60 protein-coding genes, 1 tRNA gene and 1 riboswitch (2 of these 62 running past the window's edge) are annotated in these 53,824 nt (G+C 63.4%); of the genes, 34 read left to right on the top strand and 27 right to left on the bottom strand.

All coding sequences use genetic code 11. The features are described 5' to 3' along the window. The 4 genes from ACPS74_RS03135 to ACPS74_RS03120 all read left to right on the top strand — a co-directional run. On the top strand, positions 1–97 hold the end of the coding sequence (locus ACPS74_RS03135) for a hypothetical protein (protein WP_029652060.1). It extends 170 nt beyond the left edge of the window; the window shows 97 of its 267 coding nt (coding positions 171–267); its start codon lies off the left edge, out of view; the stop codon is at positions 95–97. A 16-nt stretch (positions 98–113) separates the two neighbouring features. After that, complete coding sequence (locus ACPS74_RS03130; RefSeq protein WP_018408069.1) at positions 114–356, top strand: hypothetical protein; 243 nt, start codon at positions 114–116, stop codon at positions 354–356. A 207-nt stretch (positions 357–563) separates the two neighbouring features. Then, positions 564–797: a hypothetical protein gene (locus ACPS74_RS03125; RefSeq protein ID WP_018408070.1), complete on the top strand. Its 234-nt coding sequence runs from the start codon at positions 564–566 to the stop codon at positions 795–797. A 130-nt stretch (positions 798–927) separates the two neighbouring features. Continuing rightward, complete coding sequence (locus ACPS74_RS03120) at positions 928–1,062, top strand: hypothetical protein (RefSeq protein ID WP_255722864.1); 135 nt, start codon at positions 928–930, stop codon at positions 1,060–1,062. Here the strand turns inward: ACPS74_RS03120 and ACPS74_RS03115 are convergent. The 4 genes from ACPS74_RS03115 to ACPS74_RS03100 are packed head-to-tail and all read right to left on the bottom strand — an operon-like array spanning position 1,059 to position 3,580. Continuing rightward, positions 1,059–1,553 (bottom strand): DoxX family protein, encoded by a 495-nt coding sequence (locus tag ACPS74_RS03115; protein ID WP_029652061.1) that lies wholly within the window; start codon positions 1,551–1,553, stop codon positions 1,059–1,061. The two genes, ACPS74_RS03120 and ACPS74_RS03115, sit on opposite strands and share 4 nt — an antisense overlap. A 55-nt stretch (positions 1,554–1,608) precedes the next feature. Next, the gene (locus ACPS74_RS03110) at positions 1,609–2,382 is read right to left on the bottom strand and encodes a DNA-binding domain-containing protein (protein WP_029652062.1); all 774 of its coding nucleotides are present in this window, start codon (positions 2,380–2,382) and stop codon (positions 1,609–1,611) included. Next, complete coding sequence (locus ACPS74_RS03105; RefSeq protein WP_029652063.1) at positions 2,366–3,292, bottom strand: DUF692 domain-containing protein; 927 nt, start codon at positions 3,290–3,292, stop codon at positions 2,366–2,368. Before ACPS74_RS03105 ends, ACPS74_RS03110 begins: the two co-directional genes overlap by 17 nt. 9 nt (positions 3,293–3,301) lie before the next feature. Continuing rightward, the gene (locus ACPS74_RS03100; protein ID WP_014893121.1) at positions 3,302–3,580 is read right to left on the bottom strand and encodes a BufA1 family periplasmic bufferin-type metallophore; all 279 of its coding nucleotides are present in this window, start codon (positions 3,578–3,580) and stop codon (positions 3,302–3,304) included. Between the two features lie 283 nt (positions 3,581–3,863). Here ACPS74_RS03100 and ACPS74_RS03095 point away from each other — a divergent pair, with 283 nt between their 5' ends. After that, entirely contained in the window at positions 3,864–4,439 is a 576-nt protein-coding gene (locus ACPS74_RS03095) for a sigma-70 family RNA polymerase sigma factor (protein ID WP_029652064.1), read from the top strand. Between the two features lie 3 nt (positions 4,440–4,442). Further along, positions 4,443–5,126 (top strand): NrsF family protein, encoded by a 684-nt coding sequence (locus ACPS74_RS03090; RefSeq protein ID WP_029652065.1) that lies wholly within the window; start codon positions 4,443–4,445, stop codon positions 5,124–5,126. A 70-nt stretch (positions 5,127–5,196) separates the two neighbouring features. Here ACPS74_RS03090 and ACPS74_RS03085 read toward each other — a convergent pair whose 3' ends face one another. Next, entirely contained in the window at positions 5,197–5,463 is a 267-nt protein-coding gene (locus ACPS74_RS03085) for a hypothetical protein (RefSeq protein ID WP_029652066.1), read from the bottom strand. Positions 5,464–5,818: 355 nt separating this feature from the next. Between ACPS74_RS03085 and glsA the strand changes: the two genes are divergently transcribed. Then, the gene (glsA, locus tag ACPS74_RS03080; protein WP_029652067.1) at positions 5,819–7,630 is read left to right on the top strand and encodes a glutaminase A; all 1,812 of its coding nucleotides are present in this window, start codon (positions 5,819–5,821) and stop codon (positions 7,628–7,630) included. Positions 7,631–7,634: 4 nt separating this feature from the next. On the opposite strand, the gene ACPS74_RS03075 is transcribed toward glsA, so the two are convergent. Beyond that, on the bottom strand, positions 7,635–7,970 hold the full coding sequence (locus ACPS74_RS03075; RefSeq protein WP_029652068.1) for a GYD domain-containing protein: 336 nt from the start codon (positions 7,968–7,970) through the stop codon (positions 7,635–7,637). Positions 7,971–8,147: 177 nt separating this feature from the next. Between ACPS74_RS03075 and ACPS74_RS03070 the strand changes: the two genes are divergently transcribed. Together ACPS74_RS03070 and ACPS74_RS03065 are read left to right on the top strand one after the other, a co-directional pair. Continuing rightward, a complete protein-coding gene (locus ACPS74_RS03070) occupies positions 8,148–9,344 on the top strand; it encodes an efflux RND transporter periplasmic adaptor subunit (protein WP_051381860.1) in 1,197 nt (398 codons plus the stop codon). A 20-nt stretch (positions 9,345–9,364) separates the two neighbouring features. Continuing rightward, positions 9,365–12,646 (top strand): efflux RND transporter permease subunit, encoded by a 3,282-nt coding sequence (locus ACPS74_RS03065; protein ID WP_029652070.1) that lies wholly within the window; start codon positions 9,365–9,367, stop codon positions 12,644–12,646. A gap of 35 nt (positions 12,647–12,681) precedes the next feature. On the opposite strand, the gene ACPS74_RS03060 is transcribed toward ACPS74_RS03065, so the two are convergent. From ACPS74_RS03060 to gyrB, 4 genes are all read right to left on the bottom strand, one after another. Next, entirely contained in the window at positions 12,682–12,942 is a 261-nt protein-coding gene (locus ACPS74_RS03060) for a hypothetical protein (protein WP_029652071.1), read from the bottom strand. A 77-nt stretch (positions 12,943–13,019) separates the two neighbouring features. Next, positions 13,020–13,340, bottom strand: coding sequence for a (2Fe-2S) ferredoxin domain-containing protein (locus ACPS74_RS03055; protein ID WP_029652072.1), 321 nt, complete (start codon positions 13,338–13,340; stop codon positions 13,020–13,022). Next, positions 13,337–14,602: a serine hydroxymethyltransferase gene (glyA, locus tag ACPS74_RS03050; protein WP_029652073.1), complete on the bottom strand. Its 1,266-nt coding sequence runs from the start codon at positions 14,600–14,602 to the stop codon at positions 13,337–13,339. The genes ACPS74_RS03055 and glyA overlap by 4 nt, the downstream gene beginning before the upstream one ends. A 305-nt stretch (positions 14,603–14,907) precedes the next feature. Further along, positions 14,908–17,355 (bottom strand): DNA topoisomerase (ATP-hydrolyzing) subunit B, encoded by a 2,448-nt coding sequence (gyrB, locus tag ACPS74_RS03045; RefSeq protein WP_029652074.1) that lies wholly within the window; start codon positions 17,353–17,355, stop codon positions 14,908–14,910. A gap of 254 nt (positions 17,356–17,609) precedes the next feature. On the opposite strand from gyrB, the gene ACPS74_RS03040 reads away from it, so the two are divergent. Further along, positions 17,610–18,779 (top strand): zinc-dependent alcohol dehydrogenase, encoded by a 1,170-nt coding sequence (locus ACPS74_RS03040; RefSeq protein ID WP_029652075.1) that lies wholly within the window; start codon positions 17,610–17,612, stop codon positions 18,777–18,779. 10 nt (positions 18,780–18,789) lie between these two features. On the opposite strand, the gene ACPS74_RS03035 is transcribed toward ACPS74_RS03040, so the two are convergent. The 3 genes from ACPS74_RS03035 to ACPS74_RS03025 form a co-directional block, all read right to left on the bottom strand. Beyond that, positions 18,790–19,053, bottom strand: a complete 264-nt coding sequence (locus ACPS74_RS03035; protein ID WP_157055310.1) for a hypothetical protein — start codon at positions 19,051–19,053, stop codon at positions 18,790–18,792. Positions 19,054–19,208: 155 nt separating this feature from the next. After that, on the bottom strand, positions 19,209–20,348 hold the full coding sequence (recF, locus tag ACPS74_RS03030; protein WP_029652076.1) for a DNA replication/repair protein RecF: 1,140 nt from the start codon (positions 20,346–20,348) through the stop codon (positions 19,209–19,211). A 43-nt stretch (positions 20,349–20,391) separates the two neighbouring features. Next, a complete protein-coding gene (locus tag ACPS74_RS03025; RefSeq protein WP_239754434.1) occupies positions 20,392–20,886 on the bottom strand; it encodes a DUF3124 domain-containing protein in 495 nt (164 codons plus the stop codon). A 504-nt stretch (positions 20,887–21,390) separates the two neighbouring features. On the opposite strand from ACPS74_RS03025, the gene coaBC reads away from it, so the two are divergent. The 7 genes from coaBC (at position 21,391) to dnaA (ending at position 27,165) form a co-directional block, all read left to right on the top strand. Further along, on the top strand, positions 21,391–22,611 hold the full coding sequence (gene coaBC, locus ACPS74_RS03020; protein ID WP_239754443.1) for a bifunctional phosphopantothenoylcysteine decarboxylase/phosphopantothenate--cysteine ligase CoaBC: 1,221 nt from the start codon (positions 21,391–21,393) through the stop codon (positions 22,609–22,611). Continuing rightward, complete coding sequence (dut, locus tag ACPS74_RS03015; RefSeq protein WP_029652079.1) at positions 22,608–23,069, top strand: dUTP diphosphatase; 462 nt, start codon at positions 22,608–22,610, stop codon at positions 23,067–23,069. The genes coaBC and dut overlap by 4 nt, the downstream gene beginning before the upstream one ends. Then, positions 23,069–23,515: an RrF2 family transcriptional regulator gene (locus ACPS74_RS03010; protein WP_018408093.1), complete on the top strand. Its 447-nt coding sequence runs from the start codon at positions 23,069–23,071 to the stop codon at positions 23,513–23,515. Before dut ends, ACPS74_RS03010 begins: the two co-directional genes overlap by 1 nt. Positions 23,516–23,559: 44 nt before the next feature. After that, positions 23,560–24,333: an enoyl-CoA hydratase gene (locus ACPS74_RS03005; protein WP_029652080.1), complete on the top strand. Its 774-nt coding sequence runs from the start codon at positions 23,560–23,562 to the stop codon at positions 24,331–24,333. A gap of 117 nt (positions 24,334–24,450) precedes the next feature. After that, complete coding sequence (rpsT, locus tag ACPS74_RS03000) at positions 24,451–24,723, top strand: 30S ribosomal protein S20 (RefSeq protein WP_026222925.1); 273 nt, start codon at positions 24,451–24,453, stop codon at positions 24,721–24,723. Positions 24,724–25,381: 658 nt separating this feature from the next. Continuing rightward, positions 25,382–25,549: a hypothetical protein gene (locus ACPS74_RS02995; RefSeq protein ID WP_154450759.1), complete on the top strand. Its 168-nt coding sequence runs from the start codon at positions 25,382–25,384 to the stop codon at positions 25,547–25,549. 113 nt (positions 25,550–25,662) lie between these two features. Continuing rightward, positions 25,663–27,165 carry a chromosomal replication initiator protein DnaA gene (dnaA, locus tag ACPS74_RS02990; RefSeq protein ID WP_029652081.1) on the top strand — a complete coding sequence of 501 codons (1,503 nt, stop codon included), beginning with the start codon at positions 25,663–25,665 and terminating at the stop codon, positions 27,163–27,165. Between the two features lie 65 nt (positions 27,166–27,230). Here dnaA and ACPS74_RS02985 read toward each other — a convergent pair whose 3' ends face one another. After that, on the bottom strand, positions 27,231–28,316 hold the full coding sequence (locus ACPS74_RS02985) for a polyamine ABC transporter substrate-binding protein (protein WP_239754445.1): 1,086 nt from the start codon (positions 28,314–28,316) through the stop codon (positions 27,231–27,233). A 105-nt stretch (positions 28,317–28,421) separates the two neighbouring features. Between ACPS74_RS02985 and ACPS74_RS02980 the strand changes: the two genes are divergently transcribed. Continuing rightward, complete coding sequence (locus ACPS74_RS02980) at positions 28,422–28,895, top strand: MmcB family DNA repair protein (protein ID WP_029651701.1); 474 nt, start codon at positions 28,422–28,424, stop codon at positions 28,893–28,895. Positions 28,896–28,900: 5 nt separating this feature from the next. Here ACPS74_RS02980 and ACPS74_RS02975 read toward each other — a convergent pair whose 3' ends face one another. From ACPS74_RS02975 to yajC, 7 genes are read right to left on the bottom strand one after another with little or no spacing between them, the layout of a single operon-like run. Next, entirely contained in the window at positions 28,901–29,494 is a 594-nt protein-coding gene (locus ACPS74_RS02975) for an ActR/PrrA/RegA family redox response regulator transcription factor (RefSeq protein ID WP_029651700.1), read from the bottom strand. A 59-nt stretch (positions 29,495–29,553) separates the two neighbouring features. Beyond that, on the bottom strand, positions 29,554–30,888 hold the full coding sequence (locus tag ACPS74_RS02970) for an ActS/PrrB/RegB family redox-sensitive histidine kinase (RefSeq protein ID WP_036242183.1): 1,335 nt from the start codon (positions 30,886–30,888) through the stop codon (positions 29,554–29,556). A 36-nt stretch (positions 30,889–30,924) separates the two neighbouring features. Next, positions 30,925–31,764: a phytoene/squalene synthase family protein gene (locus ACPS74_RS02965; RefSeq protein WP_029651698.1), complete on the bottom strand. Its 840-nt coding sequence runs from the start codon at positions 31,762–31,764 to the stop codon at positions 30,925–30,927. A gap of 4 nt (positions 31,765–31,768) precedes the next feature. Next, a complete protein-coding gene (locus tag ACPS74_RS02960; RefSeq protein ID WP_029651697.1) occupies positions 31,769–32,146 on the bottom strand; it encodes an Mth938-like domain-containing protein in 378 nt (125 codons plus the stop codon). Further along, complete coding sequence (gene secF / locus ACPS74_RS02955; protein ID WP_029651696.1) at positions 32,143–33,201, bottom strand: protein translocase subunit SecF; 1,059 nt, start codon at positions 33,199–33,201, stop codon at positions 32,143–32,145. The genes ACPS74_RS02960 and secF overlap by 4 nt, the downstream gene beginning before the upstream one ends. A 13-nt stretch (positions 33,202–33,214) precedes the next feature. Continuing rightward, on the bottom strand, positions 33,215–34,807 hold the full coding sequence (secD, locus tag ACPS74_RS02950) for a protein translocase subunit SecD (protein ID WP_029651695.1): 1,593 nt from the start codon (positions 34,805–34,807) through the stop codon (positions 33,215–33,217). Between the two features lie 36 nt (positions 34,808–34,843). Continuing rightward, positions 34,844–35,470, bottom strand: a complete 627-nt coding sequence (gene yajC / locus ACPS74_RS02945) for a preprotein translocase subunit YajC (protein ID WP_029651694.1) — start codon at positions 35,468–35,470, stop codon at positions 34,844–34,846. Between the two features lie 231 nt (positions 35,471–35,701). Between yajC and ACPS74_RS02940 the strand changes: the two genes are divergently transcribed. Beyond that, complete coding sequence (locus ACPS74_RS02940; protein ID WP_083481407.1) at positions 35,702–35,929, top strand: hypothetical protein; 228 nt, start codon at positions 35,702–35,704, stop codon at positions 35,927–35,929. 220 nt (positions 35,930–36,149) lie between these two features. Further along, on the top strand, positions 36,150–36,650 hold the full coding sequence (locus tag ACPS74_RS02935) for a hypothetical protein (RefSeq protein ID WP_239754447.1): 501 nt from the start codon (positions 36,150–36,152) through the stop codon (positions 36,648–36,650). 10 nt (positions 36,651–36,660) lie between these two features. Here ACPS74_RS02935 and argE read toward each other — a convergent pair whose 3' ends face one another. Next, on the bottom strand, positions 36,661–37,818 hold the full coding sequence (argE, locus tag ACPS74_RS02930) for an acetylornithine deacetylase (RefSeq protein WP_029650415.1): 1,158 nt from the start codon (positions 37,816–37,818) through the stop codon (positions 36,661–36,663). A gap of 9 nt (positions 37,819–37,827) precedes the next feature. Further along, positions 37,828–38,220: a Co2+/Mg2+ efflux protein ApaG gene (gene apaG / locus ACPS74_RS02925; protein ID WP_018408112.1), complete on the bottom strand. Its 393-nt coding sequence runs from the start codon at positions 38,218–38,220 to the stop codon at positions 37,828–37,830. 190 nt (positions 38,221–38,410) lie between these two features. Here apaG and ACPS74_RS02920 point away from each other — a divergent pair, with 190 nt between their 5' ends. From ACPS74_RS02920 to ACPS74_RS02895, 6 genes are all read left to right on the top strand, one after another. Continuing rightward, the gene (locus ACPS74_RS02920) at positions 38,411–38,776 is read left to right on the top strand and encodes a hypothetical protein (protein WP_157055245.1); all 366 of its coding nucleotides are present in this window, start codon (positions 38,411–38,413) and stop codon (positions 38,774–38,776) included. A 145-nt stretch (positions 38,777–38,921) separates the two neighbouring features. Further along, entirely contained in the window at positions 38,922–41,507 is a 2,586-nt protein-coding gene (locus ACPS74_RS02915) for a TonB-dependent receptor (RefSeq protein ID WP_051381764.1), read from the top strand. Positions 41,508–41,664: 157 nt separating this feature from the next. Next, a complete protein-coding gene (locus ACPS74_RS02910; protein WP_014889502.1) occupies positions 41,665–42,030 on the top strand; it encodes a DUF2946 family protein in 366 nt (121 codons plus the stop codon). Between the two features lie 114 nt (positions 42,031–42,144). Continuing rightward, positions 42,145–42,375 carry a hypothetical protein gene (locus ACPS74_RS02905; RefSeq protein ID WP_029650408.1) on the top strand — a complete coding sequence of 77 codons (231 nt, stop codon included), beginning with the start codon at positions 42,145–42,147 and terminating at the stop codon, positions 42,373–42,375. Between the two features lie 4 nt (positions 42,376–42,379). After that, complete coding sequence (locus tag ACPS74_RS02900; protein ID WP_029650406.1) at positions 42,380–42,787, top strand: hypothetical protein; 408 nt, start codon at positions 42,380–42,382, stop codon at positions 42,785–42,787. 114 nt (positions 42,788–42,901) lie between these two features. Next, entirely contained in the window at positions 42,902–43,033 is a 132-nt protein-coding gene (locus tag ACPS74_RS02895; RefSeq protein ID WP_255722882.1) for a hypothetical protein, read from the top strand. A gap of 122 nt (positions 43,034–43,155) precedes the next feature. Here the strand turns inward: ACPS74_RS02895 and ACPS74_RS02890 are convergent, their stop codons facing one another. Then, positions 43,156–44,361 carry an O-succinylhomoserine sulfhydrylase gene (locus ACPS74_RS02890; RefSeq protein ID WP_029651473.1) on the bottom strand — a complete coding sequence of 402 codons (1,206 nt, stop codon included), beginning with the start codon at positions 44,359–44,361 and terminating at the stop codon, positions 43,156–43,158. Between the two features lie 77 nt (positions 44,362–44,438). After that, a riboswitch (SAM riboswitch) is annotated at positions 44,439–44,517 on the bottom strand. 100 nt (positions 44,518–44,617) lie between these two features. Between ACPS74_RS02890 and ACPS74_RS02885 the strand changes: the two genes are divergently transcribed. The 6 genes from ACPS74_RS02885 to cmk all read left to right on the top strand — a co-directional run bounded on the left by ACPS74_RS02885 (position 44,618) and on the right by cmk (position 50,143). Further along, positions 44,618–45,718 carry a 2'-deoxycytidine 5'-triphosphate deaminase gene (locus ACPS74_RS02885; protein ID WP_029651472.1) on the top strand — a complete coding sequence of 367 codons (1,101 nt, stop codon included), beginning with the start codon at positions 44,618–44,620 and terminating at the stop codon, positions 45,716–45,718. 34 nt (positions 45,719–45,752) lie between these two features. Further along, positions 45,753–46,754 (top strand): DUF1214 domain-containing protein, encoded by a 1,002-nt coding sequence (locus ACPS74_RS02880; protein WP_029651471.1) that lies wholly within the window; start codon positions 45,753–45,755, stop codon positions 46,752–46,754. A 38-nt stretch (positions 46,755–46,792) separates the two neighbouring features. Next, positions 46,793–47,794: a c-type cytochrome gene (locus tag ACPS74_RS02875; RefSeq protein ID WP_029651470.1), complete on the top strand. Its 1,002-nt coding sequence runs from the start codon at positions 46,793–46,795 to the stop codon at positions 47,792–47,794. Between the two features lie 179 nt (positions 47,795–47,973). Then, positions 47,974–48,048 (top strand) — tRNA-Gly (locus ACPS74_RS02870). Between the two features lie 113 nt (positions 48,049–48,161). After that, a complete protein-coding gene (gene aroA, locus ACPS74_RS02865; protein WP_029651469.1) occupies positions 48,162–49,508 on the top strand; it encodes a 3-phosphoshikimate 1-carboxyvinyltransferase in 1,347 nt (448 codons plus the stop codon). Then, the gene (gene cmk / locus ACPS74_RS02860) at positions 49,505–50,143 is read left to right on the top strand and encodes a (d)CMP kinase (protein ID WP_029651468.1); all 639 of its coding nucleotides are present in this window, start codon (positions 49,505–49,507) and stop codon (positions 50,141–50,143) included. The genes aroA and cmk overlap by 4 nt, the downstream gene beginning before the upstream one ends. On the opposite strand, the gene ACPS74_RS02855 is transcribed toward cmk, so the two are convergent. Next, a complete protein-coding gene (locus ACPS74_RS02855) occupies positions 50,144–51,262 on the bottom strand; it encodes a helix-turn-helix transcriptional regulator (protein WP_029651467.1) in 1,119 nt (372 codons plus the stop codon). A 128-nt stretch (positions 51,263–51,390) separates the two neighbouring features. Between ACPS74_RS02855 and gluQRS the strand changes: the two genes are divergently transcribed. Beyond that, a complete protein-coding gene (gene gluQRS, locus ACPS74_RS02850; RefSeq protein ID WP_029651466.1) occupies positions 51,391–52,299 on the top strand; it encodes a tRNA glutamyl-Q(34) synthetase GluQRS in 909 nt (302 codons plus the stop codon). Between the two features lie 10 nt (positions 52,300–52,309). Here gluQRS and ACPS74_RS02845 read toward each other — a convergent pair whose 3' ends face one another. Further along, entirely contained in the window at positions 52,310–52,453 is a 144-nt protein-coding gene (locus ACPS74_RS02845; protein WP_425622400.1) for a type II toxin-antitoxin system VapB family antitoxin, read from the bottom strand. Positions 52,454–52,904: 451 nt separating this feature from the next. On the opposite strand from ACPS74_RS02845, the gene ACPS74_RS02840 reads away from it, so the two are divergent. Further along, positions 52,905–53,171: a phosphopantetheine-binding protein gene (locus ACPS74_RS02840; RefSeq protein WP_029650958.1), complete on the top strand. Its 267-nt coding sequence runs from the start codon at positions 52,905–52,907 to the stop codon at positions 53,169–53,171. Between the two features lie 51 nt (positions 53,172–53,222). Here the strand turns inward: ACPS74_RS02840 and ACPS74_RS02835 are convergent, their stop codons facing one another. After that, positions 53,223–53,824 carry the final stretch of a M23 family metallopeptidase gene (locus tag ACPS74_RS02835; protein WP_029650964.1) on the bottom strand. Its footprint extends 1,414 nt past the window's final position, so 602 of the gene's 2,016 nt are visible here — the last part of the coding sequence; the start codon falls outside the window, past its right edge; it ends in the stop codon at positions 53,223–53,225.

Raw genomic sequence — 53,824 nt, 5'->3', positions numbered from 1 at the left:
CCTGCAATACCGGATGAAGAGAGAACGCGATGGGCAAGAAAGAGTCGCCGTAGAATCCGCTCTCGAACTCGTCGCGCGGGAAGACTTCATGCAGTAGTTTCTGGAGGCAATCGATGGACGCGAAGCAATATACAACGGAAGCCGCCCTCTATTTTTCCAAAGCGGCCAATTCGCATTCGAAGTCCCTCAATTTTCGGCGCTTCGAGCACGCCTCGGAGGCTATTCGCTTCGCCGTAGAGGAGCTTACGCCAAAGGCGCTCGCCGGCTGTTCCCTGGAAGTGGATGAACAGCATTTTTTCGGCCGCGAGATTAGGCCGCTTTACGATAGCGAAGATTATCCGTTACGCCGCCGGTGATATAGAGCCGCGTATATCGCGCCTGAGACGGCCGCGCCTGAAGTCGGATTGAAAAATCTTGCTAGAGCGCGGCGTCGCGCCACGCGCGGGTCCCCTCCTTAAGCTGCTTTAGCATTTGCGCGCCTCGTCCCTTCGAAGCGTGGCGCCCTATCTGTCCTTGTGAGCGCGATCAGGCGGAAGGCCTGAGCGCAAGCGAGGATCAGTACAATGGCCAAGACACCGAAGATGGCCAAACCATACGCCAAGCCATACGCCACGACCGACGCAAAGACTTCTGACGACATCAGCGGCGCGACGGCTCCGCTCGCCTTTGCCGGAATCGGCTCCGCACTGGCCGCAGGTTTGGGCGTCGCCGCGGCAGGACTTTCCGTTGCATTCATGTGCGCCATCGCCGGCGCGATCGGCGGAGCGGTCCTCGGCGTGTGGTTAAACCGCCGCTGAGGCCATTCCTGCTCAAGGCGCTGAGAGGCCAGGCGACGATCAGGCCCGGTGGGGGCCGCGTGCGAAGGCGCACATTCGCACGGTTCTGTATCGGGTAGCGTTCTCCTCAGCAAAACAACAGGAGGACGTCATGTCGAACTTCACCAGCGCGATTGTCGGAGCCATCATCGGGTCGGTCATCTTCTTTGGAGTCGGCGTTGGCTTGGCTCACGCACACACCGCGCCCCAGCAGACGGGATCTGTTGTCTATGTCGAGGCGCCTTAAGCGCGCCTCGGCGACCACGCTCGAAACAGCAGATGGTCGAGGGAGATCGCGCCGGGCCCACGGGCGATCAACACGGCAAGGATCGCCATCCAATAGGCATGGACCGTCCACCATGCATCGGGATAGACGAAGATCTGGATGACGATTGTCATCGCCAGAAGAATGAACGCCGAGAGGCGCGTCAAAAGCCCAAGGACAAGCAGCAGCGGCAGGACGAATTCGAGGCCGCTCGCCACATAGGCGGCGGTGGTCGGCGAAATGAGCGGCAGTTTATATTCGTCGGCGAATAGCGCGAAGGTCGCGCTGCGCACCGCTGTCGGGATCTGAAACGACAGATCAAGGCCGAAAATTTCGCGGCCTAGAGTTGGTCCTTCAATCTTTGTCTGACCGGAGACGAAGAACGGATGCGCGACGACTATCCGCAGAAAAAGCGCGATCAGCGAATAGGGGATCGCATCCAGCCAGCGTGCAATCTTTCTTATGAAATCCATTACGTTCAAGCTCCATCAATGATCGCCGCGGCCACGATAAAACGCGTTTTTAAGTTCAGTGCGCGACGCTGAGGGCCACGAAGGCTCCAGTCAAGAGAAGCTCGCGCAAGCATTCGGTCAGTTTAAAATCCGCCGCGACGGCGGTCGCCGCATTCACGGCTTCGCCGAATGTTCCTCCGCTCCTCAGCGCATCGACGAAGGCCGATCCGCCGGCGGGAAGCGCTGTTACCTTGATCGCCAGCTCGGGCCGAACGACAAGCGCCTCTTCGCCGTGGTCCAGCTCCACTGGCGTCATCTCCTCGTCCGACATATGCCGCCGCCAGATCGAAACGATCGGATAGGCGGACGCCACGACATGCGTCGAGGGATGCAGAACAGCCGTTGCGCTCTCCAATCGATCGAGCGGCAGGGCGCGCAGGGAATCCAACGACAGCGGCGCGGCGTCAGCGGCGTGATAGGCTTGGCCGACGGCATATTCCAGCCGCGCGACGTCCGGAAGGTAAGGAAGTTCGCGCGCCGGCGCGAAGTCCGAGACGAATGTCGCAAACGCGTCGCCATATTCGAAAAGCATCGGCGTGCGCGGAAGGTGTTCGCGCACATAGCATTGCGCCATAGCGCGAAAAAATTCATCGCCGACCAACTGCAAGCAAATTGGAAAGCGCTCCGCCAGCGCGTCGACGAGTCCGACGCACACATTATTGCGATAAATCGCGAAGCGTCGCTCTGGCGGAAAGCCGTGGCTTGCTTCAAGCCCGTTCGGCGGCGGCAGCTCGGGGTCGAGCAGGGCGCGGACAAATGCGTTCTGATCGACGTCAGCCGATGTCGTCATGAAGCGCTTCCGATCTCAAGCTGTCTTCAACAGCACGCCGCCGCCCTTCGAGGAACGCCTCCGCTTGCGTGGCTTGCGCCAAGAGGGTCGGCCAGGAGGGAATGTCATTGTCCCATTCGATCAGCGTCGCGACCGGTCCGCGTCGCGCCAGCGCGCGCTCATAGAGGCGCCAAACCGCGTCAGGGACGGGCGCGCAATGCGCGTCGATCAGCAGAGGGTCGCCAATCTCATCGACATTGTTGGCATATCCGGCAAGATGAATCTCTTCGACATAGGACATCGGGAAGGCGTCGATATAGTCCTTCGCCGAGAAGGCGAGGTTCGTTGCGCTGACATAGACGTTGGTCACGTCGAGCAGCAGCCGGCAATCCGTGCGGCGCACCACCTCGCGCAGGAACTCGATCTCCGAATATTCCGAGGATCGGAACCGCAGATAGGCTGCTGGATTTTCGAGCAGGATCGGCCTGCCGAGCGCTTCCTGGATTTCATCCACATGAGCGACCACATGCGGCAATGTCGTCGCGTTGTAGGGCAGGGGCAGCAAGTCGTTGAGAAAGCGCGCGCCCTGCGTCGACCAGGCGAGATGTTCGGAGAATGCGGCGGGATCGTACTGCTCGACAAGACTCTTCACGCGCTGCAGATGCGCGCGATCGAGAGGTTCAGCGCCGCCGACGGACAGGCCGACGCCATGGATCGAGAGGGGCCAATCTCGGCGCAAACGCATAAGCTGCGCGTGCGGAGTTCCGCCGGCGCCCATGTAATTCTCGGCGTGGATTTCGAAAAAACCGACATCGCGCGCCGAGGCTTCGATGTCGGCGAGATGCACGCTCTTGAAACCGACTCCAGCACGAGCGGGCAGCGAGGACGCTGCGCGCTCGCGGCGATGTTCGGGGGCGGATTGCGCGCCCATGCCGGGGCCTCAGTGCGAAATCGGCTCGAGGCTGCCCTTGCCCTTGGGCGTCACGATCGACGTGCACGTGCCCTTCGGGACATATTTCCATGCGTCGCCTTGATAATTGGTCTTTGACGTTCCGGCGCAGCTGGTTCCCGGGCCCGCAGCGCAATCATTCTTACCCTTCAAAGAGACGCCGAAGCACTTTTCTTGGTCGTTCGCGGCCTTAGCGGTTTCCGCCAGAGCGACAGCCGTCGCGAAGGCGCCCGCGATGGCAAAGGCGGCGCAAAGCTTCTTGTCCGACATTCTGATCTCCCTCTGCTTGCGTCCGATTCATCCATAAAAGGCGATCGGTTGAAATCTGACGTATTCGGCGTGCAATTCAAGACGACCGTTCGCCGTCTCAAGGGTCAATTTCGTCGCGACGGCGTCAAAGGTTACAGCCGAAGGCATTCATCGAAAACCGCGAAAAAGTCGAGCTAGGTGAGATGGCGCGCGGACGCTTGATCGATTAGGACTAGCGTTATCGAACGATGCGCCGCCGCTGTGTCGGAAGCGGCGGAGCGAGCGACGCAGATTCGCAGTGGACATGAGCGAATTGAGCGATACGTCGAACGACCGGGAAAGCCGCTGGCGCGCGCTCATGGCGTCGGCGCAGGACGGCGACCATGCCGCGTATGGCGAGCTCTTGTCTGATCTCTTTCCCGTTTTGCGCCGGTTCGTCGTGCGAAAATGGCCGAATGCGCATGACACGGAAGACGTGGTTCAGGAAATCCTCGTGTCCATTCACACGGTGCGCCAGACCTATGATCGCGAGCGTCCGTTCACGCCCTGGCTGATGACCATCGCGGCGCGGCGCGTCGCCGACGCCGCGCGAAGTCGTTACGCGCGCGGCGCCAACGAAACGACGGTCGATATCTTGCCTGAAACCTTTGACGGCGACGGCGCGAAATCCGAACAAGAGACGAGGGACGATCGCGAGGCGCTTCGCCGAGCCATGGCGATCCTGCCGGCTGGCCAGCGCCAGGCGATTGAATTGATCAAGATTCAAGGTCTTTCGCTGGACGAAGCGTCTCGGGTAACGGGGAAGAGCGTTGGTTCGCTGAAAGTCGGAATCCATAGAGCCATCAAGGCGATGCGGCAGGCCCTGGAGCGGATTGGCTAGCGAATGTTGAACCAAGACCTGATCAAAGCCCTGACGGACAATTGCGCGCCGATACGCCCGCTCCCGCATCCTGCCTGGCGCGCGCTCGTTTGGTTCGCGGTTTCGCTTTGTTATGTCGCGATCGTGGTGGCGGTCATGGGGGTGAGGCCCGACTTTGTCGCCAAGATCGCCGATCCGCAGTTTGCGACGGAATTGGCTGCGGCGTTCCTGACGAGCGTCGTCGCCGCAGCTGGGGCCTTCAGCGCCGGCTGTCCGGCGCGCCCGATCTGGGAGCGGCTCGCGGCCGGATTGTTCTTCTTGCTCTGGGCAGGCGCGCTCGCCGTTGGATGCTGGAGGGACGTCAACGCCTTCGGCGTGTCCGGTCTCCTGTCGCATTCGGACATCTATTGCCTGCCCACCATTCTCGCCATTAGCATCCCCGCGTCGGTATTGATCCTGTCGATGGTCAAACGCGGCGCGCCCATTGCGCCATTCGTGACGATTGGACTTGCCGCGCTCGCATCGACGGCCTTGGCGGCGGCGGCGCTACGTCTGTCCTTCAGACAGGACGCGGCGGTGTCGGTCTGCATCTGGCAATTCGGTTCCGTCGTCCTGCTGACGGGAATCGCCTCGCTGTTCGGCCGGGCGCTCCTGCATTGGACCATGCGCGACGAGTTGATCGCCTCTTTTCAAGCGCATCGCCGCTAATCTTACGCTCCAGAATTAGGAAAGCGGCGCGGAACGGACGAAGAAAACGCACCCTTCCGCGCCGCATGGCTTACATCTCAGCGACCTTGCCGCCCTTCGCCTCGCACGCCGCTGCTGATTTTTCGGGCACCCACCCCTGACCCTTGCATGAGTTCATGCCCTTGCAGGCGTTGTTCGCGGTCTTGCAGAGGCTCGTCCCCTTGCATGAATTGATTCCGGCGCAATGGACAGACTTGCTCATTTTTTTGGCGAGCGCCGGCGCGGGCGCCGCGCCGCTCAGAACCAGGGCTATCGCGGCGGCGGCCATTGAGGCGCCCGAAACACTTTTGACGTTCATTTCCATCTCCTTGAAAATCTGCTCGCACGACGAGCGTTCCAGGTTCACGGGGAACCTGCCGACGCTATTCGTCGCCGCTACGAATAAGGTTACAGCGCGCGGCGCGTGCGAGGAGCGGGCGTCGCTCTCGACTTCGGCCTTGGCGCCCGCGCGGGCAAGGACGACGCGCCCGCTCCGCCCTGCGTCTTTAAAAAGTCCGTTGTGAAAAACTTCTGTAGTATCGCGGATTTGATCGATTGGAGATCATGCGTGATCCGCTGAATTCGGAGAAGATTAGTGACAGGCATATACTTTGCTGTGACAATTAATTCGATTTTGGGATCAGTTCCGCAGTCGACAAAAATTTGGAGACGCCGTGTATCCACCCCTCCGCGGCTTTTTGCGCCGCTGCCATGAACAGTTCGCCGCCGACGATTCCGGCGCGGTCGCCAATTACATTCCGGAATTGACGAGGGCCAACCCAGCGCATTTCGGCGTCAGCTTCGCAACGATCGACGGCCATGTCTATGAAGTCGGCGACAGTTCCACGCCTTTTACGATCCAGTCGATATCGAAGGCCTTTGTATTCGCGCTCGCCCTGGAAACACTTGGCCATGAGCGCGTCGAGTCGGTGATCGGCGTCGAGCCTAGCGGCGAAGCTTTCAATTCGATTCGACTGACGGGCGACAACAAGCCGTTCAATCCCATGGTCAACGCTGGAGCGATCGCCTGTTCCGGTCTGATCCATCAGCATGAGGGCGACGGCGCTTTTGACCTCATCCATCGGACGCTGGGCCGCTTCGCCGGACGCGAACTCGACGTCGACGAAGCGGTGTTCGCCTCGGAACGCGCGACCGGAGACAGGAACCGCGCTATCGCCTGGCTGCTTCGTAATTATTCGGTGCTCGGCGACGACGTCGACGCCGTTCTGGACGTCTATTTTCGTCAATGCGCCGTGCTCGTCACCGCGCGCGATCTGGCGGTCATGGCGGCGACGTTGGCCAACTGCGGCCGCAACCCGCTCACGGGCGAACAGATCATTTCCTCTTACGTCGTGGCGCGCACGCTCTCGGTGATGACGAGCTCCGGCATGTACGACTATGCCGGCGAGTGGATCTATCGGGTGGGAATTCCCGCAAAGAGCGGGGTCGGCGGCGGAATCATCGCCGCCCTTCCGGCGCAACTGGGGCTCGGCACCTTTTCCCCCCGGCTCGACAGTCATGGCAACAGCGTCCGGGGCCTGAAGGTCTGCGAGGCGCTATCGGCGCATTTCGGATTGCATGTGCTCAATCGAAGCGATGATGTGCGCACCTGCATCATTAGCGATTACCACGCAGCCGGTGTTTCCTCGCGCCGCAACCGACAGAATTTTGAGCTGGCGATTCTTCATGAGCGCGCAAGCGACATTCGGGTGATCGAACTCGTCGGCGCGCTCTCATTCGCCACAATGGACTACGTCTCGCGCAGGCTGGATGGCGAAGGGCCGCCAGGCGAGCTGCTGATTTTGGACTTTCGACGCGTTCCGAGCGCGACGACCGCCGCTGCGCGACTCCTGGCGGAGGCGCTCGCTGGCCTCGCTACTCGCGGCGTCACCCTCATCGTCACCGGCTTTGAAAAGGTGTCGCAGCTCTGGCAGGCGATAGACGCAGAGCGCAACGTTTTGCCAAAACTGCGTCATTTTTCGCTGCTCGACGACGCAATCGAATGGGCTGAGGATCAGGTGATCTATCGCTATGGCGGCTTCGAAGGCCTGGCCAAGACGACCCATCTCGGCGAGCAGGCGCTACTCGCTGGGCTGTGTTCGGATGAAATAGACCACATCGCCGCGATCGGGCTCGCGCGTGCTTTCAAAACCGGCGAGCGGATCATCGCCGCCGGAGATCCCGCAGCCTCGCTGTTCTTTCTGCAAAGCGGCATGGTCAGCGTGAAATTGCGTAGCGGTGCGCGATTGGCGTCGATTTCGCCAGGCATGGCATTCGGCGAGATGGCGCTCATCGAACGCGAGCGCAGCGCCGACGTGTGGGCCGACACGGCGGTGCAGTGCCTTGAATTGCCGCTGAGCGCTTATGCTTCGTTCCGCAAGAGCCATCCAGCAAGCGGAGAGCTGATCATGCGAAATCTTGCAGCGTTATTGGCAAGGCGCCTGGTGCTCGCCAACGCCAAAGTCGACCTGCTCAGCGCCTATTGATGTGCTACGCCGCGCTCTTAGGCGTCATGCTTGGGGCCGTGGCCGCCTGCAGGAGCATCGCGCGCGTCTCGTCAACCGAGAACACTCTGGTGAGGCGATTGCGGCTCAGATGCCCTGCGGCGACGTCCGCGATCTCAAGGGCCGCAGCGGTGGTTTCATCGGGCGCCTCGAAGAGCGCAAATCCGTCGTATTCTGCGCCAGGCGTGTAATATAATCCGATGAGGCGCCCGCCGAAGTGCTCAAGAAGCGCTTCTGAAGCCGCGGCGCGATCCTGGGGCGCCTTGATGAGGGTCGCCCAAGCGGCAGGAGAATAGGCAAACTGCGCCAGGAACAAGGGCATCTTTTCGTCCTCTGTCCGGAGGCGGCAGTTTGCGCGTTTCGGCAATGCTTGGCAATGCGGGCGGGCGAGGCGCTGCGGAGCACGATTTGCCTTCTGGTAGCGCTGCCCTTACGTCGTCTGCGTTATGCGCCGGTCAAGAATGGCCGGTTTAATGCGAACGTTAAAACCGGAGGTGAGATGCTGTTGGCTTTTGTGGCGGCGCGCGGCGGCGATGGTCACGGGAGAGTCGCAAGCGCATTGTTTAAAACGCTCGCGGCGTTGGTGTTTCTCGCCCAATCAGCAGTGGCGCGCGCAGAGGGTCCGGCCCCGGAAGTGGTGGTCTCCCGCCCGCTCGCCAGGACGATCCCGCGCTGGGACGAATATACGGGTCGTTTCGAGGCCTTAAAGCAGGTCGAGGTGCGCGCGCGCGTCTCCGGCGCTCTGGAAAAGATCAATTTCACCGATGGGCAGTTCGTCAAAGCCGGCGACGTCCTCTTCGTCATCGATCAGCGGCCATATCAGATCGCGGTCGACAGCGCGCGTGCGGAACTCACTCGAGCGCAGGCGCAAGCCGTGGTGTCGACCCGAGATTATGCCCGCGCTCAGGAGATGACGCAGGGCCGTACGATTACCGCGCGCGACGTCGATCAGCGCAAAGCGAGCAATGATATCGCCAGGGCGCAGGTCTTGAGCGCCGAAGCCGCGCTTCGCAACGCGGAACTCAATCTGGAATGGACGCAGGTCCGCGCGCCGATCGCCGGGCGCGTGTCGGACCGTCGCGTCGATTCGGGCAATCTCGTTCAGGGCGGACAGGCCGATGCGACGTTGCTCACGACGATCGTGACGCTCGATCCGATTCACTTCATCTTCGACGCCTCCGAGGCCGACTACATTCGCTATGCGCGCTCAGCGGAGCGCCCGAAAGAGACCTCGCGCGAGTTTAAAAATCGCGTTTCGGTGCGGCTTGCCGACGAGACCGAGTGGACCCGCAGCGGCGTCATGGACTTCATGGACAATCAGCTCAATCGGCGCTCGGGCACGATCCGCGGCCGGGCCGTCTTCGACAATAAGGACTATTTTCTGACGCCCGGCACGTTCGGGCGTCTGCGCCTGTTCGGCGGCGACGTCTCCGCGCTGCTCATTCCCGATGCTTCCGTCGTCTCCGATCAGACGAGCAAGACCGTGCTTGTCGTGTCGGACGACAACAAGGTCATCGCCAAATCGGTGAGTCTTGGCCCCATTCACAATGGTCTGCGCGTGATCCAATCCGGCCTCGACGCGAAGGATCGGATCGTGATCGGCGGGCTCGCAAATCCAATGGTTCGATCCGGCGCGACCGTTCAACCCAAGGAAGGCGAGATCAAGGAAGCGCCAGTCGCGGTTAGCGACCGATAGTCGTCGAGATCAGGAACGCTATGCGCATTTCGCACTTCTTCATCGAGCGGCCGATTTTTGCGGCGGTGCTTTCCGTGCTTCTGACGCTTGCGGGAGCAATTGCGCAAGGCTCGCTTCCTGTCTCCGAATATCCGGAAATCGCGCCGCCGACAGTGAATATCAGCGCCACCTATCCCGGCGCGTCGGCGGACGTGATCGCCGAGACCGTGGCCTCGCCCATTGAGCAGGAGGTCAATGGCGTCGACGACATGCTCTACATCACGTCGCAATCGACCGGCGACGGACGCGTGTCGATCGACGTCGTGTTCAAGCCGGGCGTCAACATCGATCTCGCGCAGGTGCTCGTTCAGAACCGCGTCGCCATCGCCAACCCGCGCTTGCCGGAGGAAGTGACGCGTTTCGGCGTCGTGGTGAAGAAGGCCTCGCCGGATCTGATGATGGTCGTCCATCTGCTGTCGCCCGACGGCTCGCGCGACCAGCAATATATTTCGAACTACGCGACGCTCTATGTGAAGGACGCCATCGCCCGAATTGACGGGGTCGGCGACGCGCGCCTCTTTGGCGCGAGAGACTATTCGATGCGCATCTGGCTCGATCCGGCGAAAGTCGAGGCGCGCGATCTGACGGCGGGCGACGTCATCGCCGCTTTGCGCGGCGCCAATCTGCAAGTCGCCGCGGGCGCGGTCAATCAGCCGCCGGCGGCCTCGGCGGGCGCTTTCCAGCTATCGGTGCAGACTCTGGGACGGCTCAGCACGCCGGAGCAATTCGGCGACATCGTCATCCGCGCCGACGCCGACGGCCAGATTTACCTGCGCGATATCGCGCGCATCGAATTCGGCGCGCAGGATTATACGCTCAACGCCTATCTCAACCACGACGTTGCGACGGCGCTCGGCATCTTTCAGCGTCCCGGTTCGAACGCCTTGCAGACCGCCGAAGCCGTCAAGCAGGAGATGGAGCGGCTCAAGAAGAATTTCCCTGCCGGCGTCGATTACACGGTCGTCTACAACCCCACCGAATTCATCCAGCAGTCGGTGGACGAAGTCGTCCATACGCTGCTCGAGGCGATCGTCCTCGTCGTCCTCGTCGTCATCCTGTTCCTGCAGACCTGGCGCGCGGCGATCATTCCGGTGGCGGCGATCCCGGTGTCGCTGATCGGCAGCTTCGCCGTAATGAAGGCCGCCGGCCTCAGCTTCAACACGCTCTCGCTCTTCGGCCTGGTGCTGGCGATCGGCATCGTCGTCGACGACGCGATCGTCGTCGTGGAAAATGTCGAGCGCTATCTCGCGCAGGGGCTCTCGCCCAAGGAAGCCGCGCACAAGACGATGGATGAAGTTGGCGGGGCGCTGATCGCGATTGCGCTTGTGCTCTGCGGCGTGTTCATCCCCACCGCCTTCATCAGCGGCTTGCAGGGCGCGTTCTATAAACAGTTCGCCATCACCATCGCCAGCGCCACGCTGATCTCAGCCTTCGTTTCGCTGACGCTGTCGCCGGCGCTGGCGGCGATGTTGTTGAAGCCGCATGATGTGGAGGAGGAGGAGAAGACGCATCGGCTGAGCTGGGCGCATGCGCCGCTGCGTCGCTTCTTCGACGCCTTTAACGCCGCGTTCGACAAGGTCTCGACGGCATATGGCGCGGCGACAGGCCGTCTCGTGCGGCTTGGCGTCGTCATGCTCGCCGTCTATGCGATCCTCATCTTTTTCGCCTTCGATTTGCTGCGTCGAACGCCGACCGGCCTCATTCCGCAACTCGATCGCGGCTATGTGATCGCCGCTTTTCAATTGCCGCCCGGCGCGACGCTCGATCGCACGGACAAGGTCATGCGCGCGGCGACGGACATTATTTTGAAGCGCGCGGGCGTCAAGGACGCTGTCGTTTTCACCGGCTTTGATGGCGCGACATTCACCAATGCGCCGAACACCGGCGTGATCTTCGTCACGCTGGAGGCCTTCGAGGAACGTGCAAAGAAGGGGCTGTCCTCCGCGCAGATTCAAGCCGACCTTTACGGCCAGCTGTCCAAGCTGAACGACGCCTTCGTCTTCGTGCTGGCGCCGGCTTCGGTTCCAGGCATCGGCACCGGCGGCGGCCTCAAGGGCTATGTGCAGGATCGCGCCGGGCGCGGACTTCCCGCGCTCGAAAACGCGACGTGGACGCTCGCCGGCGCGGCGGGGCAGTCGGGAGAATTCACTCAGGCGTTCACGCTGTTCAACACGCGCACGCCGCAAATCTTCGCCGACGTCGATCGCACCAAGGCCGAGCTCATCGGCGTGCCGATCTCGCGCGTTTTCGAGACGCTCTCGGTCTATCTCGGCTCGACCTTCGTCAACGACTTCAACGTCCTTGGACGCACTTACCGCGTCATGGCGCAGGCGGATGATCCCTTTCGCCTGACGCTGCGCGACATCGCCAATCTGAAGACCCGCAGCGCCTCGGGGGCGATGGCGCCGATCGGCGCCGTCGCCACTTTCCGCGACACGACAGGCGCGTTCCGCGTGCCGCGCTACAATCTCTATCCGGCCGCCGAGGTGCAGCTCAATCTCGCGCGCGGCGTCTCCTCCGGCCAGGGCATCGCGGCGGTCGAGAAGCTCGCGGCGGAAAAGCTGCCGCAAGGGTTCGGCTTCGAATGGACCGAAATCGCCCTGCAGGAGAAGCTTGCCGGGAATACCGCCGCGATCGCGTTTGGCCTCGCGGTGGTATTCGTCTTTCTGCTGCTCGCCGCGCTCTATGAGAGCCTGCTGCTGCCGGTTTCGGTGATCCTCATCGTGCCGATGTGCATTCTCGCGGCGATGCTCGGGGTCGTCTCACGGGGGCTCGATCGCAACATATTGGTCGAGATCGGGCTCGTCGTGCTGATCGGCCTCGCGGCGAAGAACGCCATCCTCATCGTCGAATTCGCCAAGCAGGCGGAAGACGCTGGGCAATCCAAATTCGACGCCGCCGTCACCGCCGCCCGCACGCGTCTTCGGCCCATTCTGATGACGTCGCTGGCTTTCATTCTCGGCGTGCTGCCGCTCGCCGTCGCCGAGGGCGCGGGCGCCGAGATGCGCCAGTCGATCGGCACCGCCGTGTTCTTCGGCATGCTCGGCGTGACGTTGTTCGGCCTCGCGTTCACGCCGACCTTCTACGTGGTCGTGCGCATTTTCGCGCGGTATTTCCAGTCGGGGAGCGCCCGCGACTCCACGCCGGCGGCTGCAAGGTCGGACGGGAGTTTCGCGCAAGAGATCGGTTTGCACGAAGCAAAAAAGATTGATCTGGGCCGACCCAAGAGGTGGCTCGACGACCTTCGGCGCAGGCTTCAATGACCCAAGCGCGGCGCAGAGCCGCGCCTGGCGCAGACTTATTGGAAATGTTCTTCGCGCAGCTTCGTGCTCTGCGTCGGGGCGAATTCACGACGGCAGGCGGGGCTCAACCGCGCGATGTTCTGCTGCAGACAGGACTCGATCTCATCGACGAAGGGAATGTCGGAGCTGCAAAATCTCATGGCGTCGCCCATGCAGTCGGAGCGTTCCTGCGACGTGCCCTGAGCGTAGGCGGGGGTCGCGGCGGCGAACGCCAAGAGAAACGAGAAGAGAAACGAGAACGGAATGAGCTTACGCATGTTGATCCTTTCACACCTAAGCGTCTGTAATGCGCAAACCTAAGCGTAGAACCGTTCTTGAGAAAAGCAAAGCGGGTTCAACTAAGCTTTTCTTGTTCATCGTAACTTGGCGATGGCGCTGGGATTTGCTCGGCAAGGGCGGCGCGGGTGAGACGCAAGAGGTCGTCGAGCGAGGGACTGGACAGGGCGTCGCCTGACGGTTCGAAACGCACGACGGGATCGCGCGTGCAGAGCCGCAGACAGTCGCGCGTCGTAATGGCGAGACGGCCGGAAGCCAGTTCATTCGAAAAGGCCTGGGCAAAAGACGTCTCGACCGACGCGAGCAGCATGCGGCCTTTCCCTTCGGCGTCGCAGCGCGGGCCGACGCAGACGAGGAGACGAACGGGGGGAGCGTTCACGGCGCTTCATAGATGGGGTGTTGCGCGCAGAGCGCCGCGACGTCTTTGCGGACAGTTTCGATGAGCGCGTCATCGCTCGGATTTTTCAGCACCCGGTCGATCCTTCCCGCGATCGCTTCGAATTCGGCGACGCCGAAGCCGCGCGTCGTTCCGGCGTTGCTCGAAAGGCGCAGGCCCGACGGCGCCTCGGGCGGACGCGGATCGAAGGGGATCATATTCTTGTTGACGGCGAGGCCGGCGCGCTCCAGCGCCTTGGCGGCGACATCGCCAGTCAAACCGCGCGCGGCAAGATCGACGAGCATCAGTCCCATATCCGTGCCGCCCGTGACGATGCGCAGGCCGGCGTCTGCAAGAGCGCGCCCTAGCGCCCGCGCATTGTCGATCACCGCACGGTTGTAGGCCGTAAATTCCGGCCGCAAGGCTTCGCCAAGGCATGCCGCCTTGCCGGCGACGCCATGCAGCAGCACCGAGCCTTGCACGCCCGGAAATATGCCGGCGTTGATCCGGCTGCTCAAGCCCTCGTCGTTCCACAGCACCATCCCGCCGCGCGCGCCGCGCAGCGATTTGTATGTCGTCGTCGTCACGACATGCGCATGGGGCAGGGGATCAGGATAGAGGCCGGTCGCGACGAGGCCGGCGAAATGCGCCATGTCGACGAGAAGATAGGCGCCGACCTCATCGGCGATCGCGCGCATCGACGCGAAATCGATGGCGCGCGCATAGGCGGAGCCGCCGGCGATGATCATGCGCGGCCTTTCGCGCCGCGCGAGATCGCGCACCTCGTCGAGATCGATGCGTTCGGACTCGCGGCTGACGCCATAGGAGACGATTCTGTAATCGCGCCCGGTCAGCGTCGCCGGATGGCCATGGCTGATGTGGCCGCCGGCGGCGACATTCATCGAGAGGATCGCATCGCCGAGTTTCAGTAGGCCGAGAAACACGCCGGCGTTGGCGTTGGAGCCCGAATGCGGCTGCACATTGGCGAAGCGGCAGTTGAACAGTTTCTTCGCCCGTTCGACGGCGAGCGCCTCGATGGCGTCGGCGAATTGCGCGCCGCCATAATAGCGCGCAAAGGGCAGGCCCTCGACGGTCTTGTTGGTGAGGATCGAGCCCTGCGCCTCCAGCACCAGCCGCGAGACGATGTTTTCGGAAGCAATCAGTTCGATGCCGTCCTGCTGGCGCCGCAACTCGCCGGCGATGGCCGAGGCGAGCTCGAGGTCGGCGGAGAGGCCGAGATCTAAGTGTGGGCTATGCGCCGTCATGATTGCTCAGTTCCGGGGCGCCGATACCTCTCTCGATCAATCCAAACGCGAATGTCGTCGTCGTTGCGCGTAGTGTTAAACGCGAACGCTTTCGTACAATAACGGATTCGTCGCAGGCGAATTGGGACAGAGAGCGCATTATTTGCTCGCGCCGCGTTTGCCTAAGCAGTCCTCATGCTGAGGAGGCGCCTGCAAGGCGCCGTCTCGAAGCACGAGGGCTGCGCTGACAGTCGTTGGTTTCTGAAGGCGGCCCTCGTCCTACGAGACGCGCGCATTGCGCGCTCCTCAGGATGAGGGCCTTTGGCTCACACATCCAAATTCGCGACGTTCAGCGCATTCTCCTGAATGAATTCGCGGCGCGGCTCGACGACATCGCCCATCAGCTTGACGAAAATGTCGTCGGCCTCCACGGCTTCCTTCACCTTCACCTGCAGGAGCGAACGCGCGTCGCGGTCGAGAGTCGTCTCCCAGAGCTGTTCGGCGTTCATCTCGCCGAGACCCTTGTAGCGCTGGATCGTCAGGCCCTTGCGGCCGATCGAGTTCATCGCATCATAAAGCGCCAGCGGACCGGAGAGCGGGGCCTCGTCGCCACGCCTGATCAAGGTCGCCGGCGCGGCGAAGATTTCACGCAGGCTCTCGGCGCGCTCATGCAGCTTGCGCGCCTCGCTTGAATTCAAGAGCGATGCGTCGAGCGTCACGGCATGAGTCACGCCGCGCAGCGTGCGCTTGAAGACATATTCGAGACTTTGGCCGGCCTCGCGCACTTCGCCCGTCCAGCCGCGTTCGGTCTCCTCCGAAATCGCATCGAGGCGTCGCGAGATGTCGTCGGCGTAGCGCTTCGCCTCCGCTGCATCCGTCAGCGGCGTCAGATCGCCGGCCATCGCCGCCTGTTCGATGACGGCGCGGTCATAGCGCGAATGCAGGCTCAGCATCACATTGCGGAACGCGCGCGTATCTTCGAGCGTTTGGCGCAGGTCGGCGCCGGCGCGATCTTCTGTGCCGGTGCGCAGCACCGCGCCGTCCAGCAGACTTTCGATCAGATAATCTTCAAGCGCGCGTTCATCTTTCAGATATTGCGTTGACTTGCCGCGCATCACTTTGTAGAGCGGCGCTTGGGCGATGAAGATATGCCCGCGCTCGATCAGCTCCGGCATCTGCCGATAGAAGAAGGTCAGAATCAGCGTGCGGATATGGGCGCCGTCGACGTCGGCGTCCGTCATGATGATGACTTTGTGATAGCGCAGCTTGTCGACGTTGAATTCGTCGCGGCCGATGCCCGTGCCGAGCGCGGTGATCAGCGTGCCGATCTGTTCGGACGACAGCATCTTGTCGAAACGCGCGCGCTCGACATTGAGGATCTTGCCGCGCAGCGGCAGCACCGCCTGGAATTCCCGATTGCGGCCCTGCTTGGCCGTGCCGCCGGCGGAGTCGCCCTCGACGATGAACAGTTCGGCCTTGGCCGGATCGCGCTCCTGGCAATCGGCAAGCTTGCCTGGAAGATTGGCGACGTCGAGCGCGCCCTTGCGGCGCGTCAGTTCGCGCGCCTTGCGCGCCGCTTCGCGCGCGACGGCCGCTTCGCACACTTTGGAAACGACGGTCTTGGCTTCGGCTGGATGCTCCTCCAGCCACTGGCCGAGCAATTCGTTGACGATATTCTCGACGGCCGGACGCACTTCCGAGGAGACGAGCTTGTCCTTCGTCTGCGAGGAGAATTTCGGGTCCGGCACTTTCACCGACAGAACGCAGGTCAGTCCCTCGCGGCAGTCATCGCCGGTGAGATCGACTTTCTCGCGCTTGGCGACGCCGGAGGATTCGGCGTAGCCGGTGATCTGGCGCGTCAGCCCGCCGCGAAATCCAGCCAGATGCGCGCCGCCGTCCCGCTGCGGAATGTTGTTGGTGAAGGCCAGCACATTTTCGTGGTAGCTGTCGTTCCACCACAGCGCGACTTCGACGTTGATCTGGTCGCGCTGGCCGTGAATGAGGATCGGCGCCGAGACAAGCGGCGTCTTCGCGCGGTCGAGATAGCGCACGAAAGCTTCGAGCCCGCCCTCGTAATAAAGCTCGTCGCGCTTGACCTCTGCGTGTCGCGCGTCGGTCAGAACGATGCGCACGCCGGAATTCAAAAAGGCGAGTTCGCGAAGCCGATGCTCGATCGTCGCAAGGTCGAACTCGGTCATCGTGAAGGTCGCGGAGGACGGCAGAAACGTCACTTCGGTGCCCCGCTTGGGCGCGCCGTCGACGACCGGCGCGTCGCCCACGACGACGAGCGGCGCGACCGCGTCGCCATTGGCGAACTCTATTGCGTGTTCTTTGCCGTCGCGCCAGACGCGCAGCTTCAGCCACACGGAGAGGGCGTTGACCACGGAGACGCCGACGCCGTGCAGACCGCCAGAAACCTTGTAGGAGTTCTGGTCGAACTTTCCGCCGGCGTGCAGCTGCGTCATGATCACTTCGGCCGCTGAGACGCCTTCCTCGGGATGGATGTCGGTCGGAATGCCGCGGCCATTATCGAAAACCGTACAAGAGCCGTCTGCGTTGAGCGTCACGTCGACATGGGTGGCGTGGCCGGCGAGCGCCTCGTCGATAGCGTTGTCGACCACCTCGTAAACCATGTGGTGGAGGCCGGTGCCATCGTCCGTGTCGCCGATATACATGCCGGGACGCTTACGCACGGCGTCGAGGCCACGCAGCACCCTGATTGACCCTGCGCCATATTCCGCCGGGTCGTCATTCCGATTGTCGCTATCGCTCATATTTTTTGGGAGTTTCCGTGCTGTTGAGGCTCATGATTCGAACAGACGATCTTACCTCAAATGGCGGCGTCAATGCACGGAAATAGTTGACGATTGGGCGCTTTTGCCAGGGATTCGCCGCCCACGCCGGCGCCCCGCTGTCTCTTTAGGTCGGGCTGGAACGATTTCATGCGGCCGCTAGTTCACAGGCGGGGCGACGCGCTCGCGTTTCGGGCTGGCTAAGTTCGCGGGCCGCCAAGAGAAAGTCACTTTCCATGAAAGCGCTCACCTTCCACGGCAAAGGCGACATTCGCTGCGAGAGCGTTCCCGACCCCAAAATCGAAGACCCGCGCGACGCTATCATCAAGGTCACCGCCTGCGCGATCTGCGGCTCCGATTTGCACATTTTCGACGGCATCGTTCCTGAAATGCATACTGGAGACGTGCTCGGGCACGAAACGATGGGCGAGGTCGTCGAAGTCGGGTCGGAAACAAAGAAACTGAAGGTCGGCGACCGAGTCGTGGTGCCCTTCACCATTTCCTGCGGCGAATGTTTCTTCTGTCAGCGCGGCTATTTCTCCGCCTGCGAGCGCACCAACCGTGACCACGCCAAAGCTGAAAAGCTCTGGGGACACTCTCCGGCCGGTCTGTTCGGCTACTCGCATCTCCTTGGCGGCTACGCCGGCGGCCAGGCGGAATATCTGCGCGTGCCGCACGCAGACGTCGGGCCCATCAAGGTTCCCTCTCAGCTTCGCGACGATCAGCTGCTGTTTTTGTCCGACATTTTCCCGACGGGCTATATGGCGGCCGAATTCTGCGACATTAAGCCCGGCGACGTCATCGCGATCTGGGGCTGCGGCCCGGTCGGGCAATTTGCCATCCGCAGCGCGTTCCTGCTGGGCGCCGAACGCGTCATCGCGATCGACAAGGCGCCTGAGCGGCTCAGCCTCGCCAAAGCGGCCGGGGCGGAGACGCTCGACTATAGCAAGGTTGATGTTTACGAGGCGATCCAGAGCCTGACGAAGGGCCGAGGCGCCGACGCCTGCATTGACGCGGTCGGAACCGAACCCGACCCGACCGCCAGCATCGACTCGATGATCGACCGCGCCAAGGTCGCGACATTTCTTGGGACCGATCAGCCGCATGTGCTGCGTCAGGCGATTCACTGCTGCCGCAATTTCGGAACGGTGTCGATCGTCGGCGTTTACGCGGGATTTCTCGACAAGGTGCCGCTGGGATCGGCGATGAATCGCGGCCTCACCTTCCGCATGGCGCAGACTCCCGTGCAGCGCTATTTGCCGCGGTTGCTTGAACGTATCGAGTCCGGGGATATCGATCCATCCTTCGTCGTCACGCACCGCGGATCGCTCGAGGACGGGCCTGAGCTCTACAAGACTTTTCGCGACCGGAAGGACGGCTGCGTGAAAGTCGTGCTCACGCCTTGATACGTAACTCTTAGTCCCCGGATACGTTCGGAGGATCGCGGTCGCGGAGCTTCGCGCGGCGGCGGAGAATGCCGCGCGTCACCACGTCAACGCGTAAGGCGAAGAGCAGGGCGATGATCAGAAATGTGGCGCCTATAAACCAGGCCGTGAATCCGACAAGAGCGCCGACAGCCAGCCAGACCACACTAAGGGCCAATCCGAATATCGCCAGTACGGTAGTCATTCTGCCCGATAATTGTTGTCCGTTGCGGAAACAGGAGACCGCCGCTGTCATGTTCTACACGCCATGAGGCTTACCCCAATTTTTCTCAATTGTGACGCGAAATCTCGCGAAATCCCCTCTTCATTCGTTCATATTCGCGTAATACGAGTGTTTTTTCATCTATAAATCTCAGGTTGCTGCATGCCGAGCGCCTACGCGGCGCGCCCTCAAACATGGGTGGCGCATCCGGGCGTGACAAGCATAGGCTCGGCCGACTTGCCTAACGGCGCAAATAGGGCGGGGTCTGCGCCAGTCATCCAGACCTGGCCGCCAAGCGCCTGTAGTTCCGCGTAGAGAGCCTCCCGACGCTTCACGTCGAAATGCGCGGCGATCTCGTCGAGAAGAAGAATCGGCGCATGTCCGGTCATGGCGTTGATCAGCTTCGCATGGGCCAGAGTCAGCCCCGTCAGCAGGGCTTTCTGCTCGCCGGTCGAACAGGCCCGAGCCGCCTCATTCTTTGGACCGTGGCGCACCGCGAGATCACTCGTCTGTGGACCGATTAACGTTCGTCCAGCGGCGGCGTCACGACGGCGCGACGCGGCGAGTTCGCCGCGGTACCATTCCTCCACCGCGAGCGCTGGCTCGAGAGCCAGCCGCCGCTCCAGTTCGCCCTCGATCGTCACCTCCGCCCAAGGGAAGGGCGAGGCGTCGTCGCGGCCTGCGGCGATCAGCGCGACAAGCCGCGAAACGGTCTCGCGTCTCGCGGCGGCCACGGCGACGCCGAGCGCAGCGATCTCCTGCTCAGCGGCGTCGAGCCAGCGCCGGTCGGCGACGCCTTCTTCGAGAAGCCGGTTTCGATTACGCAGCGCCCGCTCCAGCCTGTTGGCGCGCGCGCCGTGCTCGGCGTCGACGCCGAGCGCCAGCCGATCCAGAAAGCGCCGTCGTTCGCCGGCCGCGCCGGAAAAAAGTCCATCCATCGCCGGCGTGAGCCAGAGCACCCGCACATGATCGGCGAAGGCCCGCGCTGAGCTCACAGGCAGGCGATCAACGCGAAAAAGCCGCTCGCCTGACGGCGTCAGACCATGGCCGAGCTGGGTCGTTACGCCATCGGCTTCGACTTCGATCGAGACGGCGAAACCGCCGGCCCCGCCACGCCTCGCGCATTCGGCGAGTTCTGCGCGGCGCAGGCCGCGGCCGGGCGAGAACAGCGACAGCGCTTCGAGCAGATTGGTCTTACCCGCGCCATTCTCCCCAAAGAGCGCAACCATCGTCGACTCGAACCGGCAATCGAGCGCCGCATAGGAGCGGAAGTCGCTGAGCGTCACGCGGCGCACGCGCGGCGCGCTCTTGGTCGAAAGGGCCATCATGACGCCGTCGCGTCGAACCGACGAGACGCCTTCGCGTGAGCGATCATTGCGCGCGGGAAACGCGGCGTCCCGGCGAGAGGATGGCGTAGCTGTGGGGTCCGGTGAAGGACGTCATAATGGCCTCGATCAAGGGCTCGTCCGACCTTTCGGCGGTTGACCAATCGACCGTGAAACTGGCGCCCGTGCCGCCACGAACGTCGTCTTGCGCGATGATGACCTGCAATGAGGCGTAAGGCTTCAGAGAGATGGGTTCATTCAGGTAGCTTTCGATCAACTGACCCGAGCCGCTGCGGTATTCGATCTTTTCGATCGCGAGAACATTCGTCGCCGAGGCGTTGTGAATCGACAGTGCGCCAGAGAAGTTCAACCGCGTCACGCCGCCTTGCCCGATGAGCGTCGAATGCAGCGGAATCAGCGTGCGCCCGCGAAGGGCGAGTTTCTCCGCCGGGGCAGGTGTCGTGGCGTCGGGGCTGACGATGACGGGCTGAGCCGACGGCAGCGGCGACCGCGCCGCGCACTCCGTGACGAAGGCGCTCACGACCAAAGCGAGCGCAAGAACACGCGGGGCAAGAACACGCGGGGCAAGAACACGCGGGGCAAGAACACACGGGACAAGGCTAAGCGGCATTGCGCACATCTTTTCCTTTCGACTCGACATCTGCGGCGCCGGCGCACACTAGCATCGCGCTGCGAAAGGTCTAATCGAATGTCATTCGCCGTGGAGGTCGACGGTTGGGCATGCGCGACGCGGCGTCGCATCGCGGAAGCCTAGCGTGTTTCGGTAATCTTGAGGCCAGCGCAGCGCGTTTTAACCGGGGGAGTCCGTTCTTGTCGGCCGGGCCTTGCCGGAAAGCGTCGCGCGCGACCTATCGCAGAGCGGCGAATGTAGGCGCAAGCGTCCCGCGAGCGGCAAAGCTCTCCCGATCGGATGAGCGAAGTCGTTTGGCCTTACGCATAAAATCTGTATTCTCCGCCTGCGGCGATCGGAGTTTATTCAGTGGCGGGCGTGGGTTGTGCGCGGAGCCTTGAGGCTAAGCGCGTCTTGCTGATCGTCGGCGGGGGGATCGCCGCGTATAAATCGCTGGATCTCGTGCGGCGCCTGCGCGAGCGCGGCGCGCGGGTGCGCGTCGTCATGACGGCGGCGGCCAAGGAGTTCGTGACGCCGCTCGCCTTCGTCAGCCTCGCGAACGAAAAAGTCTACGACGATCTCTTCTCCGCAACCGACGAGCAAGAGATGGGCCATATCCAGCTGTCGCGCGACGCCGACCTTCTCGTCGTCGCGCCCGCGACGGCGCATATTCTCGCGCGCGCCGCGCGCGGCCTCTGCGACGATCTTGCGACCACTCTGCTGCTCGCAACCGACACGCGCGTCCTTTATGCGCCGGCGATGAATGTGCGCATGTGGCTTCACCCTGCCACCCAGCGCAACGTCTCGACGTTGCATGGCGACGGCGCCTGGTTTGTGGGGCCAAACGTCGGCGACATGGCCTGCGGCGAATATGGACCCGGGCGCATGAGCGAGCCGCTGGAGATCGTCCAAGCGATCGAGGCCGCGCTGAAGCAGGACACAAGGCTGCCGGCCCCCGAAGGCCTATCGATGCGCGGCGGCGCGCTCGAAGGGCTGCATGTCGTCGTGACCTCCGGGCCCACCCATGAGCCGATCGATCCGGTTCGCTACATCGCCAATCGCTCGTCAGGACGGCAAGGGCACGCCATTGCGGCGGCGGCGGCGCGCGCAGGGGCGCGCGTGACCGTGATCTCGGGGCCGGTCGCCCTCCCGGATCCCCCCGGCTGCGAGACCATACGTATAGAGAGCGCGCGAGACATGCTGGCCGCCGTAGAGGCCGCGCTTCCGGCGGATATATTCGTCGCCGCGGCGGCGGTCGCCGATTGGCGCGCGGAGCCGGCGGTCGACAAAATCAAGAAGGGCGAGCGCGGCGCGCCGAGTCTGTCGCTTGTCGAAAATCCCGACATTCTTGCGAGCGTCTCACGCGGACCGAACCGCCCGCGCTTGGTCGTCGGCTTTGCGGCGGAAACGCGCGACCTCATCCGCCACGCGCAGGAAAAGCTCGCCCGAAAAGGATGTGATCTCATTGTCGCCAACGACGTCAGCGAGGGAACCGGCGTATTTGGCGGGGCCATGAACCAGGCCCATCTCGTCTCGCGAGCGGGCGTCGAAGACTGGCCACGTCTTCGCAAGGAAGACGTCGCGGAGCGGCTCGTGGCGCGCCTTGCGCAGTTGATCGGCGGCGAAATGTCATGAAAGTCGCGATCCGCCGACTACCGAACGCCGAAGGGCTGCCACCCCCGGCTTACGCCAGCGAAGGCGCAGCGGGGCTTGATCTCCACGCCGCGCTGGCGCCGGGGCAAAAGCTGGTGCTGGAGCCTGGCGCCCGCGATCTCATCCCCACAGGGCTCTCGATCGCGTTGCCTCAGGGCTATGAGGGACAGGTTCGCCCGCGATCGGGTCTCGCCGCAGAGCACGGAGTCACCGTGCTCAACGCGCCGGGCACCATCGACAGCGACTATCGCGGCGAGATCAAGACGCTGCTGATCAATCTCGGGGGGCAGCCCTTCGAGATCGTTCGCGGGATGCGCATCGCGCAGCTCGTGATCGCGCCGGTGGCGCATGTTACGCTTGAGGAGGTCGATGATCTCGACGCAACGACGCGCGGCGCCGGCGGCTTCGGGTCGACGGGCGTGAGCGGAGAAGGCGCGTGATGAAGCTTCTGCCGCGCACCGCTCGCTTCGCGCTCATGGCGACGCTCGACGTGGCGCTTCATGCACGGGGCCGGCCGGTGTCGTCAAAGCAGCTCGCCGCGCGTCACGATCTGCCGCCGCGACGATTGGAGACGGTCCTGCAGGCCTTGGTGAGAGCGGGGATTCTCAAAAGCGTAAGAGGGCCAGCAGGAGGCTATGCTCTGGCGCGCGAGAGGCGTCGTCTTTCAGTCGGCGAGATCGTTCGCGTCGCCTTGCGGGCGGAAGAGGAAGAGGCGCCGGACGTGGCGCCGCCGCTGCTCTCGGCGGTGCTGGAGCCAATCATCGCTGAAGCGGAAGAGAGCGCGCTCCGGCAATTAGACGACGTGACGCTCGACGATCTGCACGCGCGCGCGGTCGCGCTCGGTTTTGGAGAAAGGCCGGACGCGAGCGGCGCTTTTGAGATATGAAGCGCGCCAGCCGGCAAAGTTGCCAGATGGGCGAGGAGGCGCGCATGATCTATGACACGATTGCAGTCGAGACGCAGGGCCGAGTCGGACTGATCCGTCTCAACCGGCCTGAAGCGCTCAACGCGTTGAACGCACAGCTCATCGCCGAGCTCGACGACGCGCTCGCAGAGTTTGAATCGAACGACGGCGTCGGCTGCGTCGTCCTTACCGGCTCCGAGAAGGCCTTCGCCGCTGGCGCGGACATCAAGGAGATGCGCGACAAGGGCTTCGTTGACGCCTTTCTCGACGATTTCATCGGCCGATGGGACGTCGTGGCGCGGGCCCGCAAGCCCATCATCGCCGCCGTCTCGGGGTTCGCACTGGGCGGCGGCTGCGAAATCGCGATGATGTGCGACTTCATTCTCGCGGCGGACACGGCGGTCTTCGGCCAGCCGGAAATCAAGCTCGGCGTGATCCCCGGCGCCGGCGGCACGCAGCGGCTGACCCGGGCCGTCGGCAAGGCCAAGGCGATGGATCTCATACTGACAGGTCGGATGATGGGCGCCGAGGAGGCCGAACGCGCCGGCCTCGTCGCGCGGATTGTCCCGGCCGCGGATCTTCTCGCCGAGGCGACCAAAACGGCGGCGACGATCGCGTCTATGTCGCTTCCCGCGGCGCTCATGGCCAAGGAGGCGGTCAATCGCGCTTTTGAATCGACGCTCGCGGAGGGAATTCGCCACGAGCGAGGGCTTTTCTATTCGCTTTTCGCCACCGGCGATCAAAAGGAAGGCATGAACGCCTTCGTGGAAAAGCGGAAGCCGGCCTTCGCCAATCGATAGGGCCGCCATTGACGAACAGCGGCCGCCGCGCTTATAAACCACGCCACTTGGCCGCGATTTCGCGGCCGCTTGGTTTTTAGGCGGCGCATCGCCGTCACTTTCGAGGACACGCAAAGCATGGCCAATACGAGTTCGGCCAAGAAAGCCGTTCGCCAGATCGCCCGCCGCACTTCGGTCAATCGTGCACGTCGCAGCCGCATGCGCACTTTTGTGCGCAAGGTCGAGGAGGCGATCGCCTCGGGCGACGCCTCTGTGGCGGCGGACGCGCTGCAAAATGCCGTGCCGATCGTGATGCGCGCTGCGCAGCGCGGCGTCATTCACAAGAATACGGCCTCGCGAAAGGTTTCGCGACTGACCGCGCGCGTGAAGGCGCTGGCCGCACAGGCGTAGAGGTTTCGCTGCGCATAGCGTGAACGCAACATTCTAGGAGCCCGGCGAGAGCCGGGCTTTTTTATTGCGCAGGACGGCGACGGCAATTCGTCGCAATAAGGCCAGATGACACGGTCGTGATTTTTTTTCGCAGCAATAATGCGTGATCATTCAAAATTCTCCCGATTCAATCTCTTGCAATGAAGCTGTCACGAACGGGAAAAAGCTAGGCACTTGACACGATTTTCGCGTTTGTTTCGCGCGGCGTTGGCGTGCGGCGAGCGACTCCAACGCGCCTGTCGCCTGTGGAATTTTATAGGCGGCGAATCATCGGCTTATGGCCAAAGATGACAAAAGATCGCGGCGCTCCGCTAGAGAACTCCAATCATTGTGACGGATTTAATCACGAGCGTCGTTGCGCGTGATGGCGCTGACGTGTAGCTTCTAAGGGTCGAACGAAAGGCGGTCGGCGTCGGTTTTTAATGGGCGCGCAATAGTGAGGGGAACGACCTGCGTTCCCCGGCGCGGATGGGCCCAAAGTGAGACGCATTGCCGCCTTCCAGCCGTTCGGCTTGAAAACTCAAGTGATAGTTCGCAAGGGCGTAGAGTAGATTCCGTTTCCTGCGACGCGCATCAATCCGGGATTCTCGCTGATCCCGGACGAGGGGAGGCTTTTGCCATGGCGAAAAGGCGGTTGGCCGAGACAGTCGAGGGAGCGCGCAGCCTCAACGATCGCATCAGTGTGCGGTCGTTCACGGCGCTGTGCGGCGTCTGTTTCACGCAGGAGGCCAACGCCGGCAGATGCGCGCGGCTCGCGATCGGGCCGCCTACAAGAGTGCTGATTTAGCGCCGTTCGCGGCGGCAATTACTCGTTCCAACTAGGTTCCTTTCGATCAGCGCCAGCGGCGAGATTCGCCGAGGGCTCCCTTTCTGGCGCTCGTTTCGGAAAAAAGGTCTGATATGTCCGATCATAGAGAACAATTGGCAGACGACGGAGTAACCGCTGAAGACCGCTCGAAATGGGACCGAGTCCGACACAGACTGAGGAGCGACCTCGGCGACGCGGTTTACAATTCCTGGTTCACGCGATTGGAACTCGAGCGCATCGACGGCGGCGCAGTGCATCTGACGGTGCCCACCAAATTTTTGAAAAGCTGGGTGCAGTCGCACTATGCGCCGCGCATCAAGGCGCGCGTGGCGAGCGAATTCTCGAAAGTAGAGCGCGTCCTCATCGACGTGCGTTCGCCTATGCGCAAGACGCGCTCGCGTGAAGACGGCGCAGATCAGGTCGAGTCCAGCACACCGCACTGCGTCGCGCGCGCCGTCGCGACATTCGCGCCGACTCTCGAAGCGGCCAGCGAAGGCAATGCGCGCCGCGCCGCTCGCCCGATGCCCTTGCGTCACGACGCCGACGCGTTCGTCGGCTCGCCGCTCGATCGTCGGCTGTCCTTCTCGACCTTTCTCGTCGGGCCCTCGAACCAGCTCGCCTACGCGGCCGCCTGCCGCGTCGCTGAGGCGCGCGCCGGCGACCTTCCGATGTTCAATCCGCTCTATGCCCATGCGGCGGTCGGGCTCGGCAAGACGCATCTCCTGCAAGCGCTTGCACATGCGTCGAACGACAACCGCCGCCATACGATTTATCTGACGGCTGAACGCTTTATGAGCGGCTTCGTCTCTTCGCTGACCACACATACGTCGCTGGCGTTCAAGGAGAAGCTACGCGGCATCGACGTGCTGATCATCGACGACGTTCAGTTTCTCCAAGGCAAATCAATCCAGCAGGAGTTCTGCCACACGCTGAATGCGCTGATTGACGCCGGTCGACAGGTCGTCGTCGCCGCCGACCGGCCGCCGTCGGAGCTCGATACGCTCGACGAGCGCGTGCTGTCGCGATTCAAGGGCGGGCTTTGCGTGGACATCGGCCCGCTGGACGAGTCCTTGCGCATCAAGATCCTCGCCGCGCGCATTGCATCGGCGAAGGAGTCGCAATCCAGTTTCCACGTGCCGCCGGAGGTCATCTCCTACGTCGCGCGCACGATCGCCACCAACGGCCGTGATCTTGAGGGCGCCGTCAATCGGCTTCTCGCCCACGCCACGCTGACTGGGGCGCCGCTGACCGTCGAGACCGCGGAATCGGCCATTCGCGATCTCGTGCGCACGCAGGATCCAAAACGCGTCAAAATCGACGACATCCAGAAGCTCGTGGCGAGCCACTACAATATTTCACGCTCCGACATTCTGTCGTCTCGGCGCACCGCCAATGTGGTGCGGCCTCGGCAGATCGCCATGTATCTGTCGAAAGTGCTGACGCTGCGCTCGCTGCCGGAGATTGGCCGCAGATTCGGCGGCCGCGATCACACCACCGTGCTGCACGCGGTGCGGAAAATCGAGGAGCTCGCCGCCAAGGACAAAGGGCTCGCCGAAGTCATCGAACTTCTGAAGCGCATCTTGAGCGAGCAGTAGACTGCGGCTTGGCTGGGTTCACGGGTAACGCGGCGACGGGCGCGCAATCGCTGCGCCAGCCCGTCTCATCGGCCGGTCTTCACCGTCGTCCACATTCTGGTGATCAGTTTCTGAACTGTCTGATCGGGCGCCGTGACCGTAAACAGGCGTCGCATCGTGAGGTCATTTGGATAGACCGACGGATCATTCGCGACCGCCTTGTCGATCAGCGGTCGCGACGGCGCGACGCCATTGGCGAAATTGGTGGCGATTGAATTGCGCGCGGCGATATCGGGTCGAAGCAAATAATCGATAAAGAGATAGGCTTCGTCGAGATGGCGCGCATCCTTTGGAATCGCGAGATTGTCCAACGACAGGAGCGAACCCTCGGTCGGTATCGCGTAAGCGATATCGACGTCGGTGCCGGCTTCGCGGGCGCGATTGCGCGCTTGCAGGCTGTCGCCCGACCAACCGATGGCGACGCAAATGTCGCCGTTCGCCAGCGCATTGATATATTCAGAGGAATGAAATTTCTTCACATAGCGGCGCAGACTTCCTAAGAGGCTGGCGGCGCGTGAAAGATCCTTTGGATTTTTAGAATTGGGATCGAGCTTCAGGTAGTTGAGCGCGATCGCGAACATGTCCTCCGGACTGTCGAGCATGTAGACGCCGCAGTCGGCGAGCTTCTTTAAATTTTCCGGCCGCAGGACCTGATCCCAGCTCGTTATCGGCTTGCCAAGCCGCTCCTGGACCTTCGCGACATCGTAAGCGACGCCCGTCGTGTACCACATGTAGTTGATGGCGTAGCGGTTGCCCGGATCGAAACGCGAAAGTCTGGAGTCGATCTCGGGCCAGACATTGCGCGCGTTGACAAGCTTGCTTCTGTCGATCGGCTGCAGCACGCCCGCTGCGATCTGCCGCTGGAGGAACGTCGCCGACGGCACGACCACATCGTAGCCGGTGTCGCCCGCAAGAAGCCGCGCCTCGAGCATCTCGTTCGAGTCATAGGTGTCGTAAATGACTTTGATTCCGGTCTCTCGGGTGAAGTCCTCGAGCACGCTTGGATCGATGTAATCGCTCCAATTAAAAATGTTGACGACGCGCTCTGCGCCCAGGACGGGCGATGTTGCTGCGACGAGCGTGAGGAGGCATGCGAGAAGAAGCCGTTTCATGCGACTAGCCGTGTAGCGGATCAATGGGGCGAACCTATCATGGTTGCGCGCGCTTTGGCGACGCGCCATGCTGGGTGGAGCGGGCTACACGCCAGCGGAGACACTATGACCGCGATCCTCGTCGAAGGCGCGACGGCGCTCGAAAACCGCGCCGACGCGACCAAATGCGTCGCCCGCGGCGCCCGCCGCTACCTGAGGGCCTGCGGATTTTCCGTCGTTTGCGAGGCTCCTCTGCCGAACGGCCGACGCGCCGATCTCATCGCGCTCGCTTCCGACGGCGTCCTGCGCATCGTCGAGGTCAAGTCGAGCTACGCCGACTTTCGTGCGGATCTTAAATGGCCGCAGTATCGCGGCTTTTGCGATCGGTTCTATTTCGCGATCCCCGCATCGCTCGATCCGACGATTTTTCCCAATGATGCGGGCTTGATCGTCGCGGACGCGCAGGGGGCCCTGCTGACGCGCGAGGCGCCGGCTCTCCCCCTCGCGCCGGCCCGTCGACGTTCGATGCTGTTACGTTTCGCGGCGATGGCGGCGGACCGTTACTGCCTGCTGGCCTTCGGCGACGAACAGGCCAACTAAAGCCGTCAGCGGGGCGCACGCTTGGCGAGAATGCGTTGCAGCGTGCGGCGGTGCATGTTGAGCCGCCGCGCCGTCTCCGAGACATTGCGGTCGCACGACTCGAAAACCCTCTGGATATGCTCCCAGCGCACGCGGTCGGCGGACATGGGATTTTCTTGAGCGTCGGGTTTGTCGACCTGCGTCGCCATCAGCGCGTGATAGATTTCGTCGGCGTCGGCGGGCTTCGCCAGATAGTCGAAGGCGCCGAGCTTAACTGCGGTCACCGCGGTTGCGATGTTGCCATAGCCGGTCAGAATGATTCCGCGCGCGTCGGGACGTGAGGTCTTCAGCTTTGAGATGACGTCGAGGCCATTGCCGTCGTCAAGCCGCATGTCGATGATCGCGAACGCCGGCGGGTTCGTCTCAAGGGCGGCAAGACCCTCGGCGACCGTTTCGCAGGGCGTCACCAGGAAGCCCCGCGCCTCCATCGCGCGCGTCAGTCTGCCAAGAAACGGCTTGTCGTCATCCAGGATCAGCAGTGAACGATCCTGTGGCAGCGCTGGAACTTGTTCAGGTTCCGAGACGCCTTCTCGATCGGCCTTCAATTCTTCGGTCGACATTGCGCGTTTCCAACCCTGATTTTTGTCAAATCTAGCTTATCGCCGGCGTCGCGTCGATTCTATTTGTCCTGTTGGGGAAGCCTTGGCCTGGCCGCGGCGGGCTCCAGCGCGGCCCGCGGCCACGTGACTTTGGCGATTGCGCCGGTGCGCGGCGGAGAAACATTCATTGTTTCGACTGTGGCGCCGGAGCGCTCCAAAAGGGTTTTGGCGATGAAGAGGCCGAGACCAAGCCCTGACTCGGCGTCGTTTTTCGTGCGCCGCTCAACCGGCCGCCCTCGCAGATAGGGGTCCCCGAGACGATCAAGAATGTCAGGAGAGTAGCCTGGCCCGTCGTCCTGAATGGCGATCGTCACGTAGCTTGAACTCCACCAAGCGTCGATCTTCACGCGTGACTTGGCGAAGTCCATCGCGTTTTCGACAAGGTTGCCCAGTCCGTAAAGAATCGCTGGATTGCGCGCCAGCACCGGCGCGTCGGAGGGTCCGTTTTTGGAAATTTCGACCTCGACGCCGAACTCACGCTGCGGCTCAACCACTTCCTGAATCAGCGTGTCGATCGACAGCAGATTCATTACGCTGCTCTGGTCTGTCGCGCCAAGCGAGGCCAGCTTGCCCAGGATCTCCCGACAGCGCGCCGTCTCCTGCGCCAGGAGCGCGAGGTCGTCGCGCAGCGCTGGCGCATTCTCCGGCAGGGCATTCTGCAATTCTTTGATGATCAGCGTGATGGTCGCGAGCGGCGTGCCAAGTTCATGCGCGGCGGCGGCGGCGAGGCCGTCGAGTTGCGAGAGATGCTGCTCGCGCTCGAGCACCAATTCCGTCGCCGCGAGCGCGTCGGCAAGGAGCCGCGCCTCGTCCGACACGCGCGCGGCGTAGATGCCGATGAACGCCGCGCTGAGCGCGAGCGCCGCCCAAACGCCGGTGCGGTAGAGGAGGGGGAACGTCAGCTTTTCGTCGGCGTACCAGGGCAAGGGATAATATTCGACCGTGAGCACCGTCGCGACCGCAATCATGACGATGCCGAGCAGCAGCGTCAGGTTGCTCGGCAGCGACACCGCCGAGATGATCACCGGCGTCAAAAACAACATCGCGAAGCTGTTCGTCAGTCCGCCGGTGAGATAGAGCAGAAATCCCAGCTGGATAATGTCGTAACCAAGGAGCACGGCGGCCTCGACGTCGCCGAGGCGGAAACTGCGCGGCGTGCCGAAGCGCATGCCGATGTTAAGCGTCGCCGACGCCGTGATGAAGACGAAGCAGAGGCCGACGGGAAAATCGAATCCGAGAATGAAATAAACGCCGATACATGCCGCCGCCTGACCGGTGATGGCCACCCAACGGAGCATGAGCAGCGTCTCCATGCGCAGGCGCCGGGCGTCGTAGTCATATTCGACAGTTGTCATTTCAGTAATTCCATGGAGCGCCGCTTCCGGCGAGCTTCACAATCCCACGCCGCGCGACGCGCGCCAGATGCGCCACTGTCGCGCCAGCGGCGAGGGATCGCCAAGCGGGCGACACGGATCGTAATCGCTTCGCGCCAGCCGCTCCAGATAAAGTGGAGCGGTGGCGCAGGGGAGCAGCGCGGCGCGGGCGGGCCCGAGATCCACGGCCAGCCGGCGCGCCCGCTCATAGTGGGACTGCGCCAGTCCGTGCAATTTCTTCACGATCGGACCCAGCTCCTCGCGCCGGCCTAAGGGTTCGCCCTCATGCGCGAAGGCCTCGTCCGGCAGGAATTTCTGCTGGTGGGGACCCTCAGGAAGAGCGCGCAAGATGCGCGTGAGGCCGAGCGCGACGCCCGCCTCATCGAATGCGCCGGCCGACGGCGCTTGAAGATCTGCGCCGAGAATTCGCGCCGCCCAGCGAATCGGCGCCGACGCCGTAGCGCGGCAATAGTCCTCGAGCGCCGTCCAAGTCGGCATCGCATCGTCGTAGAGATCGAAAATATGCGCGTCCGTCAGCGCGACGAATTCGCTGCGGGGCAGGGAGAATCGCTCGATCGTGTCGATCAGCGCATCGGCCACGGGATTGGCGCGCACGCCTTCGCCTTGCGCGGCGTCGGCCTCCAGCGCGTCGACCCACCACTGCAGCCGCATCTCGCCGAGCAGCGGTTGCGTGACCTTGCCGCTGACGCCCGCCGTTTCCTGGGCGAAGGCGTAGAGCGCATGAATGTGCGGGCGCGCGGCCTGGGGCGCAAAGAGACAGGCAAGCCAGAGGTCGCGATCACGCGCGCGCAGAAGTTCCTCGCACTGCACATAATGCTCCTGCGAGGCGGCGGTCATGATGTCACACGGCGATTAGCAACGCGCCGACACGGCGATTCTCGTCGACGAGCACATTGTAGGTCCGCACGGCGGCTCCCGTCGCCATGGTTTCGCAACCGACGCCCGCCGCGCGCAGCTTCGTGCGCAAGCCGCCGGCAAGCGGCAGCAAATCCTTGCCGGTGCCGACGACAAACACGTCGAGCCCGCCGCTTTCGGAAAGCGCGTTGTCGATCATCGAATCGTCGATTTCCGCAGCGCTGGTCAGAGGCACGGCGCGCACGCCCGAGGGCAGCGCGAGAATCGAGCCGCGGTGGGACATGTCGGCGAAGCGGAATCCCCCGCCGCCATAGTCATCGATTTTGTGACGGCCGGGAACATAGCCGCCGTCGCTGCTCGTCAAGCCGGCCTCGTCTTGGCGCGTTTGCCGGACGTCTTCCGTGCGGGCGCGGGCGTCGACTTCGACGGCGCGGAGACTGGCGCCTCCGTAATGTCATCGCGCGCGGCGACTGCTGCGTCGGCCTTGCGCTCCGTCTCGTGCTTCTGCGCCGCCTTGTCGGCGTCTTCATTGCGCAGCCCGAGATAGATCAGCATCGGCGAGCAGATGAAGATTGACGAGTAGGTCGCGACGAAAATGCCCCAAATCATCGCGACCGAGAACGATCGGATCACTTGGCCGCCGAAGGCGACGAGGGCGAACAGGGCGAGCATCACCGTCGTCGCGGTCATGATCGTGCGCGGCAGGACGGCGTTGATCGACATGTCGACCATTTGCGCTGTCGGCAATTTCTTGTATTTGCGCATGTTCTCGCGAATTCGGTCGAGCACCACCACGGTTTCGTTCAACGAGTAGCCGACGATCGTCAAAATCGCCGCGATCGATGTGGTGTTGAATTCGAGCTGCGTGATCGAGAAAAAGCCGACGGTGAGCAGCAGATCGTGCATCGTGGCGATCACCGCGCCGATCGCGAATTGCCATTCGAAGCGGAACCAAAGATAGGTCAGCACCGCGATGATCGACAGCACCACGCCGAGCGTGCCGGACTGCACCAATTCGTTTGAGACGCGCGGGCCGACGACCTCGACGCGGCGTAAATCATAGTATCCGCCGACGGCGCCGCGAACGCGCTCCACCGCCGCCTGCTGGGCGACGTCGCCGCCGGGCTGCAGACCGAAGCGCAATGTGGCGTCTGCCGGATTCCCGAACGCCTGCACCTCGATCTCGCCCAGCTGGAGGCCTTCGCCGAGCGTGCGCAGCGTGCCGACTTCCGCGGCGCCGGATTTGGCCCGCAGTTCGATCACCGTGCCGCCGGCGAAGTCGATGCCGAAATTCATGCCCTTGAAGACAAAGAGGGCGACTGCGATCAGCGACAGCAAAGCCGAGAAGGGATAGCTGACGCGGCGGAACCGCATGAAGGGGAACTTGGTGTTCTCCGGAGCGAGGCGCAGAAGTTTCATAAATGTCGCCCCTTCAGATCGGCAGTTTTGTCGGCCGCGCGTAATGATACCAGACGGCGATCATCATGCGCGTCATGGTCACCGCGGTGACGATGGTCGTCAGAATGCCGAGCGCAAGCGACACGGCGAAACCGCGCACCGGTCCCGAGCCAAGAAAATAAAGGATCGCCGCCGCAACGAACATGGTGACGTTGGAGTCGACGATGGTCGCGAAGGCGCGGGTGAAGCCCGCGTCGAGCGAGGCCAGAATCGACCGCCCGGCGTGATTTTCTTCGCGGATGCGCTCGTAGATCAGCACGTTCGAGTCGACCGCCATGCCGATCGTCAACACGATTCCGGCGATGCCCGGCAGCGTCAGCGTCGAGCCAAGCAGCACGAGTCCGGCGAAAATAAAGGCGATGTGCACGAACAGCGCGAGATTGGCGAAGACGCCAAAGATGCCGTAGGTGACGAGCATGTAGACGACGACGAGGCCGGCGCCGACATAGGCGGCGCGTTTGCCGGCGTCGATTGAGTCCTGGCCGAGGCCCGGACCGACGGTGCGCTCTTCGACGATGTTGAGCTTCGCCGGCAGCGCGCCGGCGCGCAGCAGGATCGCAAGGTTGTTCGCCTGTTCGACGGTGAAGCGTCCGGAAATCTGGCCGGAGCCGCCGGTGATCGGCGTCAAGATCCGCGGCGCGGAAATGATCTTGTTGTCGAGGATGATCGCGAAGAGGCGCCCCACGTTCTTGGACGTCACTTCGCCGAAGGCCTGGGCGCCGCGGATGTTGAAGCGGAAATTGACGACAGGCTCGCCGCTTCTCTGCTGGTCGAATCCGGGCTGCGCGTCCGTGAGATCCTCGCCCTTGACCATCACCTGCTTCTCGACGCCGAGCTTGCCTTCCTGCTCGACCTGATCGAGTTCCTCGATTTCCGCCGGATTCTGGCCGGGATCGGCGACGAGGCGGAATTCGAGCTTCGCGGTTTTGCCCAGGATCTCCTTGAGAGTCTCGGGGTCCTGAAGGCCCGGCACCTGCACCAGCACGCGGTCGTCGCCCTGACGCTGAATGCTCGGCTCTCGCGTGCCGAGGGCGTCGACGCGCCGCCGAATGACTTCGATCGATTGCTCGACGGCCTTGCGCGATTTGTCCGTGATGCCCGCGTCGGTGACGGTCACGCGGATGACGCCGTCCGGCGACGCCTCGACGTCGAGCGGCGAAGGCCCGCCCAAGAGAGCGCCGCTGAAGCTGTTGCGCAGCAGCCGCAATTTTGGAAGGACTTTCTCCCGATCCGCAGGGTCGGCGACGCGCACCTGTACGCCGCGCGCAGTCGTTCCGATGCCGCCGGAGATAGCGACCTTCTCTTCGCGCAGGATTCGGCGCACGTCGTCGCGCAGATTTTTCACCTGCGTGCTGATGAGATCCGCCTGATCGACTTCGAGCGTCACATGTGAGCCGCCCTGCAGATCAAGGCCGAGCACGATGGTCGGAGGCGTAAGCCAGGAGGGCAGGCGCGACTTCAGCTCTTCATAATGGGACGGCGACAACATGCTCGGCGCGACGACAAGCACCGCAGCGACAGTCATCGCCACAATGGCGAGAAATTTCCAGGTCGAGAATCGCAGCATTGTCCTGCTATCGGCTAGTGATCGAAAGGAGCCGCGTCAGCTCTGCGAGCCGGATCCGGCGTCTCCGGGCTTGCTGTCGCCCGCCTTGCCGTTGCCGGACTTAACGTCGCTCGACTTGGTTTCGGCAGACTTCGCCGACTTTCCGCCGCTTTTGGCGCCGCCAGTCTTGGCCGCCGGCGGAGGCGTCTCATCCCTTACGGGTTCGCCCTTGGCGCGCACTTCGGCGACGGCCGTGCGCAGCATGCGCACCCGCACGTTGGGCGCGATCTCGACCTCGATTTCAGCGTCGTCAATGGATTTCGTCACCTTGGCGACGATTCCGCTCGTGGTGACGAGCGTGTCCCCGCGTCGGACGTTGCGCAGCTGCGCGAGCTGCTCCTTCTCGCGTCGGGAGCGCGGGCGGATCACCAAGATGTAGACGATGCCCATCACCACGAAGATGGGAATAAGCTGTCCAAGCATCTCCGGCATGGTCGGAGGCTGGTGCGCTTCGGGCGGCGTCTCGACGGCTTGACCCGTCTGCGTGGCGGTCGGCGGATGTGGCGGGGTTGGCGACGCGGGCGTCGAAGGCGCGGTCGGCTGGGCCGGCGGGCTCGCAGGAGACTCGGCGGCAGGCGGTGAGGGCGTCTGGGCTTGGGCCAAAGCGTCCGGGATCAGCTTCATCGCGAAAATCTCTTTAAGGGCTCGGGGCCCGGCGCGGATTATTTTCCAAGCGCCGGAATGGGCGCGGACTATAGCCGCTCACTTCACGAAAGCAATGGCGCGTGGCCGACTTCACGCGATGCGCACGCATAAGCGCGAGCAATCGAATGTGCGGCCACGCACCGTCCTTCGCCGCTTGAGCGCATAGTCCATACAAGGCGCCTTAGGCGTCTTTGTTGTCAGGAGAAAATCATGTTGAAGAAACTTTCCTACGCCGCGCTTTTGGCGGGTGCGCTTTTTGCCTCTTCCCCCGCCGCCGCAGGCGGCCACTGGCACGGCGGCCATGGGGGCCTTGGCTGGCATGGTTGGCATGGCGGCGGCTGGCACGGCTGGCATGGCGCCGGTTGGCATGGCGGTTGGGGCGGTCACGGCGGCGGCTGCTGGCGCTGGTGGTACGGCCAGTGGCATTGGGCGTGCTGACTTTCAAACACAGCAGGCGATCAACCTCTCTTCGGCGGCGGCCCGGCCTTTCGCTGCGCGACCCTTGAGGGCCGCCCGAACTGCGCCAGGCGATGCGCGGTCGCGAGGCCGCTCGCAAATTATAGAAGCGACGCCACATAGACCTGTGGGGTCATGCCTCAGCCCAAGCTTTTCGCCGATCCGCGGACTGCGCTGAGCCATTCAATGGAAGGTGGAGCCAATGTCAGCTTTCAAGAACATTTCTGTGGTCGCGGCGCTCATCGGCGCGCTGGCGATGCCCGTCGCGGCCGGCGCCGCTGGCGGCTGGGGCGGCGGCCAAGGCGGAGGCGGCGGCCAAGGCGGGGGCGGCGGCGGTAAAGGTGGCGGCGGCTGGGGCGGCGGCCAAGGTGGAGGCGGCCAAGGTGGCGATATGGGCGGCGGCGGCCAGGGTGGTGGCGGCGGCGGTGGCCAAGGCGGCGGTGGCCAGGGCGGCGGCCAGGGCGGCGGCGGCGGGAAGTGGGGGGGCGGCGGCCAAGGCGGCGGTGGATGGGGCGGCGGCGGCCATGGTCCCCACGGCGGCTGGGGCGGCGGCGGTCACCATGGCGGCTGGGGCGGCGGCGGCGGATGGGGTGGTCGCCATGGCGGCGGACATTGGTGGCGCGGACGCTGGTGGGATTACGGCGTGGGCCGTTGCTGGCGCTGGCATCCCTACCGTCAGGCCTGGATGTGGGTCTGCGGCTAAAGCAGGGTCCTTACGCGCGAAGTTGCTGCGCTAGGCCGCGCAGGAACTCAACACAGGCTGCCAGCTCGGCGATGTCGATAAATTCGTCGGGCTGGTGCGCCTGGTCGATGCGGCCAGGGCCGCAGACGACGGCGGCCACGCCCGCGCGCTGAAACTGACCGGCTTCGGTCGCATAAGGGACGGCGATCGTCCTATTGCGCCTGGCGAGCCGCAGCGCCAGCGTCTCCGCCTCGGAGCCCGGCTGCGGCGCAAGTCCCGGCACCTGATTCTCAATCGTGGTCTCGACGCCGGCGTCGGGAAAATCGACGAAAATCGTTCGTCTTAGAGCCTCGCAATAGGCTTCCAGCCGGTCGTAAGCGAAATTCGGCGGCGCGCCCGGCAACGCTCGAAACTCCCACTGGAATTCGCAGTCCTTGGCGACGATATTGCGCGCCGTTCCGCCGTGAATCACGCCGACGTGAATGGTCGAGAAGGGCGGGTCGAAGCGCCCGCTCGGATCGCCTGCCGCGCGCAACTCCTCGCCGAAGCGCTCCAGCTCGCACACGAGTTTGCAGGCGACATGCACGGCGCTGACGCCGCGATGCAGATTCGCCGAATGGATCTCGAAGCCGCGCACGCGCGTCACATAGGTGGCGACGCTCTTATGCGCGTCGGCGACCTCCATCGACGTCGGTTCGCCGACGATCACGGCTGAGGGGAGCGGCAGGTCCGCCCCGAAGCGCGCGATGACGTCGAGAGGACCAAGACAGGTGGTCTCCTCGTCATAACTCAAGAGGATGTGGATCGGGCGAGACAGCTGCGCCGCCTTGAATTCCGGGATCATCGCGAGGCAAGCGGCGTCGAACCCCTTCATGTCCACCGCGCCGCGTCCATAGAGTCGCGTCGCGTCGCGCCGCAGCGTGAACGGATCGCCGCTCCAGGCTTGCCCGGCGACCGGCACGACATCTGTGTGGCCGGACAGCAGAACCCCGCCGTCAGCGTCGGGGCCGATCGTGACGAAGAGGGCGGCCTTGTCGCCGGAGGCGTTCGGCGCGCGGACGAAGCGCACGTCCTGTTCGCGCAGGTAAGCTTCGACGAAATCGATCAGCGGCAGATTGGATTTGGAGCTCACCGTGTCGAAAGCGACCAATCGGGAGAGCATGTCGATCGCGTCTTCCAGCCGGTCCATCCCGCCGGCCTAATTCAGCGTCGGACGCGACAGCGGACTGTCGAGCGAGAACGCGGGCACCTCGACGTCGAAGGTTTCGCCGGCGTCGGTGATCATCCGATAGCTGCCCTGCATCATCCCTGAAGGCGTGCCAAGCGGACAGCCCGAGGCGTAACGAAACGTCTCCCCAGGCTCCAGCACAGGCTGTTCGCCGACCACGCCCGGTCCGCGCACTTCCTCGCGGCGCCCGTTGGCGTCGATGACGACCCAGTGACGCGACAAAAGCTGAACCCGAACGCGGCCGAGATTGGCGATCTCGATCGTATAGGACCAGAAGTAGCGATCCTGGTCGGGGTCTGAGCGATCCGGCAGGAAGTCGGGAAGCGCCGTGACCTGAATGTCTCTGGTGATGGAGATGTACATGGGGGCAAGATTAGAACGGGCGCCAGCAAAGTGAAACGTTTTTGATTGGGCAATGATCGGCGCGCGAACGATCACAGACTGTGGCCCAATGGCCACACCAACGGCTTTTCGGACTCATTTCGTCGCGCCGCGACTATCCGCGATGCAGTGAATTGTAAATAGTGGGTTGTCAGTTTTGACCGGAATCAAAATGCGGCTCACGACGCTTCGCACGCTGCTGCTTATCCTGGCCATGGTCGTCCAGACCGTCGCCGGCGGAGCCGGGCTAGCGCGCGCCGCTTCGATCTCTCCCGAAGAGACGATTGCAGCTCATTGCCAGCAGGTGCGCGGGGGGGAACAGTCCGCGCCCAACGACCGGCTTGGCCATCGGCACAACTGTCAATCGTGCCTCTTGTGCGGCGAACCGCCGCCGGCCTGGGTTTCGCTGACTTCCGACTATGTCGTCGCGCTGGGCGAATATGCGCTGATCGACGCGCCCACATACGCGGTGCGATCACTCTCCGAACGATCGTCGCGGGCGCATAGCGCACGGGCGCCGCCCTTCTCACGCGCCTGAGACCGCTGGCCGCGCAAGAGCGCGCCGTCCAGGTTCTCGCCGCTGCTCGAAGCAGCCTCCACGTCACTAGTCCGCGTGTGCGTTGCGTTCAACGCCGCGGCCGCTCTCCCTATGCCGACTGACGTCGGCGCCCAGGAACACTGTCATGATCCGTCGTTCTCGCCTCCTCGGAGGAGCCTCTTTCGCCGTACTTAGCCTACTCGCCCCGTCGGTCGCGGATGCGCAGCAGGCGCTTCCCACCATCAGCGTCGGCGGGGCCCGCGGCCCTGTGCGGCCGGGTCCTGTCGGCAGACCCGTCGGCGGGCAGGGTCGCGTCACCACCGCGGCGTCTGTGCCGGGGCCTGCTGTGGCGGATCGCTACGCGGAGCCAACGCCGGCGCCTTTCAGCCGCACCTTGCCGGCGAACATTCCGGCGGTCGTCGAGAGCAGGACGCGCAAAGAGATTCAAAAAACCACAAATATCATGACGTCTTCCGACGCGTTCAGATACATGCCGTCAATTCTCATTCGCGAGCGCTATATTGGCGATCGCAACGCGATCGTCTCGACACGCACCACGGGCACCATTCAGAGCGCGTTGGTGCTTGTCTATGCCGACAATGTGCTGCTCTCGAATCTGCTCGGCAACAGCTTCAACTTCGCGCCGCGCTGGGGCATGGTCTCGCCCGCGGAAATATCGCGCGTCGATGTGATGTACGGGCCATTCTCGGCGCTTTATCCGGGCAATTCGATCGGCGGCGTGCTGACGATGACGACGCGGATGCCGGATGAATTTGAGGTCCACGCGATGGGCACCGTGGCGGTGCAGCCGTTCAGCCTCTATGGCAGGAAAGAACTCAATCTCGGCGGCGTGACAAATATTCTAGTCGGCGATCGCATCAACGACTTCCGCTACTGGGTCGGCTATGAACACCTGGACAATCAAGGACAGGCGCAAACATTCCCCGGCCTCTTTTTGACGCCGGGCACAGGTTCGGCGTTCTCTGGGGGCTTCCAGGACTTCGACCAACAGGGTCGTCCACGCATCATTACGGCAGCCGCAGGCGCCGATTACGTCCAAACGGATTTGGCGAAGGTCAAAGTCTCTTATGACATCTTGCCGCTTCTGCGCGCCAAATATCAGGTTGGCTTCTGGACGCTGAACAACAACACCACCGTGGAAAGCTTCATTAACGACAGGAACGGCATACCGATCTACAACACCCAGAGCGGGCGCGTGCAGCTTGGCCCGTATTCCGTCACGCCCGGCGGCGTCAATCCCGGGCACGGCGCCGCAAGCCACCTGATGCAGGCGTTAGAACTCAGACAGGACACTGGCGGCGTCTTCGATTTCGATTTGTCGGCGACGTCGTTCAATTTCCTTCGCGATTTCACCAACAATGCGCAATCCTACGGACCGCGCGTCAATAATGCCGGAACTGCCTATAATGTAGATCCGCGCGGGCTGAACACCAATAATGGCGGAACGTTCTGGCGCACCGGCGACGCGCGCTTCATTTGGCGCCCGCCCTACGACATCCTCGGCAAGCATGAAGTGTCGTTCGGCGCCCACGGCGATCTTTATTCGCTGGCCACGACGCAGACCAGCACAGTGTCCTGGCCCAACAATTATTATCTGGGAATTCAGGCGATTAACTACGGCAAAACCGAAACGAAAGGCGTCTATGTTCAGGAAGTCTGGAGGCCTCTGCCGGACTGGAAATTCACCGCCGGCGCACGCGGCGAGTGGTGGCGCGCCTTTGGCGGGATGAACGCGACCGGCGGGTTTGGCAACGCGTCGAACCCGACGGGCCAGGCAATCGTCGGCCTGCCGCTTAGAGCCGCGAACATCACCTATTTCCCGGATTCCTATAAGGGCGCTTTCTCGCCGAAGGCGGCGCTCGAATATTTTTTCACGCCGGAACTCTCTTTGCGCGGCTCCATCGCGCGCGCCTATCGCTTTCCGACAGTCAACGAACTGTTCCAATCCCTGTCGAGCCCAAGTTCGGTGCTCATCAACAATCCAAATTTGCAGCCTGAAATATGCACCTGTTACGATCTGACCGGCGAGTATCGGAAGATCGACGCGTTCGGCGGCGCGATCGGGCTCTTCAATCCGCGCATCAGCCTGTTTCTTGACGATCGCTGGAACGCCATCGCCAGCCAGACCACGCTCTCCATTTTCGGCACGCAGATCTCGCAAAACGCCAATCTCGATAAGGTTCGCTTTCGCGGCATCGAGGCGGCGGCGCATATGAAGGACATTCTCGTTCCCGGACTGGATTTCGAGGGCGGCTTGACCTTCACCGACGCAAAAATTCAGAGCAATCTCTCGAGCCGCAATCTCGACAGCATTCTCTTCGCCGGCAACCAGTTCCCCCGCGTCCCCAGAATTCGTTTCCGCGGCGTCGCGAGCTACAGCCCTAATCCCGACATGTCGTTCGCCCTTGGCGCGCGCTACTCGTCCCCGGCGTTCGTCACCTTTGCGAACACCGACTTCAACCACAATAATTACGGCAATGTGGACAGTGAAATCCTCGTTTTCGATATGAAGGCGAGATACCGGGTCGAGCCGAATTGGTGGCTGTCCGTCGGCGTTAACAACATCGGCCGCTGGAAAGCCTATGTGAATCCGAACCCCTATCCGCAGCGCACCTTCTTTATCGCGCTCAACTATGATTTCGGCGGCCCGGACGGATCGGGCGTAACGATCGACCGGGGTGGTTCTGGAGGCACGGCGGCGGTCAGGTGAGCCGCCAGGGCGTTCCAAGAGCGATCGTCCTGCTGAGACGCTTTGCCGCGGCGAGGCGGGCGCCCCAAGATTAACTTGTCGTGGCCTTCGCTTTTTGCTTACATCAGCGCGCGCATGTGAATTCCGCATGCGCGCCGATTCCAGGGCTCAAGACTTTATGCGTCGTAACTGGCTGACAGTTCTGCTGTTCGCGCTCGCGCTGACCGTTCAGGCCTTCGCGCCTGCGGCGGCGCAGGTCGCGTCGCGGCTGGGCGCCGGCGACGCCGTCAGCGAATTTTGTTTTACCGACGTCGCCTCGAGCGACCGATCGCAGGCTCCGGGCCACGCAAAGGGTCACCGGGACGTCTGTCTGTTTTGTCAAAACCATTGCGATGGCGTTGCGCCGCTAGCCGCGCGCGTCATTCATCTCGGCAAGGCGCCCGTCCAATGGACAGCGCTTGATTGGACGGTGGCGGACTGCGCCCTGCCGACCCGCCTACAGGACTTTTCCCGACAGGCGCGAGCGCCTCCCGCCAACTCCTGATCCTTCACACGCTGCCGCGCTGCTTGCGCTCTCGCCCGGATTCCGGGTCTGCGCACGGCATCGACGCAGCTTAAGGACAATGCCGCGTCAAGCGGCGGGACGGGAGTTAAGCCCATGTTTCGTAAACGTAAGCCGAGCGCGAGGGAAAGCCTCGTGGCCGGCGCGACGCTCGAATCCTTGAATGAACGAGAGCGCGCGCAGCCTGGTCATGCGCCGGGCATGGCGGCGCTCGCCGCCATCGTGCCGGCGACGCCTCTGTGGCGCGGCAATGACCATCGCGTCATTCGCCTCATCGACCTCGAACGCCGCGCGAGATTTTCGCGGCCTTTGACCGACGCGATCTGAACCGATGTCCCCGTCGGCGTTCTGGCTCGCTTCGCTGCGTCACGCGCGTGCGCGGCTTGGTGCGACTCTGCTGTTCTCGGCGGCGTCGCTCTTTGCCGTCGCGCCGCTCGCGCGCGGCGTCGCCGAGTCGGGCGTCGGGGGGCGTCTCTTCGCTCAACTCTTTATCTGTTTCGCGCCGGGGGCCTCCCAACTCGGCGCGCTTGCGGGGCGGCTGGGCCCCAAAGACGATCGCTCCGCCTGTATCCTCTGTCAGGCGTTTTGCAGCGGTCTTGCGCCTCTTCCGGCGCGGCCCGGCCCGATCGGCGCGACGCCCGTCCCGAGCTTCATGCTCGCGCGGACGGTGGCGGACTGCGTCGCGCCGACGCCCCGTCCCAGCCCAGCTCACCGCCCGCGCGCGCCGCCGGCGGCCTAGCGCTGCATCGTGAAAAGGCCTGCGTCGGCGTTAATTCTCTTCTCCCGCCGCCGCCGCGGGCCGCCGCTTCGACTTTCACCATTCCGCCGCGATTGCTTTCAAAAGGGCATGCTGATGAACGAACTGATCACGGGCGTCGTGCTTGAGACGCTTTGCGCCATACTCGCCGCGTCCTATTTCATCGCCGAATGCGCGATGCAGGAGGCGAAAATTCCCGCCCCCCGCAAGAGGCGGCCCGGCACCTAGAGCAGGTTCCGAAAAAGTTGACAGACTTTTTCGATGAGAACCTGCTCTAACGTTTTGATTTTGAGCGATTCCTTATCGATCACATGATTCCATGTGATCGGGAAGCGCTCTAGCCGTAAAGCTCAGGCGCGCGCGGCGGCCCACAGCCCGCGCGCGAGATCATCGACCAGATCGTCGGCGTCCTCGAGGCCGACCGAAAGTCGCAGCAGGCCGTTGCCGATTCCCAGCGACGCGCGCGCTTCCGGCGTCAGCCGCTGATGGGTCGTCGTCGCCGGATGGGTGATGAGGCTCTTGGCGTCGCCGAGATTGTTCGAAATCTTGACCACTTCCAGCGCATTGGCGAGTCGGAACGCCGCAGCCTTGCCGCCCGCCATACTAAAGCTCACCAGCGTGCCGCCGCCCGACATCTGACGTCGCGCCAGATCGGCCTGCGGGTGATCGGCGCGGAACGGATAAAGCAAGCGGCCGACGGCCTTCTCTTCGGCCAGAAAGTCGGCGATTTTGGCCGCGCTGGCGGTCTGCTGCGCGACGCGCAGCGGCAAGGTCTCGAGGCCCTTCAGCATCACCCAGGCGTTGAACGGCGACATGGCCGGTCCGGTCTGGCGCAGGAAATTGTGGACGCTCTCCTCGATCAGCGCCTGCGAGGCCAAAATCACGCCGCCAAGACATCGGCCCTGCCCATCGATGTGCTTGGTCGCGGAATAGACGACGACGTCGGCGCCGAAATCGAAGGGCTTTTGCAAGAGCGGCGTCGCGAAGACATTATCGACCACGAGCTTCGCGCCGGCCTCATGCGCAATGTCGGCGATCGCCTTGAGGTCATAGACCTCCAGCCCGGGATTGGTCGGGCTTTCCAGGAAGAAGAGCTTCGTCTCAGGACGGACGGCCGCCTTCCATTGTTCGAGGTCGGCGCCGTCGACGAGCGTCGAAGCGATTCCCAGTCGCGGCAGCAAATCCTCGACGACATAGAGGCAGGAGCCGAAAAGCGCGCGCGCCGAAACCACATGGTCGCCCGCTTTGAGCTGCGCGAGCAGGCTCGCGGTCACCGCCGCCATGCCGCTCGCCGTGGCGCGGGCCGCTTCCGTCCCCTCCAGAAGGCACATGCGCTGCTCGAACATCGCCACGGTGGGGTTCGAAAAGCGCGAATAGATGAAGCCCGGCTCATCGCCCTTGAAGCGCGCCTCGGCCGCCTCCATCGTCGGATAGGCGAAGCTCTGCGTGAGGTAGAGGGCCTCCGACAATTCTCCGAAGGAAGAGCGCTGCGTCCCGCCGTGCACGAGTTGCGTCGCGGGTTTGAGCGGCCTGCGGGGCGGGGCGTCGGCGGACATTGATTCTCCCTAGGCGCGAAGGCGCGCCATTCGCTTGATGCGCGCCGAACGGCGCTGCTACGCAAAAAGCGGGGCTTCCTTAGGGAGACCCGGCCTTTTAGCGCGTTGTTTTTCGTGGCGGCAAGCCGGCCGGCTCAAATAACCACGTGCGCTTATAGAGGCCAGAGGGACCTCAGCTGTCAACAGCTTCGGCTTGAAAGGCGACGCGATTTGGCGCTTATGCCAGCGCAAGGAAAGGCGACGGGGCGATAGACGAATGGGCGGCGTGCTTTCCAGCCGGCAGATTCAGGCGATGGCCGACGCCGGTCAGATCCGCCTCGCCGCGCCCTTGGCGCATGGGCAGATTCAGCCGGCCAGTCTCGATCTGCGGCTTGGCCCCAAGGCCTATCGCGTGCGCGCCAGTTTTCTGCCGGGAAAGCGCCGCAGCGTCGACGAACTCCTCTCCGCGCTCAAATATGACGAGATGTCGCTGGAAGGCGACGGCGCCGTGCTGGAACGCGGTTGCTTCTATGTCGTGCCGCTTCTGGAAAGCTTGGCGCTCGGCGACGCTGTCCTCGGCGCCGCCAATCCGAAAAGCTCGACGGGGCGACTCGATATCTTCACGCGGCTGATCACGGATCGCGGCGACCGCTTCGATGAGGTCGCCCCCGGATATCACGGACCTCTCTATGCCGAAGTGTCGCCGCGCAGCTTTTCGGTGCGCGTTCGCACCGGCACGCGATTGAACCAACTGCGTTTTCACGCGCATGCGCAGAGCGAATCGCAGAGTGGGACGCTCGGCGACGCGGCGCTCGCCGAACTGCATCGCACATCACCGCTCGTCGACGGACCGCTCAATTTGCGGGATGGCGTCGTGCTGCGGGTTGCGCTCGACGCGGATGCGTTCGGGGGAATCATCGGCTATCGCGCGCAGAAGCACACCGACGTCATCGACGTCGATCGCATCGCCGCCTATCGGATCGACGACTATTGGGAGCGTTTGCCGGCGCGTGACGGCCGGCTGATTCTCGATCCAGGCGATTTCTACATCCTCGCCTCGCACGAGCGCCTCGCGATTCCGCCCGATCTCGCCGCCGAAATGGCGCCGATGGACGCGGCGATCGGCGAGTTCCGGGTGCATTACGCGGGCTTTTTTGATCCCGGCTTCGGCGCCGGGCCCGACGGCCAACCGGGCGCCCGCGCCGTTCTCGAAGTGCGCTCGCGCGAAGTGCCCTTCATCCTCGAAGACGGTCAGTTCATCGGCCGCCTGGTCTATGAACGCATGGCCGAAACCCCAAAGGCGCTTTACGGCCAAAGCGGGGTATCGAACTACCAGGGGCAGGGGCTCAAGCTCTCGAAACATTTCATGGCGGACTGACCGTAGCGCCGCGAAATTTAGGCAGGTGTCTGAAATGCAGATTTCGATGGCGTCGCTCTTCGCCGCGCTCGTAATGGCATGCGCGCCCGCGCTCGCCGCGGAGCGCGTGACGGTCGATATTTTCAAGCGGGCGGAAACCGACTATTACATGCAGTCGAGGGCGGACGCCGGCTGCTTCGCGAAGCTCTGCAGCGAACGCGGACCGATGCCGGTCGACAAGCAAGCCGTCATTCGCCTCAATCGCGACACGCCCTATAGCAGCGGTGTATTCGACCTGACCTCGCCGGTGACGATCGTTCTGCCTGACGTCGGCAAGCGCTATCAATCGCTCGTCGTCATCAACGAGGATCATTACATCAAGCTCGTCGCTTACAAGCCAGGTCGCTACAAACTCACCCGCGACAAGATCGGCACGCGATACGCCGTCGTCATCGTTCGCACCTTCATGGATCCCAATGATCCGGCCGACATGGCCGCCGGCCACAACGCGCAGGACGAGATCAAAGTCATCCAGGCCAACCCCGGCAAACTCCAGCTGCCGGATTGGGATCAGGCCCAGCGCGAGAAGCTGCATGACGCGCTGCTGGCGCTCACGCCCTTTGTCGGCGACAGCCGCCGCGGCTTCGGCGACGAGAAGGAAGTCGATCCGGTGCGCCATCTCATCATGACGGCGGCCGGCTGGGGCGGCAATCGCGAACAGGATGCGCTCTATTTGAACGTCACCCCGAAAGAGAACGATGGGAAGACGCCGTACACGCTGACCGTCGGAGACGTGCCGGTCGAGGGCTTCTGGTCGGTCACCGTCTACAACGCCAAAGGATTTTACGAGGCGCCGGAAAATGCGATCTCGGTGAACAATATCACCGCACGCAAGGACAAGGATGGGAAAGTCACGATTCATTTCGGCGGCGATCCCAACGCGCCGAACTATCTGCGCATCATGCCGGGGTGGAATTACACCGTCCGCCTCTACAGGCCGCGCGCGGAAGCGCTGAACGGCAAGTGGAAGTTTCCCGAGGCGACGGTCAGCAAATAGCGGGTTTCTGAACTTGGACGCCAAAGCGGAGCGAATTCATGCGTAAGGCATTTCTTTTAGCCGCGCTCTTCGCGCTCTCGCTCGCGACGTCCGTCGCCGCAGAGGAGATTGGCGCGTCGAGCGCGAAATTCTGGTCGGCTCCGCAAGTCGACGCGCTGCCTTACGACGCGCATAGCCGGCTGATCCGCCACGGGCGCGATCTCATCACCGCGACCTATTCCCATATCGGTCCGGACATGCCCGACCCCGCGCAGCGTTACGCTGGGAACAATCTCGCCTGCGGCAACTGTCATCTCGACGCTGGCGTGAAGAAATTCGGTCTGCCGATTTTTGGCCTCTCCGAGGATTTCCCCGCTTATAGCGCGCGCATCGGCGCGCAGATCACGCTGCAAGAGCGCATCAATTCCTGCATGACGCGCAGCATGAACGGGCGCGCTTTGCCCGTTTCATCCGCGCCGATGCGCGCCATCCTCGCCTATATTCAATTTCTCTCGTCCGGCGTGCGCAAGGGCGAGAAGCTCTCCGGTCTCGGCGCGGGGACGATGCCCGAACTCGATCGCGCCGCGGATCCCGCGCGCGGGCGCGACATCTATCAGGCGCGCTGCATCGGCTGCCACAACGTCGACGGCGCCGGCGTGCAGAACAGCCTGCCGGGGCTGGGCGCCGGCTACGCCTTTCCGCCGCTCTGGGGCTCGGACAGTTTCAACGACGGCGCCGGCATGGCGCGGCTGATCACGGCGGCGAACTTCGTTCACTCCAATATGCCGGACGGCGTTGATTATCTGCACCCGCGGCTCTCGCCCGAAGAGGCCTGGGACGTCGCCGCGCTGATGATCTCGAAGCCGAGGCCGCAGCGCGCCGGGTTGGACAAGGATTTTCCCGATCTTTTGAAGAAGCCGATCGACGCGCCTTACGGCCCCTATGCCGACGGCTTCTCCGAAGAGCAGCACAAATACGGGCCTTACGGCCCGATCCGCGCGAAGCTGAAGGAGATCGAGAAGGAAAAGGGAGAGGTAAGGAATCCCAACAGCGGACGGTGAGCTTAATTTCACCCCACCCCGGCGCGATGCGCCGACCCTCCCCCTCCAGGGGAGGGTGTGTGCTGCGCGCCGGTCTACCCTCCCCTCGAGGGGGAGGGTCGCGCCGAAGGCGCGGGGTGGGTGGAGCGCTCGGTTGTTCCGTTGAAACCGGCGGCTTCCCGCGTTACACAAGGGAGCGCGCGGGCGTAGTTCAGAGGTAGAACGTCAGCTTCCCAAGCTGAATGTCGTGGGTTCGATTCCCATCGCCCGCTCCAATCTCCGACCAATCTGAGATCGTCCGCCGCAACCCGCCGGCCGCCGCTGTTGAGCATCGTCGCCAAAAGTGCGAAGCGGATGGCGATTGAATCGCGCCCGACCGAAAGCGACTATGCCGCACGCCGCCCATGCTCACGCTCCCGCCGCCCCGCTCAGCGCCTTTAAATCCGGGCCGCTTGCGGGCCGCGTGCGCCCGCCGGGCGATAAATCCGTCTCCCATCGCGCGCTGATCTTCGGCCTGCTCGCCATCGGCGAAACGAAAATCGAAGGGCTTCTCGAAGGCGAGGACGTGCTGCGCACCGCGCAGGCCTGCCGCCAGCTTGGCGCGAAGATCGTCCGCCACCCCGATGGGGGCTGGAGCGTCTGGGGCGCCGGGCTCGGCTCTCTGCTGCAGCCCACCGAAACCCTGGATTTCGGCAACGCCGGCACCGGCTCGCGGCTGATGATGGGCGTCGTCGCCGGCCACCCGATCCTCGCGCGCTTCGACGGCGACGCCTCGCTGCGGAAACGCCCGATGAAGCGCATTCTCGATCCCCTGGCGCTGCAGGGCGCCCAGGTTCTGGAGCAGGCCGAGGGCGGCCGCCTGCCGCTGGTGCTGCAGGGTTCGAGCGAGCCGCTGCCGGTCGAATACAAGACGCCCGTCGCCTCGGCGCAGATCAAATCCGCGGTGCTGCTCTGCGGACTGAATTCGCCTGGCCAAACGACGGTGATCGAGGCCGAGGCGTCGCGCGATCATACCGAAAAAATGCTTGCGCATTTCGGCGCGACGGTCGTGAGCGCGCCTCACGGCCCGCATGGCCGCAAGATCACGCTTGAAGGGCGCCCGGAAATGATCGCGCGCGACGTGCGGGTTCCCGCCGATCCGTCATCGGCCGCCTTTCCGCTCGTCGCCGCGCTGATCGTCGAGGGCTCCGATATTGTCATCGAAGGCGTCATGACCAATCCGCTGCGCAGCGGGCTGTTGACGACGCTGCAGGAAATGGGCGCCGATATCGGGTTGGAGAACCGGCGCGAGGAGGGCGGCGAAGAGGTCGCCGACGTTCGCGCGCGCTTCTCGCATCTTGCCGGCGTCGACGTGCCGGCGGCGCGGGCGCCCTCAATGATCGACGAATATCCGATCCTTGCCGTCGCGGCGTCTTTCGCGAACGGCGAAACGCGGATGCGCGGGCTCTCCGAATTGCGGGTGAAGGAATCGGATCGGCTTGAAGCGGTCGCCGCCGGGCTCAAAGCCAATGGCGTCGACTGCGAGATCGTCGGCGACGATCTTATCGTGCGCGGCGGCAGGGTCGCTGGCGGCGGCATGGTCGAGACGCATCTCGATCATCGCATCGCCATGAGCTTTCTCGTCATGGGGCTCGCGGCCGAGAAGAAAGTCACGGTCGACGACGAGATGATGATCGCGACGAGCTTTCCGGCGTTTCGCCCGCTCATGGAGCGACTCGGAGCGCGCTTCTCGTGAGCTTCGTCATCGGGATCGACGGCCCCGCAGCGTCGGGGAAGGGCACGCTGGCGCGACGTCTTGCGGCGCATTACAGCCTGCCGCATCTCGACACGGGGCTGCTCTATCGCGCCACGGCCTGCGCGCTGAGGGACGAGGGTCTGCGGCTCGACGACGTCGAAGCGGCGGTCGCCGCCGCGCGCAGCCTGTCGCTCACCGATTTCGACGAAAAGCGGTTGCGCGCCCGCGACATGGGCGAGGCGGCGTCCGTCGTCGCCGCCATGCCGGCGGTGCGCGCGGCGCTCGTCGACATGCAGCGCGGCTTCGCGGCGCGGCCGGAAGGCGCCGTCCTCGACGGTCGCGACATCGGCACGGTGATCTGCCCCGACGCGAAAGTGAAGATTTTCGTCACCGCAGCGCCGGAGACGCGCGCCACCCGCCGCGCTCTGGAGCTTGCGCGCGCCGGCGAAAACGCCGACTATGCCGCCATTCTCGAAGATGTGAAGAAGCGCGACGCCCGCGACAGCGCCCGCAGCGCCGCGCCGCTGAAGGCGGCCGCCGATGCGGTGACGCTCGACACGAGCGATCTCGACATCGAGGAGGCTTTCGCGGCCGCGCTTGCGATCGTCGAGGCGAGGCGCGGCGCTGAACTGTAATTACAACTGGGACTGTTCGAGTTCGAGCGGCGGGCGCCAAATTTTTGGCTGCGCCGCCAGCAGCGCGACAATCTGGGATTGCCTGTTCGCGCCGGTTTTCGCGAACACCGATTTCACCTGGCTGCGAATGGTGCTCAACTTCACCTTGTGACGCTCGGCGATCTGATCGAGGCTCAGTCCCTCGGCGAGACTCCCCGCGACGCGCGCCTCGGTCGGCGTTAGATCGAAGAGGCTTTGCACTAGCGCTGCGTCCAACGCCGCTGGCCGTGTAAGATGCGTGATCGTCAGCACGCCCAATCCGCCGCCAAAAAGATCGCGCGCATTGCCGGTGACGGGGATCAGATGCATCACCACCGGTCGTTCGCCAGTCCCTTTTGAGGGGAAGGACCGCACAGATGTCGCGGCAGGATTGCCGAGATCGGCGATCGCGCCCCGCAACAATTTGTCGGCTGCAGGCTCAATCAGCGCGATGCGGTCGCGCGGCATCCAGACATGATGCGACGAGAGATCTTCGATCAGCCCATTGGCCGCAAGCACGCGACCGTCGACGTCCAGTATCGCCGCCGGAATGCCGAGAGTCGCGAGCGCCTCGGTCGCCGATCGTAATCTCTCAAGTCGCCAACGGGCGGCGAGCAGGCCGGCGCGGGCGAGATGTGGGCGCAGCGCGTCGAGGCGGTCCAATTCCGCGGGGCCGAAAGGCGGGTCTCCCTTTCGCCGCTTGACCTGAAACATCACGAGATCGCCATTGAGCATCGGCACAGCGGTCGCCGTGCAATGATGAATGCCGTTGGGCGCGCACCACTCCTTGATGACCGGCTCCTCCGCATATTCCTCTTCGGTAAAGCCTTCCTGATCCGAGACGAAGCCGGCGCGATTGAAGGCGAGAAGCCGGCCGAGAACCTGGCTTCGCTGAAGACCGCCGCTGCTAAAAAATGCTTCGGCTCCTTTTTCGAGAGCGCCTGAGCAACGCCAGCCGAGCCATGCGTCGGCCCGACGGGCGACGAGGACGCCGCCGGCGGCTTCCGCAACCTTGCCGATGTCATGCATGATGCGCGGCCAGCAATCAGGATCGGCGGCGGCTTCGTAGATGTCGTCAACGAGAGATTCGAAATCTGGCATGCCTAAATCCAATGGCTTAAAGACTTTAATCGAATCATTTTGAAGCAAGCCTCGGCGCTCGTCCACTGGCGTCGGAATGCCTGCAGTCGATCCGCCGGCGAGTCAGACGCCGCCCGCCAAGTAGGCTGATGACGTCCAAGCAACAACGCGTATTCCGCTTTGCGCCGTCGCCGAACGGCTATTTGCATCTTGGCCACGCCTATTCGGCGCTTCTGAATTTCGATCTGGCGCGCCAATGCGGCGGGCGCTTGCTGTTGCGCATCGAGGACATCGATACAGGCCGCGCCCGCGCCGAATTCGAGGCGGCGATCTATGAAGATCTCGCCTGGCTCGGGCTCGATTGGGAGCGGCCCGTGCGCCGTCAATCCGAGCATTTCGGCGCCTACGCCCGCGCCCTCGAGCGCCTGGACGCGATGGGGCTCATTTACGCCTGCGACTGCAAGCGTTCCGACATCGCGCGGATTGCGGCTGGCAAGCCGGGCTGGCCGCGCGACCCGGACGGCTCGCCGCTCTATCCGGGGACGTGTCGCGCTAAACCGCGCCGAACGGCGCGCGAGGTCCTAACGCAGCGCGGCGTCGCGCTGCGGCTCGACATGCGTATGGCGTCGACGCTCGCGGGGCAGGGGCTGATGTGGCGGGAATTCGGGGCGCTCCCGCGGGCGGAGCGAAGCGATCCGGCCGCTTCGCCTCGCGATGACGGAGAAGGGAGGCTTGTTCCTGCCGATCCGGCGGAATGGGGCGACGTCGTCCTCGCGCGCAAGGATACGCCGGCGAGCTATCATATCGCCGTCGTCGTCGACGACGCGCTGCAGGGCGTGACCGACGTGGTGCGCGGTAAGGATCTCTTTGCGGCGACGAGCCTGCATCGCCTGCTGCAACGTCTGCTCGACCTGCCGGCGCCAAATTATCGGCACCACGGCCTGGTTCTGGACGAGAAGGGCGAGAAGCTTGCGAAAAGCGTCGCCTCGACGGCGCTGCGCGCCTTGCGCGCGGAAGGCTGGACGCCAGCTGACGTGCGTCGGCGGATAGGGTTGTAGAGCGTAGATTCTACTTTGCGGGCGTTCGCCGTCTCGGAGTCATTCGAAGATGTGATTCCGAGCCGCCGAGTCGCGCCAGGCGTCGGGCGCCCTCTCGCTCAAGGAGCGCCTTGAGCGCTTCGCGAACCAGCGCGGATTTGTCCGTAAGTCCCATTAAATCTGCTGCCTTGGCCACGAGCTCATCGTCGAGCGCGATCTTTGTGCGCATGTGTGCTCCCAATCGAGAAGCACAGAAAGAGCATCGTTTAATGCCGATCACAATGCCGACGCCGATTTTCCGCAGGGCGATCGGTTGAAGGGCTTCCTCATCCTGAGGAGCGTGCGCAGCACGCGTCTCGAAGGACGAGGAAGCCCGTTTTCACGTATTTCTCCTCACCCTCGTCCTTCGAGACGCCGCCTTAGGATCTCGGGCCTGCCCGAGATCGACATCAAATTCGCAAGTCGGGTAAACCGCGACTTGCGGGCGGCTCCTCAGGATGAGGGTGAGGAAAACAATTCTTCTCCCGATTCCCCTGCGGTTCTCCGTGTGTGTCGGCGCACGAACATTTTCTCGGGCTCCCGATAGCCTTGGATCATCGAGTTCCAAAGCGGCAAGGGAGAGCGAAATGTTCGAGACCATCCAAAGCCTGATCGACCAGGAAGGCCAGATCTGCGTTCCGGCGCGCCATCTGACGCAGCGAGCCAATCTCTACGAACTGGGAATGACGCCCTATACGGCGATCCGCCTGCTGCTCGCGATCGAGCGCGAATTTCGCATCGAATTCTCCCGCGACTCGCTGAATCGCCAGACGATGGCGACGATGGAGAATATTGTCCGCGGCGTTCGCGCCGCCCAGTTTGCTCCCGCCTATGAATGGCTCCAGGCGGCCTAAGAGACGTCGATTCGGGCCGGCTGCGCCGAAGCGCCAACAAAAGTTCGTCGCTTACCGGGCCTGACGAGTCGCCACTTTGGCGCTGTTGTTCGGCGCCTTCGCCATCAGCGAATCAATGCGATCGCGCTCTTTCCTGAATTCCGCGAGAAGCCGGCCCTCGATCTCGCGCGTGCGCGCCAGCTTGACGCGCATCGGATCGACGAAATGGCCATTGACCATCACCTCATAGTGAAGGTGCGGTCCCGTCGACAATCCGGTCGAGCCGAGGAAGCCGATCACCTGGCCCTGCTTGACCCGCATGCCTTCCTTCACGCTGCGCGCAAAGCCTGACATGTGGTTGTAGGTGGTGATGTAGCCGTTGGCGTGCTGGATCTCGACGCGCCGACCATAGCCCGAATCCCACTGCGCCTTGATGATCGTGCCATTGCCGGCGGCGAGAATCGGCGTGCCGATCGGCGCCGCCCAATCGACGCCCGTGTGCATCTTGTAATAGCCGAGGATCGGATGACGGCGCATGCCGAAGCCTGAGCGCGTCTCGCCGATGGCGATCGGCTTACGCACAAGGAACTTGCGGCTCGAGCGGCCGTTCTCGTCGTAGTAGTCGAGCAGCCCGTCGTCGGGCGTGAAGAAGCGATAGTAGCGATAGGTTTCGT

It is taken from the genome of Methylocystis sp. SB2 (genome assembly GCF_049817085.1).
Taxonomy (GTDB): Bacteria; Pseudomonadota; Alphaproteobacteria; order Rhizobiales; family Beijerinckiaceae; genus Methylocystis; species Methylocystis rosea.
Note: the sequence above shows the minus strand (reverse complement) of the source record. Positions and strands in the feature narration are given on the sequence as shown.

Bases quoted from the DNA above. Each gene is read 5' to 3' on its own strand.
- ACPS74_RS03130 (WP_018408069.1), top strand. From the start codon at position 114: ATGGACGCGAAGCAATATACAACGGAAGCCGCCCTCTATTTTTCCAAA.
- ACPS74_RS03125 (WP_018408070.1), top strand. From the start codon at position 564: ATGGCCAAGACACCGAAGATGGCCAAACCATACGCCAAGCCATACGCC.
- ACPS74_RS03120 (WP_255722864.1), top strand. From the start codon at position 928: ATGTCGAACTTCACCAGCGCGATTGTCGGAGCCATCATCGGGTCGGTC.
- ACPS74_RS03115 (WP_029652061.1), bottom strand. From the start codon at position 1,553: ATGGATTTCATAAGAAAGATTGCACGCTGGCTGGATGCGATCCCCTAT.
- ACPS74_RS03110 (WP_029652062.1), bottom strand. From the start codon at position 2,382: ATGACGACATCGGCTGACGTCGATCAGAACGCATTTGTCCGCGCCCTG.
- ACPS74_RS03105 (WP_029652063.1), bottom strand. From the start codon at position 3,292: ATGGGCGCGCAATCCGCCCCCGAACATCGCCGCGAGCGCGCAGCGTCC.
- ACPS74_RS03100 (WP_014893121.1), bottom strand. From the start codon at position 3,580: ATGTCGGACAAGAAGCTTTGCGCCGCCTTTGCCATCGCGGGCGCCTTC.
- ACPS74_RS03095 (WP_029652064.1), top strand. From the start codon at position 3,864: ATGAGCGAATTGAGCGATACGTCGAACGACCGGGAAAGCCGCTGGCGC.
- ACPS74_RS03090 (WP_029652065.1), top strand. From the start codon at position 4,443: ATGTTGAACCAAGACCTGATCAAAGCCCTGACGGACAATTGCGCGCCG.
- ACPS74_RS03085 (WP_029652066.1), bottom strand. From the start codon at position 5,463: ATGAACGTCAAAAGTGTTTCGGGCGCCTCAATGGCCGCCGCCGCGATA.
- ACPS74_RS03075 (WP_029652068.1), bottom strand. From the start codon at position 7,970: ATGCCCTTGTTCCTGGCGCAGTTTGCCTATTCTCCTGCCGCTTGGGCG.
- ACPS74_RS03070 (WP_051381860.1), top strand. From the start codon at position 8,148: ATGCTGTTGGCTTTTGTGGCGGCGCGCGGCGGCGATGGTCACGGGAGA.
- ACPS74_RS03065 (WP_029652070.1), top strand. From the start codon at position 9,365: ATGCGCATTTCGCACTTCTTCATCGAGCGGCCGATTTTTGCGGCGGTG.
- ACPS74_RS03060 (WP_029652071.1), bottom strand. From the start codon at position 12,942: ATGCGTAAGCTCATTCCGTTCTCGTTTCTCTTCTCGTTTCTCTTGGCG.
- glyA (WP_029652073.1), bottom strand. From the start codon at position 14,602: ATGACGGCGCATAGCCCACACTTAGATCTCGGCCTCTCCGCCGACCTC.
- gyrB (WP_029652074.1), bottom strand. From the start codon at position 17,355: ATGAGCGATAGCGACAATCGGAATGACGACCCGGCGGAATATGGCGCA.
- ACPS74_RS03040 (WP_029652075.1), top strand. From the start codon at position 17,610: ATGAAAGCGCTCACCTTCCACGGCAAAGGCGACATTCGCTGCGAGAGC.
- ACPS74_RS03035 (WP_157055310.1), bottom strand. From the start codon at position 19,053: ATGACAGCGGCGGTCTCCTGTTTCCGCAACGGACAACAATTATCGGGC.
- recF (WP_029652076.1), bottom strand. From the start codon at position 20,348: ATGATGGCCCTTTCGACCAAGAGCGCGCCGCGCGTGCGCCGCGTGACG.
- dut (WP_029652079.1), top strand. From the start codon at position 22,608: ATGAAAGTCGCGATCCGCCGACTACCGAACGCCGAAGGGCTGCCACCC.
- ACPS74_RS03010 (WP_018408093.1), top strand. From the start codon at position 23,069: ATGAAGCTTCTGCCGCGCACCGCTCGCTTCGCGCTCATGGCGACGCTC.
- ACPS74_RS03005 (WP_029652080.1), top strand. From the start codon at position 23,560: ATGATCTATGACACGATTGCAGTCGAGACGCAGGGCCGAGTCGGACTG.
- rpsT (WP_026222925.1), top strand. From the start codon at position 24,451: ATGGCCAATACGAGTTCGGCCAAGAAAGCCGTTCGCCAGATCGCCCGC.
- ACPS74_RS02995 (WP_154450759.1), top strand. From the start codon at position 25,382: ATGGCGAAAAGGCGGTTGGCCGAGACAGTCGAGGGAGCGCGCAGCCTC.
- dnaA (WP_029652081.1), top strand. From the start codon at position 25,663: ATGTCCGATCATAGAGAACAATTGGCAGACGACGGAGTAACCGCTGAA.
- ACPS74_RS02985 (WP_239754445.1), bottom strand. From the start codon at position 28,316: ATGAAACGGCTTCTTCTCGCATGCCTCCTCACGCTCGTCGCAGCAACA.
- ACPS74_RS02980 (WP_029651701.1), top strand. From the start codon at position 28,422: ATGACCGCGATCCTCGTCGAAGGCGCGACGGCGCTCGAAAACCGCGCC.
- ACPS74_RS02975 (WP_029651700.1), bottom strand. From the start codon at position 29,494: ATGTCGACCGAAGAATTGAAGGCCGATCGAGAAGGCGTCTCGGAACCT.
- ACPS74_RS02970 (WP_036242183.1), bottom strand. From the start codon at position 30,888: ATGACAACTGTCGAATATGACTACGACGCCCGGCGCCTGCGCATGGAG.
- ACPS74_RS02965 (WP_029651698.1), bottom strand. From the start codon at position 31,764: ATGACCGCCGCCTCGCAGGAGCATTATGTGCAGTGCGAGGAACTTCTG.
- secF (WP_029651696.1), bottom strand. From the start codon at position 33,201: ATGAAACTTCTGCGCCTCGCTCCGGAGAACACCAAGTTCCCCTTCATG.
- secD (WP_029651695.1), bottom strand. From the start codon at position 34,807: ATGCTGCGATTCTCGACCTGGAAATTTCTCGCCATTGTGGCGATGACT.
- yajC (WP_029651694.1), bottom strand. From the start codon at position 35,470: ATGAAGCTGATCCCGGACGCTTTGGCCCAAGCCCAGACGCCCTCACCG.
- ACPS74_RS02940 (WP_083481407.1), top strand. From the start codon at position 35,702: ATGTTGAAGAAACTTTCCTACGCCGCGCTTTTGGCGGGTGCGCTTTTT.
- ACPS74_RS02935 (WP_239754447.1), top strand. From the start codon at position 36,150: ATGTCAGCTTTCAAGAACATTTCTGTGGTCGCGGCGCTCATCGGCGCG.
- argE (WP_029650415.1), bottom strand. From the start codon at position 37,818: ATGGACCGGCTGGAAGACGCGATCGACATGCTCTCCCGATTGGTCGCT.
- apaG (WP_018408112.1), bottom strand. From the start codon at position 38,220: ATGTACATCTCCATCACCAGAGACATTCAGGTCACGGCGCTTCCCGAC.
- ACPS74_RS02920 (WP_157055245.1), top strand. From the start codon at position 38,411: ATGCGGCTCACGACGCTTCGCACGCTGCTGCTTATCCTGGCCATGGTC.
- ACPS74_RS02915 (WP_051381764.1), top strand. From the start codon at position 38,922: ATGATCCGTCGTTCTCGCCTCCTCGGAGGAGCCTCTTTCGCCGTACTT.
- ACPS74_RS02910 (WP_014889502.1), top strand. From the start codon at position 41,665: ATGCGTCGTAACTGGCTGACAGTTCTGCTGTTCGCGCTCGCGCTGACC.
- ACPS74_RS02905 (WP_029650408.1), top strand. From the start codon at position 42,145: ATGTTTCGTAAACGTAAGCCGAGCGCGAGGGAAAGCCTCGTGGCCGGC.
- ACPS74_RS02900 (WP_029650406.1), top strand. From the start codon at position 42,380: ATGTCCCCGTCGGCGTTCTGGCTCGCTTCGCTGCGTCACGCGCGTGCG.
- ACPS74_RS02895 (WP_255722882.1), top strand. From the start codon at position 42,902: ATGAACGAACTGATCACGGGCGTCGTGCTTGAGACGCTTTGCGCCATA.
- ACPS74_RS02890 (WP_029651473.1), bottom strand. From the start codon at position 44,361: ATGTCCGCCGACGCCCCGCCCCGCAGGCCGCTCAAACCCGCGACGCAA.
- ACPS74_RS02885 (WP_029651472.1), top strand. From the start codon at position 44,618: ATGGGCGGCGTGCTTTCCAGCCGGCAGATTCAGGCGATGGCCGACGCC.
- ACPS74_RS02880 (WP_029651471.1), top strand. From the start codon at position 45,753: ATGCAGATTTCGATGGCGTCGCTCTTCGCCGCGCTCGTAATGGCATGC.
- ACPS74_RS02875 (WP_029651470.1), top strand. From the start codon at position 46,793: ATGCGTAAGGCATTTCTTTTAGCCGCGCTCTTCGCGCTCTCGCTCGCG.
- aroA (WP_029651469.1), top strand. From the start codon at position 48,162: ATGCCGCACGCCGCCCATGCTCACGCTCCCGCCGCCCCGCTCAGCGCC.
- ACPS74_RS02855 (WP_029651467.1), bottom strand. From the start codon at position 51,262: ATGCCAGATTTCGAATCTCTCGTTGACGACATCTACGAAGCCGCCGCC.
- gluQRS (WP_029651466.1), top strand. From the start codon at position 51,391: ATGACGTCCAAGCAACAACGCGTATTCCGCTTTGCGCCGTCGCCGAAC.
- ACPS74_RS02845 (WP_425622400.1), bottom strand. From the start codon at position 52,453: ATGGGACTTACGGACAAATCCGCGCTGGTTCGCGAAGCGCTCAAGGCG.
- ACPS74_RS02840 (WP_029650958.1), top strand. From the start codon at position 52,905: ATGTTCGAGACCATCCAAAGCCTGATCGACCAGGAAGGCCAGATCTGC.